This window comes from Achromobacter sp. NFACC18-2, from assembly GCF_900108985.1.
Classification (GTDB): Bacteria; Pseudomonadota; Gammaproteobacteria; order Burkholderiales; family Burkholderiaceae_B; genus Achromobacter.
Window position 1 is genome coordinate 54,822 of sequence record NZ_FNYM01000020.1, and the last position, 56,063, is coordinate 110,884.

Here is a 56,063-nt window from a genome sequence, read left to right on the forward strand (position 1 = left end):
GCGATTTCCTGAAGGCCTCGGGCCTGGACAAGCGGATCGCTGAACGCCTCACCACGCTGAACCCCGAAGACGTGCGCGAACTGGCTGCCGCCGGCTCGCAGATCCGCCAATGGATCGTCGAAGCGCCGTTCTCGCCGGAATTCGAAAAGCAGATCCGCGACGCCTTCGCCAAGCTCGATGCCGACGGCAAGGGCTCGTTCGCCGTGCGCTCGTCCGCCACCGCCGAAGACCTGCCCGACGCCTCGTTTGCCGGCCAGCAGGAAACCTTCCTGAACGTCGTGGGCATCGACGACGTGCTGGACAAGATCCGCCACGTGTTCGCGTCGCTGTACAACGACCGCGCCATCTCCTATCGCGTGCACAAGGGCTACGCCCACGCCGACGTCGCCTTGTCGGCCGGCATCCAGCGCATGGTGCGTTCCGACAAGGGCAGCGCCGGCGTCATGTTCACCATCGACACCGAATCGGGCTTCCAGGACGTGGTCTTCATCACCTCGTCCTACGGCCTGGGCGAAACCGTCGTGCAGGGCGCCGTCAACCCCGACGAGTTCTACGTCTTCAAGCCCACGCTGGCCCAAGGCCACTATCCCATCGTCGGCCGCCGCATCGGCTCCAAGCTGATCAAGATGGAATTTGATCCCGAGCGTCCCGAAGGCCGTGCCGTGCGCACGGTGGACGTGCCGGTGTCCGAGCGCAACCGCTACTCGCTGACCGACGACGAAGTCAACGAACTGGCCCGCTACGCCGTCATCATCGAAAAGCACTACGGCCGCCCGATGGACATCGAGTGGGGCCGCGACGGCGTCGACGGCAAGATCTACATCCTGCAGGCGCGTCCCGAGACGGTGAAGTCGCAGCAGGGCGCCAACGACGTGCAGCAGCGCTATCGCCTGAAGGCCACCGGCCAGGTCCTGATCACCGGCCGCGCGATCGGCCAGAAGATCGGTTCGGGTCCCGTGCGCGTGGTGGGCGACATCTCCGACATGGACAAGGTCCAGCCGGGCGACGTGCTGGTCACCGACATGACGGACCCCAACTGGGAGCCCGTGATGAAGCGCGCGTCGGCCATCGTGACGAACCGCGGCGGCCGCACCTGCCACGCCGCGATCATCGCGCGCGAACTGGGCATTCCGGCTGTCGTGGGTTGCGGCAACGCGACCGACCTGCTGAAGGAAGGCCAGGCTGTCACCGTGTCGTGCGCCGAGGGCGACGAAGGCCGCATCTATGACGGCCTGATCGAAACCGAAGTCGAGGAAGTGCGCCGCGGCGAAATGCCCGCCATCGATCTGAAGATCATGATGAACGTGGGCAACCCGCAACTGGCGTTCGACTTTGCCCAGATCCCCAACGGCGGCGTCGGCCTGGCGCGCCTGGAATTCATCATCAACAACAACATCGGCATCCACCCGAAGGCGGTCCTGGACTACCCGAACGTGGACGGCGAGCTGAAGAAGGCCGTGGAATCGGCCGCCCGCGGCCACGCCAGCCCGCGCGCCTTCTTCGTCGAGAAGATGGCCGAAGGCGTCGCCACCATCGCGGCCGCGTTCTATCCGAAGCCGGTCATCGTGCGCATGTCGGACTTCAAGTCCAACGAATACCGCAAGCTGGTCGGCGGTTCGCGCTACGAGCCCGAGGAAGAGAACCCCATGCTGGGCTTCCGCGGCGCGTCGCGCTACATCGCCGAGGACTTCGCCGAGTGCTTCCGCATGGAATGCGAAGCCCTCAAGAAGGTGCGCGATGAAATGGGCCTGACCAACGTCGAGATCATGGTGCCGTTCGTGCGCACCCTGGGCCAGGCCGAAAAGGTCGTGAACCTGCTCGCCAAGCACGGCCTGGCGCGCGGCGAAAACGGCCTGAAGCTGATCATGATGTGCGAAGTCCCGTCCAACGCCATCCTGGCCGACGAGTTCCTGCAGTACTTCGACGGCTTCTCGATCGGTTCCAACGACATGACCCAGCTCACCCTGGGCCTGGACCGCGATTCGGGCATGGAGCTGCTGGCCGCCGACTTCGACGAGCGCGACGAGGCCGTCAAGTTCATGCTGCGCCGTGCCATCAAGGCCTGCCTGGCCGCCAAGAAGTACGTGGGGATCTGCGGCCAGGGCCCCAGCGACCACCCGGACTTTGCGCAATGGCTGAAGGATGAAGGCATCCTGTCGATGTCGCTGAATCCGGATACCGTTGTCGACACCTGGCAGCGCCTGGCCAAGAACTGATCGGCCGCCTGAAATAGAAAGCCCCGCATCCTACTGGGATGCGGGGCTTTTTTTCGGCTGTGCGGGGCGGCGGGATGCCGCGGCGGCCCGGCCTGATCCGCACGCGTGTCAGGCGGCGAGCGCCTCGCGGGCGATGAGTTCGCGCTTGCGGTCGATGCCCCATCGATACCCGGCCAGCCCGCCATCGGTGCGGACCACCCGGTGGCAGGGGATCGCCAGGGCGATGTGGTTGGTCGCGCAGGCGCGGGCCACGGCGCGCACGGCGCCGGGCGCGCCGATCCGTTCGGCCACCTGCGCGTAGGTCGCCGTGGCGCCCAGCGGGATCTCGCGCAGCGCCTCCCAGACCTTGCGCTGGAACGCCGTGCCGCGCACGTCAAGCGGCAGGTCCAGTCCGCGCGAGGGGTCTTCGACGAAGCCCACCACGTCGGCGACCCAGCACTCGAAACGGGGATCGGCGCCGATGAGGCGGGCGGCCTTGAAGCGGTCCTGCAGGTTTCTCACCAGCCGGTCCGGGTCCTCGTCCAGCGCGATCTCGCAGATGCCGGTGGTGCTGGCCGCGACCAGCAGGGCGCCGAGCGAACACTGCGCAACCGCGAACCGAATGTCCACGCCTTCGCCATTTTTGCGAAAGGCGGTGGGCGTCATGCCCAGGATGGCGGGGGCGGCCTCATAGAAGCGCCCGCTGGAATTGAAGCCGGCGTCATACATGGCGTCGGTGACGCTGGCGCTGTCTTCCAGGCGCTGGCGCGCGCGGCTGGCGCGCAGGGCGTTCGCGTAGGCCTTGGGCGTGATGCCGGTGGCGGCCTTGAAGACACGGTGGAAATGAAAGCGGCTCATGCCGGCCTGTTCGGCCAGCGTCGACAGATCGGGCGGCTGCTCGGCTTCCAGGGCGCGGCAGGCGCGTTCCACGGCGGCAGCGTGCTGTTTGTTCAAGGGGGCGGCGGCGGGGCTCATCGGGGACTCCTGGCATTGCGCGTGATTGGGTACGCTTGGCGCTATCGTCTCAAGGGTGGCCGGCCGCCGCACTCCGCTTGTTGCGACCGTCCCGGCGGCGCTGCCCGCGATGTTCCCCGGGGGCGTCCTGTGCGGGAGGTCGGGGCGTCAGGCGCCGGGCGCGTAGGTCTCCAGGAAGCGGCGCAGCAGGTCGCCGGCCACGGGCGTGGCGCGCACGTTGGCGGTCAGCCCGGGCACGTCGAGGTTCTCGGCGGCGTAGCGGCGGCCATAGCGTTCGAGGTGCGCCCGGATGAAATCCGGTCCGAACTCGGGATGGAACTGGGTCGAGAAGACGTTGCGGCCGATGCGGATCATCTGGTGCTCGTCCAGGTCGGACCGCGCCAGCACGGCCGCGCCTTGCGGCGGCTGCAGCACGGTCTGGGCATGCAGCATCTGGGCGGGGAAGGTGGAAGGGACGCCGGCCATGAGCGGATCGCCCGCCGCGGTGGGCATCAGTTCGACCGTCTGGGTGCCGACTTCGCGCCCGGCCGGGTTGTAGCCGACCTTGCCGCCCAGCGCGTGCGCCAGCAACTGGTGGCCGTAGCAGACCCCGAACATGGGCAGGTCCGCGGCCACCGCCTCGCGCAGCCACGCGGCCGTGTCTTCGCTCCAGGGCTCCTTGTCGGAAACCATGGCCGGCGATCCGGTGATCAGTGCGGCGCGGTAGCAGGCGGGCGCCTGCGGGCGCTGGCCCGCGTAGACGGCGACGATATCGACGGCGCTGGCCTCCAGGCCGGCGGCCCGCATGATTTGTTCGGCATAGCCGCCGAACTGGCTTTTTAGCGTGTCGTCCGGATCGCCGGTGTGCAGGATCAGGACGGGAAGAGCAGAAGGCGTTGCGGCGGTCATAAAAGCTTGTTCGTGGATGAGGGCGGCGCGCCGGGTCCCGGGACCTGGCGCGCCAGCGCACATCATAATCCAGCGCAATTGTTTCCGAGGGCGCGCGGCTTCCTCCCGCTCCGTCCCGGAAATACGTACAATCCGCTCAGATAATCATCCTTACAGGCGATCTTGAGACTATGTGGATCTGGCTGGGATTGGCCGCGCTCGCCCTCATCGGGGAACTGGCGACGGGAACCTTCTACTTGCTGCTGGTCGCGCTGGGGTTGGCGGCCGGCGGCATTGCCGCCTGGCTGAACGCGGGCCTGCAATGGGAGCTGGTGGCCTGCGGCGTGGTGCTGCTGCTGGGGCTGCTGGTGTTGCGCAAAACCCGCGTGCTGAAAAAGCGCGAGGTCGATTCCGCCCGCAATGCCGACGTCAACCTGGATATCGGCCAAACCGTCATGGTCGAGGCCTGGTCCGACAACCGCACCACGCGCATCTGGTACCGGGGCGCGCACTGGCAGGCCGAGCTGGCCGAGGGGCACGCGCCCCAAGGCGGCGAACACATCATCACAGAATTGCGCGGTTCGACCCTGGTGCTCACCCCCAAGAGCGCCGGGTCGGCGTAGCAGACCGGCCCGCGCGCGCCGCGGGCCACCGCTGAACCCTGGCCCGCGCGGCAGGACAGGCCAGCGCATTTACCCGAAAAGAGGCTTTCCATCATGATCGATACTTCCACTATCGTGCTGCTCGTCATCGTCGCGCTGGCGATCCTGATCGTCATCAAGGCGATCGCCATCGTGCCGCAGCAGCATGCCTGGGTGGTCGAGCGCCTGGGCAAGTTCGACCGTGTCCTGTCGCCGGGCGCCGGCTTCGTGATTCCGTTCATCGAGCGCGTGGCCTACAAGCATTCGCTCAAGGAAATCCCGCTGGACGTGCCCAGCCAGGTCTGCATCACGCGCGACAACACGCAACTCCAGGTCGACGGCGTGCTGTACTTCCAGGTCACCGATCCGATGCGCGCGTCGTACGGGTCGTCCAATTACATCTCGGCCATCACCCAGCTTGCCCAGACCACCCTGCGCTCGGTCATCGGCAAGATGGAACTGGACCGCACGTTCGAAGAGCGCGATTCCATCAACAGCAACATCGTTTCGTCGCTGGACGAGGCGGCGCTGAACTGGGGCGTGAAGGTGCTGCGCTATGAAATCAAGGACCTGACGCCGCCCAACGAGATCCTGCGGTCGATGCAGGCGCAGATCACCGCCGAACGCGAGAAGCGCGCGCTGATCGCCGCGTCCGAAGGGCGCCGCCAGGAACAGATCAATATCGCCACCGGCGAGCGCGAGGCCGCCATCGCGCGTTCCGAGGGCGAGAAGCAGGCGCAGATCAACCAGGCGCAGGGCGAGGCCGCGGCGGTGCTGGCGATTGCCGAAGCCACCGCCAAGGCCATCACGCAGGTGGCCGACGCGGTCCGCCAGCCGGGCGGCATGGAGGCCGTCAACCTGAAGGTCGCCGAGCGTTACGTCGAGGCCTTCGGCAACGTGGCCAAGGAAGGCAATACGCTGATCCTGCCCGCCAATCTGTCCGACGTGGGCGGCATGATCGCCTCCGCCATGACCATCGTGAAGTCCACGCGCAACAGCTGATACTGCGCCCCGCGGCGCCCGCCCCATGATCGCTCCCGTTAATTTGCTTCTGATAGCAGCGCTGGCGGGGGTACTTTCCCTTTGCGTCCTGGGGTCCTTGGCGCGCAGCGGCATGGCGGGCATCCGCGAGACCATACGCGCCAACCTGCTGACGCTGGTGGCGTTTTCCGGCTTTGCGCTGCAGAACACCCAGGCCCCGCTGTGGGCGTCGATCCTGGTGCCCAACGCGGCCATCGCGCTGGCGCTGTGTGCGTACTACGCGGGCGTGCGCCGGCTGCTGGGGCTGGCCGTGCCGCGGCACCTCATGACGTTGGGCTGCCTTGCGGCGCTGTCGGTGGTGGCGGTCTACACCTATGTGGATTGGCAGGTCGGTCCGCGCATCGTGGCCATGTCGCTGCTGCAGATGGGGTTCATGCTGGCCGTCGCCGTCGTCATCCAGCGCAACATGCCCACGCACCGGTCGCGCTACAGCTACCGGTTCGTGTGGGTGGTGACGCTGATCTCCGCCGTGGTCTGCGCGTTGCGCGCGCTGGTGTACCTGAGCGGGCTCGACTCGGTTTCAGCGTTCCTGGAGCCCACCGTGTGGGGCGTGGCCTTCCTGACGCTGGGTGTGCTCATCATGCCTTGCCTGACGCTGGGCACCATCATGATCATCCATGACCGCATGCTGGCGGACCGGGAACAGGAGGCCAACACCGATTTCCTGACCGGCCTGATGTCGCGCAAGGCATGGTGGCTGCAGGCCGAGCGCTATTGCGCGCAGGCGCTGCGCATGCGCCGTCCGCTGACCCTGCTGCTGCTGGACATCGACCATTTCAAGCGCATCAACGATACGCATGGCCATGCGGCTGGCGACGCGGTGCTGCGCCATTTCGGGCTGCTGGCGACCGCCACGCTGCGCACGGGCGATCATGTGGGCAGGGTGGGCGGCGAGGAGTTCGCCGTGCTGTTTGCCGACATGCGCAGCGATGCGGTGCTGGAAGTGGCGGAGCGCCTGCTGGATTCGGTGCGGCGCACACCCTGCGCCCATGGTGGCAGCACGATTTCGTACACCTTCAGCGCCGGGGTCGAGGACTGGATACCCGGCGAGAATCTGCAGGTGCTTTTCGAGCGCGCCGACCGCAAGCTCTACGCCGCCAAGTCGGCGGGGCGCAACCGCGTCGTTGGGGCCGGGCAGGAGGCCGAGCGGCCGCTGCTGCCGGCGGCGGCCTGAATCAGTCGTCCTTGCTCCGGCGCGGCGCGCGGGTGTCGTGCTTCATGATGCGTTCCTTTTCGCGCGCCCAGTCCTTCTCGCGCGCCGTGTCGCGCTTGTCGAACAGCTTCTTGCCGCGGCCCAGTGCGAAGTCGAGCTTGATGCGCCCGTTCTTGTAATGCAGGTTCAGCGGCACCAGCGTGTAGCCGCGCTGCTCGACCTTGCCGATGAGCTTGCTGATTTCCTCGGCCTTGAGCAGCAGCTTGCGGGTGCGCATGGCATCGGGATGGATGTGCGTGGACGCCGTGGGAAGCGGGCTGACGTGCATGCCAAGCAGGTACAGCTCGCCATCGCGCACGATGACGTAGCTTTCCTTGAGCTGCACGCGGCCGTCGCGGATCGCCTTCACTTCCCAGCCTTGCAGGACGAGGCCGGCCTCGTAGCGGTCTTCGATGAAATAGTCGTGCGTGGCCTTGCGATTGTCGATAATGCTCATAAAGCCTTCTTGCAGGGGTCGTTCTGGGGCGGCGTTAGGCCCACAACGCACTGTGCCGGTAAAATCTTGCCATTCTAGCCATTTGCGATAGTCGATGCACAAAGTACAACGATCCGTCCTGGTGCCTTACAGCGCCGCCCAGATGTTCGACCTGGTTGCCGACGTGGAGAAGTACCCCGAGTTCATGCCGTGGTGTGGCGGCGCCGAGGTGCAGACCCGCGACGAACACGGCATGCAGGCCTCCATCCTGATTTCCTTCGCAGGGATGAAGCAGCGCTTCACCACCCGCAATACCCACGTCTATCCCGAGCGGATCGACCTGGAGCTGGTGGATGGTCCCTTCTCCAGCCTGGTCGGCCATTGGGTGTTCCAGCCGCTGGCCGAAGACGCCTGCAAGGTCCTCTTCACCATGGAGTACGCGTTCTCGAACCGTCCGCTCGAGATGGTGGTGGGCCCGGTCTTCAACCGCATCGCCACCAGCTTCATCGATTCGTTCACCAAGCGCGCGCAGGCCAAGTATGGGGAATGAGCCGTCCGCGGCGGGGCAGATCGGCGTCATCGTCTGCTACGCCTTGCCCGGCCACGCGTGGCAGCGCGACGTGCGCCTGCCCGAGGGCGCGACCGTCCAGGACGCGCTGGCGGCCAGCGGGTTTGCGCAGGCGTTTCCGGTCGTCAAGCCGTGGGAACGGGGCGTGGGCATCTTCGGCCGCGCCACCGAACCGGCGGCGCGTCTGGCCGATGGCGATCGCGTGGAAATCTACCGCGGGCTGACCTTCGACCCCAAGGAGTCCCGCCGCCGCCGCGCCGAGCACCGCCGGGCCAAGACGGCCAAGAACGGGCGGGTCCGGCCGGCCGGGCTGTTGTAGGCGTCGCATCCTGATCGCCCATCGCCCCGGCCCCTCAGATAGCCCCTTCACATTGTCATAAATACGACAAAGCGCCCAAGCGCTTCGGGCGTAACATAAAGCCAGTTTCCCGCTTACGTTTACGTCAACGTCATGTCAAAATCGACCGGCTGGCGTTCACGAGACGGCAGCAACGCCACCCGACAATACTGACTACAACAGGAGACAGGCCGTGGACTTGGAACTGACCGACGAGCAGCGCGCGTTCGCGCAGGCCGCGCGTGATTACGCCGAGGGCGAACTGGCCCCCCACGCCGCGCGCTGGGACGCCGAGGGCATTTTTCCGCGCGAGGCCTTCGCCCGGGCGGGCGAGATGGGCTTTTGCGCCATCTACGCCAGCGAGGACATCGGCGGCCTGGGCCTGCCGCGTCTGGACGCCACGCTGGTGTTCGAGGAAATGGCAGCGGTGGATCCGTCCACCACGGCGTTCCTGACCATCCACAACATGGCGACGTGGATGGTCGGCAAGTGGGGCCAGCCGGCGCTGCGCGAAGCCTGGGGACCCTTGCTGGCCAGCGGCGAAAAGCTGGCTTCCTACTGCCTGACCGAACCCGGCGCGGGCTCCGACGCGGCATCGTTGTCCACGCGCGCGCAACGCGACGGCGACGATTACGTCATCAATGGCGCGAAGGCCTTCATTTCTGGCGGCGGCGACACCGACCTGCTGGTCGTGATGGCGCGCACCGGGGGCGAAGGCGCCGGCGGCATCAGCGCGTTCGCCATTCCGGCGGACAGCGAGGGCATCGGCTACGGCCGCAAGGAAGAGAAGATGGGCTGGAACAGCCAGTCCACCCGTCCCATCACCTTCGAGAACGTGCGCGTGCCGGCCGCCAACATGCTGGGGCAGGAGGGCGAGGGGTTCAAGATCGCCATGAAGGGCCTGGACGGCGGCCGCATCAACATCGGCACCTGCTCGGTCGGCGCCGCGCAAGGCGCGCTGGACGCCGCCCGCCGCTACATGGACGAGCGCCGCCAGTTCAATCGCCGGTTGGCGGAGTTCCAGGCCCTGCAATTCAAGCTGGCGGACATGGCCACGCATCTCGTGGCCTCGCGCCAGATGGTGCGGCTGGCCGCCTGCAAGCTGGACGCCGGCGCGCCCGACGCGTCCACGTATTGCGCGATGGCCAAGCGGTTCGCCACCGACATGGGCTTTCAGATCTGCCTGGACGCGCAACAGATCCATGGCGGCTATGGTTACCTTAAAGACTATCCCTTGGAGCGTCTGGTGCGCGATACTCGCGTTCATCAGATTCTGGAGGGCACCAACGAGATCATGCGCGTGATCATTGCCCGCCAATTGTTGGAAAAAGGAGCCGACATAAGATGAATGCACCGGTGTTGTTCGAAGAAAGATCCGCCGCCAATGGAATGCGTTTCGGCATTGCGACGCTGAACGCGCCGCAGACGCTCAACGGTCTGTCGCTGGAGATGGTCGATCTCCTGGCGGACCGTCTGGACGCATGGGCTCGCGATCCCGGTGTTGCGCTCGTCGTGCTGCAAGGGGCGGGCGACAAGGCGTTCTGCGCGGGCGGCGATCTGCACGGCCTGTACCGCAGCATGACCGAGAACGCGGGCAAGCCGAGCTGGAGCAACACCTACGCGCGCCGCTTCTTCGAGCACGAATACCGGCTGGATTACCGCATCCATACCTATCCCAAGCCCGTGCTGTGCTGGGGCCACGGCATCGTCATGGGCGGCGGCATCGGGCTGATGATGGGCGCCAGCCATCGCGTCGTCAGCGAGACCTCGCGCCTGGCCATGCCCGAGGTGTCGATCGGGCTCTTCCCGGACGTGGGCGGAAGCTGGCTGCTCAATCGCATGCCGGGCCGCAGCGGCGTGTTCCTGGCGCTCACCGGCGCGCAATTGAACACGTCCGATGCGTTCTTCGCCGGCCTGGCTGATTTCCGCCTGAACAGCGCCGACTGGCCGGCGTTGCTGTCCTCGCTGCAAGAGCAGCCGTGGGCCGGACAGGCCAGCGGCGCGGCCGAAGACGCCATCCCGCCGCGGTCCATCAACGACGGGTTGCTGCGCCGCGCGCTGGCTGCGCTGGAGCCGCCCACGCCGCTCGAAGCCGGGCCGCTGCGCCAGCACTCGTTCGTGATCAACAATCTGTGCAACGGCAACCGCCTGGACGACATCTACGAGGAGCTGTCGTACCTGAAAGACCACGAAGACCCGTGGCTGTCGCGCGCGGCCAATACCATGCTCGCGGGCTCGCCGGGATCGGTGCGGCTGGCCTTTGCGCTGCAGCAGCGCACGCGGCTGCGTTCGCTGGACGATGTGTTCCGCGTCGAGTACATCGCCGCGCTGGCCTGCACCGCGCATGGCGATTTTGCCGAGGGCATCCGCGCGCTGCTGGTCGACAAGGACAAGAACCCGCGTTGGAATCCGGCCGTGATCGACATGGCTACCGACGCCTGGGTGCAGAAATTCTTTGAGGAACCCTGGCCCCAGGGCGAGCCGCATCCGCTTGCCGACCTGGGACAGGAAGGGCGCTGATCCCTCGGCCGGTCCCTCGGCCGGCCCCGGCGCCACGCAGATCACGATGAATCCATACCTACAGCAATAGCAACAGGAGACAAGACATCATGAGCAGCATCGCGTTTATCGGTTTGGGCAACATGGGCGCGCCCATGGCATTGAATCTGGTCAAGGCCGGCCACAGCCTGAAGGTCTTCGACCTGATGCCGGCGGCCATCAAGCTGCTGACCGACGCCGGCGCCACCGCGGCGGCCTCGGCGTCCGAGGCGGTCGAGGGGGCCGAGGTCGTGATCTCGATGCTGCCGGCCAGCAAGCACGTCGAGGGCCTGTACCTGGACCAGGATCTGCTGGGCAAGATCGCGTCCAGCGCGCTGGTGATCGAATGCAGCACCATCGCGCCGGATTCGGCGCGCAAGGTGGCCCAGGCCGCAGAGGTGCGCGGCATCGCCATGATCGACGCCCCGGTCTCGGGCGGCACGGGCGGCGCGGCCGCGGGTACGCTGACCTTCATCGTGGGGGGCGCCGCCGCGTCGTTGGAGCGCGCCCGTCCGGTGCTGGAGAAGATGGGCAAGAACATTTTCCATGCAGGTCCTGCGGGCGCCGGGCAGGTGGCCAAGATCTGCAACAACATGCTGCTCGGCATCCTGATGGCCGGCACGTCCGAGGCGCTGGCGCTGGGCGTGGCCAACGGACTGGATCCCAAGGTGCTGTCGGACATCATCGCCAAGAGCTCCGGCCGCAACTGGGCGACCGAGCTCTACAACCCCTGGCCGGGTGTCATGGAACACGCGCCGGCCTCCAAGGGCTACGCGGGCGGTTTCGGCGTGGACCTGATGCTCAAGGACCTGGGCCTGGCCGCCGAGGCCGCGCTGTCGGCGCGCGCGTCGATTCCGCTGGGTGAACTGGCGCGCAACCTGTATTCGCTGCACAGCGCGGGCGGTTCGGGCAAGCTGGATTTCTCCAGCATCGTCAACCTGGTCAAGCGCGAGCAGGACTGACGTGGCCGACCTGCAGACATCCGTGGATCCGGCCGCGCGGGTCCAGGCCAGTTTCGACCAGCAAAGCATCATGGCGCTGCTGGGCGCCCGGCTGGGCGCGGTGGAGCCGGGCAGGGTGGACATCGTCCTGCCTTACCGGGCCGACCTCTGCCAGCAGAACGGCTTTTTGCACGCGGGCATTTCCACCACCATTGCCGACAGCGCCGGCGGCTATGCCGCGTTCACGCTGTTCGGGCCGGGCGAGGACGTGCTGACCTCGGAGTTCAAGATGAACTTCCTGGCCCCCGCCAAGGGCGACCGGTTCCTTGCCACGGGGCGCGTGGTCAAGCCCGGCAAGCGTCTTTCGGTCTGCCAGGTGGAGATGCATGCCTACGACGGTGAACAAGCCACGCTGTGCGTGATAGGCTTGCTCACCGCGGTGCGCGTGACGCCGCGATGAACTTCGCGCGCGGCGCGTCCGGGTCCTGTGCCCGGCGCGCCGTGCGCCTGTCGCGCGTCGCATGGGTTTTCCGGCAATGCCAGCAAAAGAACATCATCGGATTTTTCGCAGCAACTGGCTGCGCGCCGCGGTCCTGGGCGCGAACGACGGCATCGTCTCGACGGCCAGCCTCATCACCGGCGTCGCGGCGGCCCAGGCTACGCACGGGGCCATTCTCACCTCGGGACTGGCCGGCCTGGTGGCCGGCGCGCTGTCGATGGCGGCAGGCGAATATGTCTCGGTGCGCAGCCAGGCCGATACCGAAGCCGCCGACCTGCGGCTTGAGCAGCGCTCGCTGCGCCGCAATTCCGGCGAAGAACTGGCCGAACTGGTCGATATCTATGTGGCGCGGGGACTGACGCGCGAACTGGCCGAGCAGGTGGCGCGCCAGCTCACCAGCCATGACGCGCTGGACGCGCACGCCCGCGACGAGCTGGGCATTTCCCTGCACAACCGCGCGCGGCCGGTTCAAGCGGCACTGGCCTCCGCGGCGTCGTTCGCGGCGGGCGCCGCCGTGCCGCTGGCCGTGGCGGTTGTCTCGCCTGGACCGCATCTCATCGGCTGGGTCATCGGCGCGTCCGTCTGTTGCCTGGCTTCGCTGGGCGCCATGGCCGCGAAGGCCGGGGGCGCGCCCATCGCGCCGGCCGCGCTGCGCGTCACTGTGCTGGGCGCCGCGGCGATGGCCGTGACGGCGGGCGTGGGGGCGCTGTTCGGGGTGGCGGTCTGAAACATCACGGCCTGCGCGCGCGGGGATTTTCCGGCGTGCAGGCCTGGCCGGCTCACGGGTTGATCGAGTACGGCAGCGGCGCCGTGGCGATGCGCGGGCCGTCCACGCTGGCCAGGCGCAGGTCGCCGTCGGGCAGCGCGGCCAGGGTGGTTTCGAACAGCACCGACACCACGCCCTGGTTGCTCGCGGCCTGGACGACGCGGCCGATGGCCTCGCCGGGCTGCGCCGCGTCGAACACATCCACGCCCGTCAGCGCCGGTCCCTGCAGGGTGGTGTCGGCGACGGTGCCGAAGGCCATGCGCCGCTTGACCGTGCCGCGGTAGTGGCTGCGCGCGACGACTTCCTGCCCCGGATAACAGCCCTTGGTGAAGCTGACGCCCTGGATCAGGTCCAGGTTGACCGTTTGCGGGATGAAGACATCCTGCGTCGCGGCCGCGATCCAGGGTATGCCGGCCGCCAGTTCGGCCGCCTGCCAGGACGCGGCCGACGCCAGCCCCAGCGCCGGGACCAGCGCGGCGGACTGTTCCAGTTGCGCGTCGGAGGCGATCCACCACCAGCGCAGGCGGTCGTCGGCCGACGGCGCGACGATCCAGGTGCCGGACGGCAGATCCGCGCGCTGCCAGGTGGCGCGGGGCAGGGCGCCCGCGACGGCTTCCAGCGCGGCAGCCTGTTCCGGCGTGGCCTGCACGCCAGCCACCTGCAGCGGCGCGGGCGCCAGCTTGACCTTGGCGCGCAGCACGAACATGGACAGGCGCTTAAGCAGGGCCTGGGACAGGTCCTGGCGGACCATGCCGTAGAACTGCGGGGCGTCGTCCGCGGCGTCCGTGCCGCGCCACATCACCATCGTGGCAAGCAGGCGGCCCTTGGCGGTGCAGTAGCCGGCCAGGCGGGCGGCGTCGGAAGGCAGTCCCGTGACGTCCTGCGTGAATTGGCCATGCAGGAAGGAAAGGGCATCGGCGCCAGCGGCGCTGAAGACCGTCAGGTCCGGCAGCGGCGCGCATTGCGCGCAACCTTCGGCGCGGACAGGAATCGAAGAATAAAAGGCGTGCATGTCGGCGGGGGTTATCGCGTCATCAAAGTGCTGATGATAGCCGCGTTCTCCGGCTGACCCGGCCATGCCCCCGACGCGTAAAGGGGCGGGTCGCGCGATCCGGCCCCCGTTGTGGCCCGGCTTGGCCCCGCGATCCATTAAACTTCCGACACTTATGAAGATGCGACTCCGAAATTTCGTCCTGTGGTTCCTGCTTCTCGTCGTCCTGGCCGTGGGCGGCGCGGTGGGCGCCGCCTATACCTGGATGCACCGTCCGCTCACGCTGGCGTCCGACAAGATCGACTTCGTGGTGGACCCGGGCAGCAGTCCGCGCACCGTCGCGCGCGCGCTCAATGCGGCCGGCGTGCCGGTGTGGGAGCCCGGCTTCGTGTGGATGGCCCGGCTGTCCGAACGCGACAAGCTGATCAAGGCGGGCGGCTACCAGGCCATCAATGGCGACACGCCCTGGCTGCTGCTCGAGCGCCTGGCGCGCGGCGACATGACCCAGCGTCAGATCACGTTCCTGGAAGGCTGGACCTACCGCCAGATCCGCCAGGCGCTGCGCGAGAATCCCGACGTCAAGCAGACGCTGGACGGGGTCAGCGATGAAGAACTGCTGGCGCGCCTGGGGTCGGACATCAAGCATCCGGAAGGCCTGTTCTTCCCGGATACCTACGTGTTCACGCCCGGCAGCACCGATTTCGACCTGCTGCGCCGCGCCTACCAGGAAGGCCAGCGCATCCTGAACGACACCTGGGACAAGCGCCAGGACGGCGTGGCCGTGTCCACGCCCTACGAGGCGCTGGTGCTGGCGTCCATCATCGAAAAGGAAACCGGCCACGGTCCGGAGCGCCGCCGCGTGTCGGGCGTGTTCACCAACCGGCTCAAGATCGGCATGCTGCTGCAAACCGATCCCACCGTGATCTACGGCATGGGCGAGGCCTACCAGGGCCGCATCCGCAAACGCGACCTGCAGACCGACACGCCCTGGAACACGTACACGCGTCCCGGTCTGCCGCCCACGCCCATCGCGGCCCCGGGCAGGGCGGCCTTGCTGGCGGCCGTGCAGCCCGAACAGCACAAATTCCTGTATTTCGTCTCCCGGGGCAACGGCACCAGCGAATTCTCGGCCAACCTGTCCGAGCACAACCGCAACGTCGCCCGCTACATCCTCGGCCAGCGCTCGACGCCCACGCCGGCGTCGACCCCCGCTCCGGCCCCCGCGCCCGCCGGCGCACCGGCCGAGGCGGCAGATCCCGCCCCCGAATCAGCACAAGGACAAGATCAATGACCTCACGCGGACGCTTCATCACGCTGGAGGGCGTGGACGGCGCGGGCAAGAGCACGCACACGGCCTGGATCGCCGATTTCCTGCGCGGACAGGGACTGGAGGTGGTGTCCACCCGCGAGCCCGGCGGCACGCCGCTGGGCGAAAAGCTGCGCACCCTGGTCCTGAACGATCCGATGGGGTTGGACACCGAGACCTTGCTGATGTTTGCCGCCCGTTGCGAGCACGCCCGCCAGGTGATCGAGCCGGCGCTGGCGCGTGGCGCCTGGGTCGTCTGCGACCGTTACACCGATGCCAGCTACGCCTACCAGGGCGGCGGCCGCGGCCTCGGGGCCGAGCGCGTGGCGGTCCTGGAAAACTGGATGCAGGCGGGCCGCCCGGACCGCACCTGGCTCTTTGACGTGCCCCTCGAAGTCGCCCGGGCGCGGCTGGCCGATGCCCGCGAGCCCGACCGCTTCGAGCGCGAGGGCGCGGCGTTCTTCGAGCGCACCCGCGAGGCCTATCATGCCCGCGCAAAGGCCGACCCCGACCGCATTCGCGTGGTGGACTCCACCCGCTCCATCGCCCAGATCCGCACCGACCTCGAAGCCGGCCTGCGCGAGCTGCTGGCCGTCGCGGCATGAGCGCGCCCCAGTTCCTGCCCTGGCAACTGGACACGGCACGCGCGTGGCTGGGCAACCGCGACCGCTTCGCCCATGCATGGCTGGTGCATGGGCTGGCCGGCATCGGCAAGCTGGATTTCGCCGTCGCCGCGGCGGCGAGCCTGCTGTGCGAGGCGCCTGAAAACGGGCTCGCCTGCGGCCACTGCGCGGCATGCGCCTGGTTCGCCAGCGGCAACCATCCCGATCTGCGGCGCATCCGCCCCGAGGCGGTGGCCGTGGAAGAGGGTGCGGACGCGGCTGAACAGCAGGAAGACGCCGAGCCGGCGACGGGCGCCGCCAAGCGCGCGCCCTCCAAGGAAATCCGCATCGACCAGATCCGCTCGCTGGAGTCCTGGTTCAATACCGCGACGCACCGGGGCGGCTGGCGCGTGGCGCTGCTGTATCCGGCCCATGCCTTGAACGTCGTGTCGTCCAACGCCTTGCTCAAGGTGCTGGAGGAGCCGCCGCCCCATACCGTGTTCCTGCTGGTGGCCGATGCGCCGGACCGGCTGCTGCCCACGCTGGTGTCGCGGTGCCGCCGCCTGCCGCTGCCCGCCCCGGACGCCGACACGGCGCTGCAGTGGCTGCGGGACCAGAACGTGGAGCCGGCGCGCGAATGGCTGGCAGCCGCGGGCGGCGCGCCGCTGGCGGCGCTGCGCCTGGCGCAGTCCGGGGAATCCCCCTGTCCGGCCTGGCTGGTCCAACTGGTCAACCCGCTGGCCAAGGGGCAGGCCCCCGATGTGGGCACGCTGGCCGAAGCCCTGGAAAAAGTGGCCGCGCCCGAATGGATCGATGCCCTGCAACGGCTGTACACCGACCTGATGCTGGCCAGCGCCGGCGCCCCGGTGCGCTACTTTCCGTCGCTGGCGGCGGGCGTGGCGCAGGTGGCGTCCCGCATGCATCCCGCGCGCGTGGCGGAGGCGGCGCGCTGGCTGACCCGCCAGCGCGCGCTGGCCACCCACCCCTTGAACGCCAAGCTCTTCGCCCACGCCACCCTGCAGCGCGTGGTGCTATCCTGCCAGGCGTAAGCCCTTGATCCGGCGGCGCTTTGCCCGGCATCGGGGCGGAGCGCCACGGCTCCCCACACCAGACTCACCATGTACGTCGATTCACACTGTCACCTGAACTTTCCCGAGCTGGCGAACGATCTGCCAGCCATTCTCGACCGCATGACCGCCAACCAGGTCACCCACGCGCTGGTCGTCAGCGTCAACATGCCGGAATGGCCCGGCCTGATGGCGCTGGTGGAACCGCAGCCGCGGCTCTGGGCCTCGGTCGGTGTGCATCCCGACTACGAAGACACGCCGGATCCGACGCCCGAAGAACTGGTGCGCCTGGCCGAACACCCCAAGGTCGTGGCCATCGGCGAGACGGGGCTCGACTACTACCGGCTGTCCGAGCCGCTGGACTGGCAGCGCGAGCGTTTCCGCCGCCACATCCGCGCCGCGCGCGATGCCGGCCTGCCGCTGATCGTGCACACGCGGTCGTCCGCCGAGGACACCGTGCGCATGTTGCGCGAAGAGAAAGCGGCCGAGGTGGGCGGCGTGATGCACTGTTTCACCGAAACCTGGGAAATCGCCCAGGCCGCGCTGGAGCAGAACTTCTACATCTCGCTGTCCGGCATCGTGACCTTCAAGAACGCGCAGATCGTGCACGAAGTGGCGGCCAAGGTGCCGCTGGACCGGCTGCTGATCGAAACCGATTCGCCCTACCTCGCGCCCGTGCCGTACCGGGGCAAGCTGAACGATCCGTCCAAGGTGATCCACGTGGCCGAGAAGATCGCGGACCTGCGCGGCATCACGGCGGCCGAGGTGGCGCAGGCGTCCACCGACAATTTCTTCCGGCTGTTCAGCAAGATCCAGAAATAGCCCCACCCGATTCATTGAACCCGCATCCCTAGGACTGCCATGGCCATCCGCTTCGCCTCTGCCCAGAAAGCCCTTTTGTCATGCGGCCGCGCCGGCCTGCTTGCCCTGGCCTTGGGCCTGGCCGCGCCGGCCGCCCAGGCCGCCAATGCCGGCGACTGGTGGGTCTACGTCGCCAACGATTACCCAGACGACATCCGGGCGCTGCTTGCGCAGGGCTCGGACCCCAACGTGCGCTACAAGAATGGCCAACCGGCCATCATGCGGGCCGTCGTGGACAACGCCTGGAAAGTCTTCGACGTGCTCGCCGCCGACAAGCGCACGGACGTCAACGCCGAAAACCCGGCGGGCGAGACGCCGCTGATGTACCTGGCCATCGCCGGTCAGACCGAACGCGCCAAAAAGCTGATCGCGCGCGGCGCCCAGGTCAACCGGCTGGGGTGGACCCCGCTGCATTACGCCGCGTCCAAGGGGCAGATGGAGATGGCCCGCCTGCTGCTGGCGAACAAGGCCATGGTCAACGCGCCCGCGCCCAACGGCGAGACGCCACTGATGATGGCTGCGCTGTCCGGCCGCAAGCCCATGGTGGAATTGCTGATCCGGGCCGGGGCCGACGTCACCACGCAGGACACCAAAGGCCAGGACGCCGCCGCATGGGCGGCGACGGGCAAGTCGGAGGCGCTTGCGGCCGAGCTGACGGCCATGATCCAGCAGCAGGAAGACGCCAAGCGCAAGCGCCGCGCCGCGGCGCAGGGCGCTCCGCAGGAGGCGGGCGCCGCGCAATCGGCCGGTGTGCCGGCCCCGGACCAGGCGCCGCCGCCCGCATCCGCAACGGCGGCCGAGACGGCGCCGGGCAAGGACGGCGTGAAGGGCGTTTCCGGGGTGGGGCTGTCGGACTACGACAAGCCGGCCGCGCCCTGAACCCCGCCCGCCGCCGCGAAAGCCCGCCTTGCCGCGGGCTTTTTTGCGTCCGGATTTCGGGGTTTTCCCTTGCGATTCTCAGCGGATGGGAAAAAATCAAAGCTCGTCAACCACAAATTGATAATCTCGCCGCCATATTGCTGGGAGTCGAGTTGTCATGTCGGAAACGTCCGTAGGGGCGGGCGCGGATCGCGTCCTGTATGTGCTGGCCACGTTGGCGCGTCACGACGGCCCGCTCAGCATTGCCGCGCTGGCCGAAAAGACCGGCCTTGCCCAAAGCACGCTGTACCGGCAGATCGCGCTGCTCAAGCGCTGGGGATTCGTCGCCGAACACGAGGGCGAGTACGGCCCCGGCCCGCTCTGTGTGCAGTTGGCCTGGGGCTTTGATCAGTCGTCGTACCTGATCCACGAAGCGCAGCCCGACATGGCGGCGCTGGCCGCGTCGTCCGGCGAAACCATCGGCCTGCTGGTCGCGGTCAAGGATCAGGCGGTCTGCCTGGACATGGTGGAAAGCCAACATCCGCTGCGCTGCTCGTTCACCAAAGGCCGCGGGCTGCCGCTGGCGCGCGGCGCCTCGGCCAAGTCGCTGCTGGCGTTCATGCCCCAAGCCCGGCTGCAGGGGGCGCTGGCCTACCTGGCCAACGAGGCCGGCGTGGATGTCGCGCGCCTGGCAAGCGAACTGGAGGCCATCCGCGACCAGGGCTATGCCGTGACCGACAGCGAGGTCGACGCCGGCGTCTGGGGCGTGAGCGTGCCGATCTTCCAGCGGGCCAACCAGGCCGTGGCGTCGATCACGCTCATGGCGCCATCCACCCGCGCCGCGCAACGCCCGAACGCCCTGATCGACATGACCGTCGCGGCCGCCCGCCGCATTTCGGCCCGACTGAAGGCGACCTGATGAAGGCCCGCATGGCCGCAAGCTTTGCCTAACCGAATTACATGCTGCACCCCTTAGTCCGTTCCTGGTTTCAACGATCGCCGTACCCACCGCCGTATCCACACGCATAGGACCCACCATGACCACTCGCCGCACCCTGCTTTCCGCCGCCCTGACCCTGAGCCTCGCCTGGGCCGCTGGTTCCGCGCACGCCCAGGAAACGATCCGCGCCGTCACCGACGCCACCTTCCCCCCGATGGAGTTCGTCAAGGACGGCAAGCGCACCGGTTTTGACATCGAGCTGGTCGAAGCGCTGGCCGGCGCGATGGGCAAGAAGATCGAATGGATCGACATCGACTTCAAGGGCCTGATTCCGGCCCTGCAGGCCGGCCGCGCCGATATCGCCGTGTCCGCCATCTACATCACGCCCGAGCGCAGCAAGGTCGTCGACTTCACCGACCCGTACTACGCGGGCGGTCTGGTGGTGCTGACCAAGGCCGACGGCCCCATCAAGAGCATCAAGGACCTGGACGGCCGCAAGGTGTCGGTGCAGGTCGGCACGAAGTCCGTCAACTACCTGAAGGAGCACTTCCCCAAGGTGCAGCGCGTGGAAGTCGAAAAGAACCAGGAAATGTTCAACCTGGTGCAGATCGGCCGCGCCGACGCCGCGGTGACGGGCAAGCCCGCCGCCAAGCTGTTCGCGCAGAGCACCAACGGCCTGACCGTGCTGGGCGAGCAGGTGACCACCGAGGACTACGGCATCGCCGTGCCCAAGAACAAGCCTGAACTCACGCGCGAGCTGAACGCCGCGCTGCAGAAGCTGAAGGCCGATGGCACCTATCAAACCATCGTGAACAAGTGGTTCGAGGCGCCCGCGAAATGAACCTGGATTTTTCTCCCGTCTTCGCCGACTTCGACGCGCTGCTGCGGGGCGCGGCGGTCACCATCGAGGTGACTGCCGGCGCCTTGCTGCTGGGCTGCGTGATGGGGCTGCTGGTGGGCGTGGGGCGGCTCAACCCGCAACGCCGCGTCATCTATCACCTGTGCAGCACCTACCTGCTGTTCTTCCGAGGCACGCCGCTGCTGGTGCAGCTTTTCATCTGGTTCTTCGGGCTGCCCCAGTTCGGCGTGACGCTGCCGGCCTTCGCCTGCGGCGTGCTGGGCCTGGGCATGTATTCCGGCGCCTACGTGTCGGAAATCGTGCGGGGCGCGATCCAGTCGGTGGATCGCGGCCAGACGGAAGCGGCGCGCTCGCTCGGCATGTCGTCGGGCCAGGCCATGCGCATCATCATCCTGCCGCAGGCCGTGGTGCGCATGATCCCGCCGCTGGGCAACGAGTTCATCGCGCTGATCAAGAATTCCGCGCTGGTGTCGCTGTTGACCATTCACGATCTGATGCACGAAGGGCAGAAGATCATCAGCGTGTCATATCGCTCGCTGGAAACCTACCTGGTGGTGGCTTTGATCTATCTGGTTCTGACCACGGTGGCCATGGTGATTTTGCGCAAGGTCGAGCATCGTCTGCGCGCCGGAGGGATGGTGCAATGAGCCTCGTCATCGAAGGGCAGGAAATGATCCGCATCCGCGGCCTGCACAAGTCCTACGGCGACCACGCCGTCCTGCGCGGCATCGACTTTGACGTGCTGCAGTCGCAGGTGGTGGTGGTGATCGGCCCCAGCGGGTCGGGCAAGAGCACGCTGCTGCGATGCTGCAACGGCCTGGAAGTGGCGCAGCGCGGCACCGTGGAAATCTGCGGGCAGACGCTGCAGGACAACGGCGCGATGCTGCCGGAGGCCGAGCTGAACCAGTTGCGCACGCAGGTGGGCATGGTGTTCCAGGGCTTTAACCTGTTCCCGCACCTGTCGGTGTTGGACAACGTGACCGTCGGGCCGCGCAAGCTGCTCGGTCTGGGGCGCGAGCAAGCCAACGCCCTGGCGGCCGACCTGCTGAACAAGGTTGGCCTGTCGCAGAAGGTCTCGGCCATGCCGGCCAGCCTGTCGGGCGGGCAGAAGCAGCGCGTGGCCATCGCGCGCGCGCTGGCCATGCAGCCGCAGGTCATGCTGTTTGACGAGCCGACCTCGGCGCTGGACCCGGAGCTGGTGGGCGAAGTGCTGCAGGTCATGAAGCTGCTCGCCCGCGAAGGCATGACCATGATGGTCGTCACCCACGAAATGGGCTTTGCCCGCGACGTGGCCGACGTCGTGGCCGTGATGGACGGCGGCGTCATCCTGGAATCGGGTTCGCCGGACGTGATCTTCAGCGCGCCGCGCGAAGCGCGCACCCGCGAGTTCCTGCAGGCGGTCCTGAGCGCGGGTCCGGGGGCGGCGGCATGAGCGCGTCGACACTCGATATGAGCCTGTGGAAGGCGCGCGACGACAGCGCCGAGCAGGGCGACACCCGCCGGCTGGCGCACATCGTCGAAGCCGAAGCAGGGCAGGCCGACATGGGCGAGGCCGTGTTGCTGGGCTTTGCGTGCGACGCCGGCGTGGCCCGCAACCAGGGCCGGGTCGGCGCGGCCGCAGGTCCGGCGGGCATCCGCAAGTACCTGGCGGGGCTGCCCGCGCACGGCCTGACGCGCCTGCTGGATGCGGGCGACATCGACTGCCACGGCGACAAGCTGGAAGCGGCCCAGGAGCGCCTGGGCCTGCGAATTGCCGAACTGATGGGGCAAGGCGCGCGACCGGTCGTGCTGGGCGGCGGCCATGAGATCGCGTGGGGCAGTTTCCAGGGCCTGGCCCGTTGGCTGGATGCGCGCGGCGATGCCGGCGCCGTGCTGGTCCTGAACCTGGACGCGCACTTCGATCTGCGCACGGGACGTCCGGGCAGCTCCGGCACGCCGTTCGACCAGATCGCGCGGGACAGCGAGGCGCGCGGGCGCGACGTGCAGTACGCCTGCCTGGGCGTCTCGCGGCTGGCCAATACGCCGGCGCTTTACGCCCGCGCGGCCGAGATCGGGGCCGTATGGATCGAAGACCGGGAGATGCAGGAGCGCCAACTGGCCTCGCGGCTCGCCGATGTGGACGCGCTGCTGGCCAAGGCGCAACACGTGTATCTGACGATCGACCTGGACGTGTTGCCCGCCGGCGTGATGCCGGGCGTTTCCGCGCCCGCGCCGTATGGCGTGCCGATGTCCGTGATCGAGGAGATCGTGTTGCGGGTCAAGGCCAGCGGCAAGCTCCGCCTGGCCGACATGGCGGAGTTCAATCCCAAGTTCGACATCGACGGCCACGGCGCGCGCGCGGCTGCGCGTCTGGCATGGCAGCTGATGGCGGCGTGATTCCATTCGGTGTCTGACACCCTGGCTGCAGTGGGGCAGGGGGTGTCAGATACCGGTGCGCCGCTTGGGCTCGGGGCCTGATGTTGCGCGCACCCGCAAGGGCAAGGGATTCTGGGGCGGTTCTCTTCACGGGGCCGCCCCTTTTGCCGTCTGGCGCCGGCGCGCGCAGGCTGGACGGGGGCGCCATCGCGGCTTAGGATAGGTGCAGCTTCCGGGCCCCTCTGCGACCCGTTCGGTATCCGCAACAGCTATACGACCCTATTAAAAATATTTAAACTTTAAATGGGGACGCTATAAGTTTCGTGGATAAAATGGCGCAACTTTGTCAGGAGAGCATGCTCATGTCTCACACTCCCACCCATGCCTTGCCGTCTTATCTGAATGCCGATGACCTCGGCCCCTGGGGTAATTACCTGCAACAAGTCGACCGGGTCACGCCGTACCTCGGTTCCCTGAGCCGGTGGGTCGAGACGCTGAAGCGTCCGAAGCGCTCGCTGATCGTCGACGTGCCGATCGAACTGGACAACGGCACCATCGCCCACTTCGAGGGCTATCGCGTGCAGCACAACGTGTCGCGCGGCCCGGGCAAGGGCGGCGTGCGCTTCCACCAGGACGTCACGCTCTCCGAAGTGATGGCGCTGGCTGCCTGGATGTCGGTCAAGAACGCCGCGGTCAACCTGCCGTACGGCGGCGCCAAGGGCGGCATCCGCGTCGATCCGCGCAAGCTCTCCCAGTCGGAACTCGAACGCATGACGCGCCGCTACACCAGCGAGATCGGCGTCATCATCGGACCCTCCAAGGACATCCCCGCGCCTGACGTGAACACCAACGCCCAGACCATGGCCTGGATGATGGACACGTACTCCATGAACGAAGGCGCCACCGCCACCGGCGTTGTCACCGGCAAGCCGATCGCGCTGGGCGGCAGCCTGGGCCGCGTCGAAGCCACCGGCCGCGGCGTGTTCGTCGTGGCGTGCGAAGCCGCCCGCGACCAGAACATCGACGTCGCCGGCGCGCGCGTCGTCGTGCAAGGCTTCGGCAACGTGGGCGGCACCGCCGCCCGCCTGTTCCATGAAGCCGGCGCCAAGGTCATCGCCGCGCAGGATCACACCGGCACCGTGCACAACCCGGCCGGCCTGGACGTGCACAAGCTGCTGTCGCACGTGTCGCAGACCGGCGGCGTGGGCGGCTTCTCGGGCGGCCAGGCGCTGGACAAGAACGAGTTCTGGACGCTGGAAACCGAATTCCTGATCCCGGCAGCCCTGGAAAGCCAGATCACGGTCGACAACGCCGCCAAGGTGCGCGCCAAGATCGTGGTCGAAGGCGCCAACGGCCCGACCACCCCCGAAGCCGACGACATCCTGGCCGAGAACGGCGTCTATGTCGTGCCGGACGTGCTGGCCAACGCCGGCGGCGTGACGGTCAGCTACTTCGAATGGGTGCAGGATTTCTCCAGCTTCTTCTGGAGCGAAGAGGAAATCAACCAGCGCCTCGAACGCCTCATGCGCGAAGCCTACGCGTCGGTGGCGCAGGTGTCGCGCGAGCACAAGGTGACGCTGCGTACTGCCGCGTTCATCGTGGCTTGCACGCGCATCCTGCAGGCCCGCCAGGTGCGCGGCCTGTATCCGTAAAGACTGAATCGGCATTGCGCCCACGGGGGGCAATGCCGAGGAGGCGGAGAGAGACAAATCGGGAAACTGCCTTGCGTCGAACGGCATCCCTCGCGGGATGGGTTTCGACCCTCTGGTATCAATCACCAAGCTCGACCGATCCCTACCAGGCGCAATGCGCTTCGTAGGGATTTTTTCTGGCAAGACGATACGTTGCCGACCGGGCTGGCGTGAAGGGCTGTCAGGTGAGGCAGTGTGTTGCGCTGCGCCCCGACTGCCGCATCGCTGGCTCGTCATGAAAAAATGCGCCGGGCCAGATTTGACCCGCCCGGGCCAAAAATGGCCCACTCAGAGTGCTTAGTTATCAAGGGCTTATGACGCAGCGAGTCAAATTTGGCCCGATTTCTCGGTCAAAACCCGGTCTTGCGTGGCGCCGCGCCTGCGGCAGTCCTTATGGCATCCCGCCAACTTCCTCGTAGCCCTTTGATTCTTCGCAGGTTTCTCCCGCGCTGACCCACCTGGCACGGATTTCGCATATGTCGCCGCATCCCACCTTCGGGATGCTTCGGCCCCACCGGGCCTCACGACGACAAGGAATCCGTCAATGCCTACTCCCGCCTATATCAGCATCACCGGCAAGACCCAGGGCAACATCACCCAGGGCGCCTTCACCGCCGACTCGGTCGGCAACGTCTACGTGGAAGGCCACGAAGACCAGATCCTGGTCCAAGAGATCGAGCACCGCGTCAACACCCCGACCGATCCGCAAAGCGGCCAGCCTTCCGGCCAGCGCGTGCACAAACCGTTCATCTTCACCAGCGCGCTGAACAAGGCCACGCCGCTCATGTACCAGGCCCTGGCCGCCGGTGAAATGCTGCCCAAGGTCGAAGTGAAGTGGTACCGCACGTCCATCGACGGCAAGCAGGAACACTTCTTCACGACTGAACTGGAAGACGCCACGATCGTGGACATCACCAGCGTCCTGCCGCACGCGCAGGACCCGGGCAACGCCGACTACACGCAGCTCATCAAGGTGGCCATGGCGTATCGCAAGATCACCTGGACCCACGCGATCGCGGGCACGGAAGCCTCGGACGACTGGCGCAAGCCGCTGGAGAGCTGAGCGGGATGAGCCAGATGAGCCGGCCCGATTCGTCGCGCGCCGGCTCCTCCTGCCTCATTGCTCAATCCAGCCCCCGGAGTCGCCGCCAGCGGTGATTCCGTCTTCTTCTTGACCATCGGCAGCCGCAACGATTGCTCGCAACGTTGCGGCTGCGCAGGATACCGAGATGACCCGTTTATCCGATCTGCGATTCACGTTCTCGCCAGCCGCCACCGGCGTGGACTTCGACGTCATCGAGTTCACGCTGGATGAAGCCTTGTCCGAGACCTTTGTGCTGCGCGTGGCGTTGTCCAGCTTCGATGCGGCCGTAGACTTTGGCGTGCTGCTGGACCAGCCTGCGTTATTCACGATCTGGCGCGGGGATGCGCCGGTGCGCCATGTGCACGGCATCGTCACGGGGTTTGAACAAGGCGACACCGGTTTCCGGCGCACCCGCTACCGCGCCGTGGTGGAGCCGGCACTGGCACGCGCGTCGCTGTGCTCCGACTGGCGCATCTTCCAGCAGCAATCGGTGCCGGAGATCCTGGATCAGGTCATCAAATCCCACGGCATCACGAACTACGAACAGGTCACGACCCACGAACACCTGCCGCGCGAGTATTGCGTGCAGGCGGGCGACACGGACCTGCAGTTCCTCGACCGGCTCGCGGCCGAGGAAGGATTCTTCTACCGCTTCGAACACACCGACAAGGGCCACCGCCTGATCCACGGTGATCGCATCTACGTCCACGGCGCGATCGATGGCGGCCCGGTCATCTACAACCCCACGCCCGGCGGCGATCAACCCGAACCGGCCCTGCGCCGCTTCACCTATGCCGAACACGTGCGCACCGCGCGCCAGACGCAGCGCGACTACACCTACACCCACCCGCAATACGACCAAGAGCATTCAGCGTTAGCGCGCGAACTGGACCACCAGGACGCCCGCTACGAACGCTACGACTACCCCGGCCGCTACAAGCGCGACGAAGCCGGCAAACCCTTCACCCTCAGCCGCCTCCTCGGCCTGCGCCGAGACGCCCGCATGGCCCGCGTCGAAGGCGACGACGCGCGCCTCGTGCCCGGCGTGGCGTTCGACCTGACCGGCCATCCGCGCGAAGACTGGAACCACGGCTGGCGCCCGGTGCGCATGCAGCACCACGGGATCCAGCACACCAGCCAGCAGGAAGAAGGCGCCGACGCCGCGCAAGGCACCCAATACCGCTACACCGCCGACATCGTGCCGGACAAGGTCGACTGGAAACCGGAGCCTGCCCCCAAGCCCCGCATCGACGGCCCGCAGATCGCCTCGGTCGTGGGACCTGCCAACGAAGAAATCTACTGCGACGCATACGGCCGCGTGAAGGTCCAGTTTCCCTGGGACCGCCTGGGCAGGAACGACGAGCACAGCTCCTGCTGGATCCGCGTCTCGCAGAACTGGGCGGGCGCCGCGTGGGGCCACATGGCCATCCCGCGCATCGGCCAGGAAGTGATCGTCGACTTCCTGGATGGCGACTGCGACCAGCCCATCATCACGGGCAGGACGTATCGGGCGACCAACCTGCCGCCGTACGCGCTACCCCGCCACAACATCCTGAACACCGTCAAGACCAAGGAGCACAAGGGCAGCCGGGCCAACGAACTGCGCCTGGACGACACCTCGGGCCAGATCAGCGCCGCGCTGATGAGCGACCATGCGGCCACGGCGCTCAACCTTGGCTACCTGACCCATCCCAGACCATCGGGCGGCGTGCCGCGCGGCCAAGGCTTCGAATTGCGCACGGATGCGCATGGCGTGTTGCGCGCAGGCGGCGGCCTGCTGCTCACCACCGAGATGCGCGCCAATGCCGGCGAACATCACAAGGACCTGCCCGAGACCGCCGAGCGCCTGTCCGTCGCGCGAGAGCAGCAGGACACCTTCGCCACGCTGGCGCGCGATGTGATGGCGCAGGAGCCCGGCGACCAGGACGGCGTGGCCGGCGCCTTGCAGGCGCAGCACGCGCAGATCGAGGGACAAGGTCCCGCCAATCCGCAGGCCAACCACTACCCCGAACTCAGCGCGCCGCACCTGGTGCTGGCCAGTCCGGCCGGCATCGCCACCAGCACGCCGGGCTGCACGCACATCGCCAGCGGCGAACACATCGCGCTCTCCAGCACCGGCCACACCAGCGTCTCGGCGGGCAAGCGGCTGCTGGCCAGCGCCAGCCGCGGCATGCGCTTCTTCGTGCAGAGCCTGGGATACCGCCTGATCGCCGCGGCCGGCGACATCGACATCAAGGCGCTCAAGGACAGCATCAACGTGCTGGCCAAGCTGAACGTCACCGTCAGCGCCACCCGCATCACGATCAGCGCCAAGGAAGAAATCGTGATCAATGCCGGCGGCAGCGGCACGACCTACAACGCGGGCGGCATCACGCATGCGACCGGTGGCGCGTACAAGGTGCATTCGGCGGGAGCACGGTTCACCGGGCCCAAGAACCAGGCGGGGACGTTTCCGGATGAGCCCAAGCCAGCCAAGGGAAACCTGGAATTGTTCAACAGGTATCTCAATGGCACAGGGATTCCGAACGCTGCGTTCGAAGTCGAGGATGCCTTGGGGCGTGTCTTCAAGGGCACGCTCGATGCCCAAGGGTTTGCGGCCGTGCCAGGCGCGGCCCCAGGTCCGGCAAGCGTCAGCTTTGGCAAGGATCCGAACAACCCTTGGGAGCAAAGCAGCTTTATGGGTTCGAAGCCCTGGCCCGCCCAAATGGCGACGGCCGTTCCAGCGCAGGTTCGAGCATTGGCCGATGAACTGCAAGCCAAAGCCGCAGGGATTCAGGACGCCCTGCGGGCGGCACAGGTTGCCGGCCAATCGGGGCGTGCGGTGGCAGCGGCGGTCCAGGCCAGCCCCGCCGGCCTGCTGCGCACGGCAGGTGTCGGTCAGGCGCACAGGGGGCTGCTTGGCGCGAACGCCATGCCCCGAGATCAGGCTACTCCGGCCCTCGCCAAGTCGCTGACGGGATAGCGGCACGCGCCTCTTGCCCAGTCCTGTCATCGGTCATTGACCGCGCCGCTGCGTCCCCCGCTTACTTGCACAAGTGAAACATCAGTCATGTCTCAGCCCTCCCGCACGCCAGCCACGTTGAATTACCCGACGCGCTACACCGATAAAGAATGGGAAGCCGTCGTTGCGACCTCTTGGAAGACCATTTCGGACGGGTGGGACAGTATTCCCGCCGAATGGCAGAGATTCAGGAGTTCCGAGGTTGGCAGGACCAGTATTCAGGTAGCCCGATATGCGCTGATCGGGGGAATCGTCGCGCGCGCAGTCGTCGCTCCTCGCAACACGATTGTGCGAGAAGACGTTCGAGAAGGCGCCGCCGCATTCGATAGATGGCTTCGCAGCATCAGCAACGATCTCATCACGCTTGAACGGATTAAGAGCTTCGCCTCTGCGATTCCCATCGTCACCAACGTCATCGCTTTGGTGGACGTGATCAATGACATCACCGAGATGATGTCCAAGAAAGAGGTGATGGCCCTGGATTGGGTCGGGCTGGGGGTCGATCTGATCGGTGTGGTGCCCGCAGCCGTGGGCTACGGTGCGATACGTGGCAATTTGCGCGTTGCCTTGCACGCTGCCCGCGCCGAATTCATGTCACGCGGCCTGGCGGGCGTGAGCGAGGTGCTGATCAGCACGCTCGCCAACAACCTGAGCGCCAGCTTCAAGGGCGATCTGGAGACTTTCCTCAAGGATGCCATTGCCAAGCTTGAAGAAATCCTGATCGTGGCCGCGGACATGGGGGAACAAGTTGTCAATAGCCTGGCCAATGGCCTGATCAGCTTGGCCAATGCGGACCTGGGATCGACGGAAAACTACCAGGCTGCCGACCAGAAGCTGCAGGCGGTGCTACAAGAAAACAACGGGTCGGTCAGCACGCTGGAATTGGTCACGCATCCGAATTTTTGGAGCGCATTGGGCAGCATCATGGTTGGGCAGGCCAAGGACGCGGCCAGTTGGGGCGCACGACAGGTCTTGCCCGAGCCCATCAAGAAGCATGTCCTTGACGTCGCGGCGCAGTTAAAGATACTTGCCCCGCAAGTCAAGGCGCAAATCCTTACGCTGAAGGACCCGAAGGTCCAGCAGAGCATAGGCTGGATGCTGGAGCAACTGATGCTGGCGGTCGTCGCAAAGCGCAAGCTTGCGCATTCCCAGCCCAGCAACGTTCATCCGTCGCAGACCAGTCAGGCCAAGCATCAGGCGTCCGGGGCGGAAAGCGACGCCATCAAAAGACAGCACCCGGCCAAAGCGGATCCCAAGCCCGGCAGCGGTTGCAGCTCATGCAACAGCATCACGTTCGCGCGCGGCGCAGAAACCCTGACTCATACGGACGCGGTGTTGCCCGGCCCGTTTCCGCTGCGCTGGGTACGCACATATCGTTCGGATCTGGACGCCTATGATGCAGGGCCGGGCGGGGCGCGCTGGATCAATGAATTCACCACCCGCCTGGATGTGCTGTCCGAACCGCCCGAAGGCGGGAAACTGCGCTATCACGCTGCTGATGGCCGCAGTCACGACTATCCGCTGCCGCCACTCGGAAAGTTCCACTACGATCCGATCGAAAACCTCACGCTGGTGCGCATCTCGCGTGACGAACTGACGCTGGCCCAAGGCCACCGCCGCCAGGAGACATATCGGCGCGATGGCGCGATATTCCGGCTCAGGGAGATCGCGCTGCAGGGCGGCGCTCGCGTCGTATTGCACTACGAACACCGGGTGGGTGGTCGCCAGGTCCTGTCGGACCTGCTGACCTACCAGGATGATGACTTCCACTCCCACCTGGGCACCCAGCTGGATGAAGCCGGCCGCATCATGGCCCTCTGGCAGATTGCCGACGGAAAGCCGGGGCGCCAACTGGCGGTCTATCAGTACGATGGGGCAGGCGACTTGGTGCGCGCCCAGGACGAACGCGGCGGGCAGTGGGTCTACCAATACCAGCATCACCTGCTGACGCGCTATACGGACCGCACCGACCGCGGCATGAACCTGGAGTGGGATGGCAATACCCCCACCGCGCGTGCAATACGCGAATGGGCGGATGACGGGACCTATGAACTGAACCTGGAGTGGTCGGAGAACATCCGCCTGACCACGGTGACCGACGCCCATGGCCACCGGACCGCGTACTACTACGACATCCTGGGTTATCCCTACCGTATCGTGCATCCCGACGGCCTGTCCGAATGGCTCTATCGGGACGAGGCCAAGAACGTCATCCAGCATGTGCACACCGATGCCAGCATCGATCGCTATGCCTACGATGATCGTGGCAACTTGTTGGAACACACTCGTCCGGATGGCAGCGTTGAACATTATGCCTACGACGACCGGGACCAGCTTTTCAAGATCCGTGACGCCGAAGGCGGCTTGTGGCAGCGCGACTACAGCCCACGGGGTTACCTGATCGAGAGCATCGATCCGCTCGGCAACAAGACCGAGTATGCCTATGACACCGCGGGAAATCCGGTCGCGATCCAGAATGCCCGGGGCGGTCAGAAGCGATTGGCCTACAACGCGGCGGGCCAGATTACGCAGTACACGGATTGTTCCGGCAAGACGAGCGTCTGGCGGTATGACGATCAGGGCCAATTAGGCGAGTTCACCGACGCGGTCGGCAACACCACGCGCTACGCCTACGCAGCAGGGCAACTGATCCGCATCACGCGCCCCGATCAGACGGAGGAACATTTCGAGCGCGACGCCGAAGGCCGGCTGCTTGCGCACACCGATGCGCTGGGGCGCCGCACGCAGTGGACCTATACCGCAGCGGGGCTGATCGCGCAACGCAGGGATGCCGCCGGCCGTACGTTGCACTATCAATGGGACAAGCTGGGTCAACTGACGGCGCTGGCCAACGAGAACGACCGGCAGGCCCGCTTTGTATACGACCCGGTCGGGCGGTTGCTGGAGCAGCGAGGCTTTGACGGTCAGGCCACGCACTACCGCTATGACCAGGCCAGCGGCACGCTGCTGTCCACGCAAGACGGTGATCGCGTCATCGAGCTCAAGTTTGATGCGATGGGTCGCGTGGCGCAGCGTCATGCGCGCCTCCATGCCGCCAACGCGGGTGCGCCGACGCAAGCGGGTGCGCAAACCAGCGCGGCTGGATCGCAGACTGAACGCTACGCCTATGACGGTAACGGCCGCCTGATCCTGGCGGAAAACCCCGCCAGCCGTCTGCAATGGTTCTACGATGCGGCCGGCAACCTGACGCGTGAACATCAGCACTACCAAAGCCTGTCGACACCGGTCACGGCGGTATGGAAGCACGACTACGACGAACTGAACCAGCGTATCGCCACGCTGCGCCCGGACGGCCATCGCGTCAGTTGGTTGACGTATGGCTCGGGCCATGTGCACGGCATGATGTTCGACGAGCACGAACTCGCGAACTTCGAGCGCGATGACCTGCACCGGGAGGTGGAGCGCCATCAGGGTAACCGCCTGGTCCAGACCCAATCGTGGGACGCGATGGGGCGGTTGAGTCAACAGAGCGTGGCGCGAATGCCTGGAATGCCAGGAGCCTCAGGCACGATCGCGGGTGTTGGCGTAGGCGCCGACCTGGGTGGACGTCCTCAACGCCTGCTGCAACGGAGCTATCGTTACGACGCGGCGGGGCAGTTGGAGGCGATTCAGGACAGCCGGCGCGGCCCCCTGGCCTATCGCTATGACCCGGTAGGACGGTTGCTTGAAGCGACCAGCAGCTTGGGCAAGGAGACGTTTGCCTTTGATCCGGCCAGCAACCTGCTGGATCCAACGAGCGCCGAGGGGAACGAGAGCACGTTGGGCATGGGAGGCCCGGTCTATACCTATCGTCACCGCTCGGCGCGACTGGACAATCTGTTGCGCGAGTACGCGGGCACGCATTACCACTATGACGCTCGCGGCAACCTGATCGAGAAACTGCACAACGGCAAGCGTTCGCACTTCGAGTGGGACCTGTTCAATCGCCTGACGGGCTATCGCAACGATGCGCTGCGTGTGGATTATCAATACGACGCGTTGGGGCGTCGCCTGATCAAGCAGTCCGAAGCCCAATGGCGCGAACGCCCAGGCATGACACCTGTGCAGATCCGGGAAGAGAAAACGCGCTTGAACCGCGCGCTAGGGTGTGGCGCGACGCTGTACGGCTGGGACGGCGACAACCTGGCCTGGGAGGGCCGAGACGATCAAACCACCCATTACCTGTATGAACCGGGGAGCTTTGTGCCACTGGCCCAGGCGGTCAGCAGGAAGCCCGTGCTGCTGCACCAGCAGCCCGTCTACGTGGGCGGATATGACATTGACCAGGACCCGCTGTGGACGACCTCGCCCGAGCCGGACTCCGTGGATGCGCTGGCGTGGTACCAGTGCGATCACCTGGGCACGCCGCAGGAATTGACGGATACGCAAGGCGAGATCGTCTGGAGCGCGCAGTACAGGGCTTGGGGGTTGGCCAAGGAGGTGATCTCAACCGCGGCGCAGGCGGCGGGAATACGTAATCCGATCCGATTTCAGGGGCAGTATTGGGATCGTGAGACGGGGCTGCATTACAACCGGCACCGGTACTATGATCCGGAGATCGGACGGTTTATTGCGAAGGATCCGATTGGGTTTGCGGGTGGGTTGAATGTTTATCAGTATGCGGATAATCCGGTTGAGTGGATCGATCCACTCGGGTTGGCGGGATACGAAATATCGGCTCAAACTGCGGCCACAGATACGCTAGCTCGAGGCGTGCACATTAATGTTCATGGGCCTGGATTGCCGCCGAAGGGAGGGCACATAGAGCTGAAACCTAACGCGACTGGCACGCATGCAGAGTTCGCGCCCGCAGATAAGGCTGCTCGTAGTATGACGGCGCCCCAATGGAGTAAAGCGTGTGCATGCGCTACGAGGTATCTTGACAACGCCAACAATGTTGATCGCTTGGCGAAAGCAGCTCGGGCTGGAGCAGATGCTTTTCCGGGTACGACGCGGGCGATCGAGTTGCAAAAGGTCGGCGATATCCTGACCGCGCATGGCACGGCTCGAACTAATCCCATTTCCAAATAACGAACGACAAATACCGATGCCCATAATTAATTTCGGCGATATATTTAATTCTTATGTCGATCATGGGGTGATCGATAAGGCATCAATATTCGCATTGAACGGTTTTTCCAAAAATGACCTGCAGGGCGATGGCTATGATATGGTCGGGAATCCCTCGGAATTTCACTTGTATGAAAAAGAGTATATTTCGAATTACTGCGGGAATGCTGTATATCTAAATTTCAAGCACTATTTTTTTGCCGAACAGAGCGTGGGGAACGGGTTCGATGTTGGGGGCGTCCGTTCGGGTGTGCGGCTAGTTACCCTGCTAAGGCGCTATCTGAGGTATAAAAATCTGGACCGCATTTCTGATGCGCCGATAGAGCTTTACTTCTCTGAGGATAAAAGGAATGGGGCTGCCATTATTAATGACGCCGTTGTCATTCAATTCAAGCAGAAGGGCGCAAGAGGTGGCTATATAGTGCTAACTCTTGAAAGTGATATTGATCGATCGGGAAAGTTCTCGCTACTTTCCACACGATCCATTAGAAGCATGATGACTCGATTGGAATTGAATGCAGGGGGCATGAAATATCGACGAAAGTGCAAGGCCCGAGCCTTTGAACGTCTGATGAACTTTTGTTCATCTTGAGTGCGTCTGCGCTGCGGAGCATCTGGCGCGACTCGGTTCCCTTGCGTTTCGCCACGAAAAACTCTCCCGCCTACGAAGCCGGCACCAGCTCCGGCTTCAAAATCCCCCGCAGGTCCTGATACGAAATCGCCAGTTCAGGCTCGCCGTGCGAATACGGCGCAATGGAATACGCGTCGTACTTGACCACGATGCCGTCGCGCGTGAGCGCGAAGTTGTCGCTTTCCTGGAAGGGCCACATCTTGTTGTAGGCCGCCGGATCGCGCTTGGCATCGGGATTGCCCGCCAGCCATTTCGCGTGGGCGCGCTGCAGGGCGGCTACATATTCGGCGCGGCGGCCCGGGATCAGGGCTTCGTCCAGGCTCATCACGCGGCCGCGGCTGCGTTCCCAGTTCAGGTATTGCGTGGCCGGTATGCCATGGGCGGCGCCGGTCAGGAACTGTTCGGTGTGCAGTTCGATGGAGACGATGTCGCCTACCGTGTCTTTCACGCTGGCCTTGAAGTAGGTCGCGTCGCGGGGGCGCGCGGTGGACCAGAAGTACTGTGTGTATTCCGACAACGTGTCGTAGGGGCCGCGGCGGTTCGCGTCGGTGCCGGTCATGTAGGCCAGCACGTGGTCCACCAGGGCGGTCAGCTTCGGGATGCCGGGAAACGCCACGCTGTCGATCTCGATGCGCGGGCAGTCGCCTTCGCAGCCGGGCTTGCTGGCGGCCCACTTGATGCGCTCGATGGACAGGTCGCCCAGTTTTTCCTGGGTGGCCTGGGAATGGGCGCCGGGCGACGCCAGGGTGATGTCCGCGGGCGGCGTGCTGCCGCAGCCGGCCAGGGCCAGCAGGGCCGCGCCCAATATCAGACCGCTTATCGCGCCTTGCGGCGTGAATGTGCGACGCATTCGAATACCTCCAAAAACCGGGGCGCCGTCAGGGCACCACACCCGTCCAATCCGCGGTGGAGAACTTTTCGTCCGCCTGCGCCTGCGCGCGCGCCAGCGTGTCGCTGCCCACCTGTCCCGGAGTCAGACGATGCAGGCCCGCGAAAGTTTCCACCATGCGGTCGATGATGACCTCGCGCGCCAGTCCGGTCTGGGTGCGCAGGGGATCGACGCGCTTTTTGGCGCTGGTCGTGCCCTTGTCGGATAGCTTCTCGCGTCCGATGCGCAGGACCTCGACCATCTTGTCGGCGTCGATGTCGTAGGACATGGTGACATGGTGGAGCACGGCGCCCGCGCGGCGGGCCTGGGCGGCGCCGCCGATCTTGCCGATGTCCGAGGCGATGTCGTTGAGCGGCTGGTACCAGGCCTTGATGCCCAGTCCCTGCAACGCGGTCAGCACCCACGCGTCCAGGAAGGCATACGACTCCTGGAAGCTCATGCCGTGGACCAGCGCCTGGGGCGCGCTGAGCGAATAGGTGATGGAGTTGCCGGGCTCGATGAACATCGCGCCGCCGCCGCTCACGCGGCGCACGACCTCGATGCCGTGGCGCGCCGCGCCATCGGGGTCGACTTCGTTTTTCAGGGATTGGAACCGGCCGATCACGACGGCGGGCGCGGACCACTCCCAGATGCGCAGCGTGGGCGGCCGCTGGCCGGCGCCGACTTCGTCGGTGATGACCGCGTCCAGCGCCATGTGCAGCGCGGGCGGCTGCGGGCCTTCATGGATCAGTTGCCAGTCGTAGTCGTTCCAGTCGGTGCGGCTCATGCAAGCGCCCTCCGCAGCACCACGGCGATGGCCTCGGCCGAGAAGCCGAACATTTCTGCGTTGGACGGCAGGGCCGATTGCACGGCCACCGCCAGTTCGAGTTCGCCGGCGTCGGCGGGCATGCCGTTCAGGCCGCGGTTGATCGCTTCCAGGGCTTCGGGCGGTTCAAGGAAGAAGTCGCCGCTGATACGCACGTCGGCCAGACGGCCGTCGCGCACTTCCAGGTCGGCGACGACCAGTTTGCCGCCGGGGACTTTGTATTCGCCATGCAAAGGCATAGGGCGCTCCATTCAAATCAAAATCAGACGTTACAGGCTGAGCTTCATGCCGTCGTGGCTGGCGGTGAAGCCCAGGCTTTCATAGAACCGGCGCGCATCGGGACGCGCGCGGTCGGTGGTGAGCTGGACCAGGCCGCAGCCCTGGCGGCGGCATTGGTCGATGGCCCACTCGAACATGGCGCGGCCCAGGCCCGCGCCGCGGTATGACGACGCGATGCGCACGCTTTCGATCTGGCCGCGCCACAGGCCCAGCCGCGACAGGCCGGGTATGAACGATAACTGCAAACAGCCCACCAGTTCAGCATCCTGCTCCACGACCGCCAGGAACTGGTTGGGATCCTGCTGGATCGCCTCGAACGCGGCACTGTAGCGCGGATTCAGCGGAACGGACGTGTCCTCGCGGGCGGCGCCCAGCGCGTCGTCGGCCAGCATCGCCACGATGGCCGGGAGATCCGCCGCGCGCGCGCGGCGAAAGGTCCGGTGCGGTTCGGTCATGGCGGCTTCCTTTCAGCGGGCCACGTGCTGGGCGGTCTGGCCGAACAGGATGCGGCGCGATTCCTCGTCGCTGACGGAGGGGGTGGTGTTGATCGTCTCGGCCAGCGCGTAGGCGCGCTGCGTGGCCGGACGCGCGCGGATGGCGTCGAACCAGCGTTTCAGGTGCGGAAAGTCGTTCAGGTCCTGGCCCTGCCTGGCGTGCGGCACGATCCACGGATAAGCCGCCATGTCCGCGATGGAATAGTCGCCCGCGACGAATTCACGGTCGGCCAGACGCTTGTTCAGCACGCCGTAGAGCCGGTTGGTTTCCTTGACGTAGCGGTCGATGGCGTAGGGGATGCGCTCTTGCGCGTAGGCCGAAAAGTGATGGTTCTGGCCGGCCATGGGGCCCAGACCGCCCATCTGCCAGAACAGCCATTGCGAGACCTCGGCGCGGCCGCGCACGTCGGCGGGCAGGAACTTGCCGGTTTTCTCGGCCAGATACAGCAGGATCGCGCCCGATTCGAACAGCGAAATCGGCTCGCCGCCGTCGGCGGGCGTCTGGTCCACGATGGCGGGAATGCGGTTGTTGGGGGCGATGGCCAGGAACTCGGGCTTGAACTGCTCGCCGCGGCCGATGTTCACCGGGTGGATCTGGTAGGGCAGGCCGGCTTCTTCGAGGAACAGCGTGATCTTGTGTCCGTTGGGGGTCGTCCAGTAGTAGAGATCGATCATGAGGGGTCCTGTTCGTCATGGCGCCACGGACCGGAGCCCGTGGACGGAAGGGCCATGATAGCGGCGCGGACCGGACGCGCGCCTGAATAACCGGAAATCGGGTGCGGGTTTGCCCGCGGGCGCCAGCGCCGCTGCGCCCATCGCGCCCGTCCGGGTCCTTACACCGCACCCGGACGCGGGCTGCGCGGCAGGCGCCAGTTCCAGTTCAGGCTGACGGCCGCGGCGGCCAGGAAGATCAGCGCCACGCCCGCCACCTGCAACGCGTCCATCCGGTGGCCGTAGACCACGAAGTCCAGCAGGATGGCGACCGCGGGATAGATGAAGCTGAGCGCGGCGGTGGACGTGGTGGGCAGCTTCTGGATGGCCGAGTACATCAGGATGTACATGAGGCAGGTGTGGATCAGCCCCAGCGCCACCAGGCAGCCCCATTGCGCGGGCTGGGCAGGCAGGGCGTTGAAGTCGGCCATGGGCAGCAGCATCACGGCGCCCAGCGTGACCTGCACCAGCGCCAGCACCTGGGGCGCAATGCCCTTCAGGCGCTTTACGATGATGGCGGTCACGGCGTAGAGCGCGGCCGCGCCCAGGCCCAGCATCAGCCCGGACAGATAGGCGCCGCCGCCCGCCGCGCCGGGACTGCCCAGGCGCAGCACCAGCAGCAATCCGGCGAACGCCACGAGGGACCACGCGACCTTGCCGCGCGAAGGACGTTCGCCCAGGAACAGCACGCCCAAGCCGATCAGGAAGAACGGCTGCACGTTGTAGACCGCGGTGGCCAGCGAGATGGAGGCCAGGCGATAGGCCGAAAACAGCAGCACCCAGTTCAGGACCAGGGCCGCGCCCGCGACCAGCGCCAGGGCCAGGGTTTTCGGGGTGAACAGGCCGGGCTTGAGCAGGCCGCGCGCCCAGCAGTACAGCAGCAGCGACAGTGCGCCGAACACACAGCGGAAGAAGACGACGTTCCAGGCGCTTTGCCCGGACTCCAGGACGAAAACGCCCAGGGTGCCCGACAGGGTCATGGCTGCCGCCATCTGCGCCAGGCCGGCGCGTTCGGTCGAGGGGATCATGATGGTTCTCCGAAGGCCGTGAGGCCGTCAATGCGATGGAGAAATTATCCCAGGCGATTCTTTCTGCTTATATGATGTTGTCGTGGCACTTTCGTTATTCAGCCTTCTTTTGGGTGGAATTTATGAACAACGACCTAAAGAATGAAAGTCCGGTATTGGACGGCATCGACCGCCGCCTGGTGGAGATGCTGTCGGCCAACGCCCGCACCACCACGGCCGACCTGGCGCGGCAGGTCGGCATGTCCGCGCCGAGTGTCTCGGATCGCATGCGGCGGCTGGAAGAGTCGGGGGTAATCCGCGCCTACACGCTGGACGTGGATCCGGTCGCGCTGGGGTATGCGCTGGAGGCCATCGTGCGCATCCGGCCCTTGCCCGGGCAGTTGCGCCACGTGGAGGGCCTGATCCAGGAGATCCCGGAATTCGTGGAATGCGACAAGGTGACGGGCGACGATTGCTTCATCGCCCGCATGGTGCTCAGGTCGATTTCGCATCTGGACGGCATTCTGGAACGCGTCACCGAATACGCCGAGACCAATACCGCCATCGTCAAGGCGCACACCGTGCGCCGGCGCCTGCCGCCGCTGCGTTAGACAGGCGCGGACAGGGCCTTGGCAATGTCGTCGCGCAGGCTGGCGGGCGTATCGGTGGGCGCATAGCGCTTGATGACGCGCCCGTCGCGGCCCACCAGGAACTTGGTGAAGTTCCATTTGATGCCTTCGGTGCCGAAGACGCCGGGCTTTTCGCCCTTGAGCCATTGGTAGAGCGGGTGGGCATCGGGGCCGTTGACGTTGATCTTGGCGAACATCGGGAATGTGACGTCGTACTGGGTGCTGCAGAAGTTGCGGATCTCGGTCTCGTCGCCAGGTTCCTGGTGGCCGAACTGATCGCACGGAAAGCCCAGCACGGTCAGCCCGTCGTCGTGGAATTCGCGGTACAGCTCCTCCAGGCCCGCGTACTGCGGCGTGAATCCGCATTTGGACGCGACGTTCACCACCAGCAGCACGCGGCCGCGGTAAGTGCCGAGGGACTGTTCCGTGCCATCGATGGCGCGGGGCGAGAAATCATGGATCGTGCTCATGCGGGCTCCTGGAGTCGGGCGCGCGGGCGCGGGGCGCGCCGGCGTGGGGCAGACTTGCGAGTGTAGCGCCGGGGGAGGGCGTGGGGGCTTTCGCGCGGATCCGCCACGCCGGTCCTATGATGCGTTATCGCCGATCCCGCCCGAATTGAAAGGAGCCAACGATGGAAGGAATGACCGAGCGCCTGGAAGCGATGCTGGGCAAGGGCACGGACAACATGCTATTGCGCTTTTCGCTGGGCAAGGCCTACGCGGAGCAGGGCGCGTTTGGAAAGGCCGAGGTCCATCTGCGCGCGGCGTTGGCGTTCGACCCCACGTACTCCGTGGCCTGGAAGTGGCTGGGCAAGGCGTGTTTGGGGCTGGGCGACAAGCCCGGCGCGCGCGCCGCCTGGGAATCCGGGCTGCGGGCGGCCCAGGCCCGGGGCGACCAGCAGGTGGTCAAGGAGTTGCAGGTGTTCATCAAGCGGCTGGACAAAGAGGCGGCCGCCGGCGCGTGATCGGCCGCGCGCCGGGCGCGTCCCGCGGTGTCGCGGGGGCGCGGCATGCTAGGGCTTTTCCGGGCCGCGGCGCGGTGGGGCCGGCAGGTTGCGCGGCGGCCGGGCCGCGATGCGGAACACGTCGATGGCTTGCCTCAAGTGCGCGCCTTGCGCGCGCTGGGCTTGCCCGGCCGGGCCGGAACTGCGGCCCGATGGGCTGGCATCGCCGTCCGCGGCGTCGCGGGCGCCGTTAAAGGTGTGGTCGATGCCGGCATGCACGTCCAGGGCCATGCTGACGAGGCTTTTGCGCATGATTTCCAGCGAGAACGCCAATTCGCCGATGTCGTCCTGGGCCGCGCCGCCCGGCAATGCCGTGCTGAGATTGCCAGCCGCGATCTGGCGCGTGAAGTCGGCGGCGTGGGCCAGCTGATGGGTGATGGATCGCGCCAGATGCCAGCCCGATGCAAGGATCACGGCGACGCCCGCCGCGATCAGCGCCGTGGCGATGGCCAGCGATTGCGCGGTCAGGGTGTCGCGCATGCCGTACACCGCCGCGCCGGCGGTGCCAAGGAACAGCGACGCGGCCAACGCCGCCCAGGCCAGCAGGCGGGCCCGCACGCCCTCCGGCCGCCAGCGAGCCAGCGCGGCGCGCACGCCCGTGGGCTGGACCTGTCCGCCTCGCAGCCGGACGCCGCGGGCCGCGCCCTGGCGCAACCGCGCATAGGCCTGTTCGGCGGCCTGCACCTGCGCCCGCGACGGCTTGACGCGCACCGCCGCATAGCAGACCGTCACGCCTCGTTCCGTGATGGGCGTGACGTTGGCCAGCACCCAATAGAATCCCCCGTCCTTGCGCCGGTTCTTGACCATGCCCGTCCACGGCTCGCCGCGCCCGAGCGTGCGCCACAGGTCCTCGAAGGCCGCCTGCGGCATGTCGGGATGGCGCACGATGTTGTGCGCCGCGCCGACCAGCTCCTCGCGCGAGAACCCGCTGACCTCGATGAACGCCGGGTTTGCGTAGATGATCCGGCCTTGGGAATCGGTGCGGGAGATCAGGAAGTGATCGTCGCGCAGGAGATATTCCGTGTCGTGTACCGGCTGGTTGTTGCGCATGCGTCGTTCGTCCTGTGATGGCCGTGGGCATCATCAGGGACCGGCGCGGGGGCGGCGTTGACATAGGTCAAGCCGCCCGGACGTTGCGCGCCTTACGCGGCAGGCAGGTTGCCGAAGGCTTCCAGCGCGCGCAGGCGGCTCTGCGCCAGGTCGACGATCGGTTCCGGATAGCCGGCGGCCGCGCGTTCCATCGGATTGGGATCGTGGATCGACTTGTCGTCCAGGTGGGCCAGCTCCGGCAGCCACTCGCGCAGGAAGACGCCGCGCGGATCGAACCTGCGCGATTGCGTCAGGGGATTGAAGACGCGGAAGTAGGGCACGGCGTCGGCGCCCGTGGAGGCGCTCCATTGCCAGCCACCATTGTTGGCCGCCAGGTCGCCGTCCACCAGATGCGCCATGAACCAGGCCTCGCCGAGGCGCCAGTCGATGAGCAGGTTCTTGGACAGGAACATGGCCGTCACCATGCGCAGCCGGTTGTGCATCCAGCCCAGCGCCAGCAACTGGCGCATGGCCGCGTCCACGATCGGGATGCCGGTCTTGCCCTGCTGCCAGGCGGCCAGGTCATCGGGCGCGTCGCGCCAGGGCACGGCGGCCGTTTCCGGCTTCATGGGCTGGTGCATGGACAAGGACGGATAGGCGGCCAGCAGGTGCTGGTAGAACTCGCGCCACAGCAGCTCGTTGATCCAGGTGGCGGCGCCCGCCTTGCCGCTGTCGACTTCGCCCTGGTTGGCGGCCAGCGCAGCGCGCAGCGCCTGGCCGGGCGACAGTACGCCGGCGGCCAGGTAGGGCGACAGGCAGCTCGTCGCGGGCAGCGACGGAAAATCCCGTTCGTCCTTGTAGGCGTAGATTGCATCGTCGGTGAACGCGGCAAGGCGGTCGCCGGCGGCGGATTCGCCGGCGGGCCAGAGCGCGCGCACGGCATCGCCGGGGGGCTCGAAACCGTCAAACGCGTCCGGCAGCGGATCGGCCTTCCAGCGGGGCGGCGTCTGGGCGTGCGGGGCCGGAATGGGGCGTATCGGCGCGCTGCGCAGGCGTTCGCGGCAGGCGCGCGCATACGGCGTGTAGACCCGATAGCAGTCGCCCTTGCCGGTCAGGATGGTGCCGGGGCGCAGCAGCGTTGCGCCGTGGTGCAAGGTCCATTCGACGCCGATCTCTTCCAGCGCGGCGCCGACCGCCTCGTCGCGGCGGCGTTCGTTGATCGCCCATTCGGCGTTGGCGTGGACCTGCTCGATGGCGTGTTCCTGGCAGAACCGGGCAATGGCCCGCGGCGCGGCGCGCCAATCGTCCACGGTCAGCAGTCGCAGGGGGATGCCGGCCTGCGCTAGATCCTTGGAGAGCTCGCGCAGGTTGCGCAGCCAGAAGTCCACCTTCGCCGGCGCGTCGCCATGCTGGCGCCATTGGCCCGGCGCGGCCAGGAAAAGCGCGGTGACCGTGCCGGCCTCGGCGGCCGCGGCCAGCGCGGCGTTGTCGTGCATGCGCAGGTCGGTGCGCAGCCATAGCAGCGTATTCATGGGGTTTCCAGGGGCAGGGGGCTCGCCAGGCGGGCCGCAGAGGCTGCGATTCTATCCGAGCCGCGGGGCGGGCCGGCTGGCCGGCGTCTGGAAGACGATGTAAAAACTACGAGGAGATGTGACGGGTGCTGCAGTGCACCGCGCGGGGCCGCGTCATGGACGGGGGGAGAGGCGAGCGGGCGCTCGGGCGCCGGCGGGCCGGGACGCTGCCGTCAAACCATGAAACACGCTGGCGCGCGGCGCGTATTGACGCGGGGGGGACCCCGCCATGTAATGGCAGAAAACGACTAAAGCAGACAAACGCTATGGGAAATCTGATGGACCTCCGCCCGTCCTTTCTGAAGGGACGCACCCCCGCCGGCACGACGTCCCGGGATGTCTTGCAGAAACTCTGGCGTTCGGTCGACTTGCCGGACGAATCGCTGGAGCACGTGGTTCTGACGGGCGCCGACCCCGTCCTTCCTTCCTCTTTTGCCGTGGGCACGGCGGCGCAGGCCAGCATGGCGGCCGCCGCGCTGGCCGCCGCAGAGGTCCGCCACCTGCGTGGCGGGGCCCGGCAGCAGGTCAGCGTGGACATGCTGCACGCCGCGCAGGAATGCCGCAGCCACTTCACGATCAACGGCGTCACCCCCAACATCTGGGATCCCATCACCGGCGTCTATCGTTGCGGCGATGGGGGCTGGGTGCGGATCCATGCCAATTTCGCGCATCACCGCGACGGGGCGCTGGCGCTGCTGGGCTGCCCGACCGGCGACGGGGCCACGCGCGAGGCCGTGGAGCGCGCGCTGAGCCGCTGGAAGGCGCTGGACTTCGAACAGGTGGCCGCCGATGCCGGCATGGTGGTGTCGGCGATGCGCTCTTTCGAGGAATGGGACCGCCATCCCCAAGGCCAGGCCGTGGCCGCGCAGCCGCTGCTGACCATCGAACGCATCGGCGAGGCCGATCCTCGCCCCTTGCCCAAATATGCGCACGACGCCCGTCCGCTCACGGACATCCGCGTGCTGGACCTGACGCGCATCATCGCCGGGCCGGTCTGCGGCCGCGCGCTGGCGGCCTACGGCGCCGACGTCATGCTGGTCAACAGCCCGCAGCTTCCCAATATCGACAACATCATCGACACCAGCCGCGGCAAATTGTCGGTGCTGGCCGACCTGGACACGGCCGACGGCCGCATCGCGCTTGGCAACCTGCTGCGCAGCGCGCACGTTTTCGTGCAAGGCTACCGCCCCGGCGGCATGTCCGCGCTGGGCTTCGGACCGCAGGATGCGGCGCGCATCCGCCCCGGCATCGTGTATGTGTCGCTGACCGCCTACGGCACGGCCGGTCCCTGGGCCAACCGCCGGGGCTTCGACTCGCTGGTGCAGACGGCCACGGGGTTTAACCACGCGGAAGCGCAGGCGGCGGGCCAGGAAGCCCCCAAGCCAATGCCGATGCAGATCCTGGACCACGCCTCGGGCTATCTCATGGCGTTCGGGGCGCAGGTGGCGCTGGCGCGGCAGGCGACCGAGGGCGGGAGCTGGCACGTGCGTGTGTCGCTCGCCCAGACGGCGCACTGGCTGCGGGGAATGGGGCGCGTGGAGGGCGGGCTGGGCTGTGCGATGCCCGGCTTTGACGGCTTGATGGAAATCGTGCCGTCGGGATTTGGCGAACTGGTCGCCATGCGGCATGCCGCGCGCTTTTCGGAAACGCCGGCGCAATGGACGCGCCCGTCCAGTCCTCCGGGCACGCATCCGACGGTCTGGCCGTTCAATTGACGGCCGGGCGGGGCGGCCCGCGATGGGCCGCCTGGTGCTTCACTTTCCAGCCTTCCAGTCGCGCAATGCCCGCATGGTGTTGGCGACGTGCTGCTCGGGGCTCATGTCCGTGTATTCATACAGGATCTTGCCCTCGGGCGAGATCACATACGACACGCGCTGCGCATATTCAGGACGCCTGTCGTGCACGGCGTCGTACGCCTTCATGATCTTGCCGTCGCTGTCCGCGGCGACGGCAAATTTGTTGCGGCACTCGCTGACTGAAAACTTCTTGAGCGTGGCGATATCGTCGGTCGAGACGCCGAGGACGGTGGCGCCCAGCGTCTTGTATTCGTCCGTGGCCTCGGCGAAGTTGTGCGCTTCGATGGTGCAGCCTTGCGTGAAGGCCGCCGGAAAGAAATACAGCACCACCGGTCCCTGCTTGAGGGCCTCTTTCAGCTTGAACGTGAATTCGTTGCCGCCCAGCGAGGCGGGCGCGCTGAAGTCCGGCGCGGGGGCGCCCACGGTCAGCGCGGCTTGTGCCGACGTGCCGGCCAACAGGCCGCATACCAGGAACCAGGGGGCAAGGCGCTTCATCAGAGTCTCCTAAATTCGGGTGCCGCGCACGGGGCGCGGCAAGTTGCCTACTGTAGCGGTGGGGCGGTCGATGGTCCAGTTCAGTCGCGGTCGGGCCCGCCGCGGCCGTTGCCCTTGGGTTGGTCGCGCTGCTGCTGCTGCTGCTGCTGCTGCTGCTGCTGCTGCCGCTGGCGGGCCTGCTGCTCATGCGCCTGGCGATCGCGGTCCATCTGTTGCCGCCGGTCGTCACGGTCCCGCTGCTGGCGCGCCTGTTGTTCCTGCTGGCGCCGGTCGCGAAGCGCTTGCTGGGTTTGCTGGTCGCGTTGCAGTTGCTGCCGCGCCTGCTGGTCGCGCACCTGTTGCTGGCGCATCTGCTGCTGGGCCTGGGCGTCGTTCTGCTGGCGCTCTCGCGCCTGCTGGCCGCGCGCCTGTTGCTCCCGGGCCTGCTGCTGGCGCCGCTGGTCGGCTTTCAACTGGTCGCGCGCTTGCTGGTCGCGCACTTGCTGCTGGCGGTCGTGCTGCTGGCGGTCCTGCTGCGGCCGGTCCTGGCGCGCCGAGGGATCGCGGGGGCGCGGGTCTGGCTGCGAGCCGGGGCCCGCCTGCGCGGACATGTTGCCGCCAGGCCGGTTGTCCCGTCCGTTGCCTGGCCCGTTATCCCGCCCGTTGTCCCGCCCGTTATCCCGCCCATCGCGGCCGCCGTCCGGCCGGCCTCGCTTGCCGTCGTCGGCATGATCCAGATACGCCTGTGGCGGGCGGCCCTTGTTGTGCTCGTAGAACTGTCCGCGGTCGCGCCCCGCGTCGCGCACATACCGGCGCTGCACGTCGGTCGGCGGAGAATGGCGGTCGTGGCGCGCGGCCAGCTCGCGCGGGTCAGCCTGGCGGCGGATGCCGTGAGGCCCGCCGTGGTAGCTGACTCGGCGGTTGTCCACGTCGTTGATGACGATGTTCCGGTTGTAGACGTTGGTCACGCGGGTGACGTTCACATTGGTGATGGAGCGGTTGTAGTAGAAGCGGTCGCGCTTCCAGTAGCCACCGACATAGCCCAGTCCCGTGTAGCCGAAGCCGTAGTTGATGCCGCCGTAGAAACCGACGTGCGGGCCCCAGTAGCCCGGGTTCCAGAGATAGAGGCCGTTGGAAAATGCCCAGTATCCGGGCGTCCAGAGCGCGCCGGGATACGGCGCCGGGACCCAGGCGCCGGGTACCCAGAAATAGCCGACGCGGTTGCGGCTCCAGTAGCCCGGCACCCACAGGTAGCCATTGGCCGGGGCCGGCGGCTGCACGTAGACCGGCAGGGGCGGCGGCGGTTCCGGACTGCGATCGACCAGCGCCAGATTCGCATTGGCCGGGTCGGCGTCGTCGTAGACAGGCTCATAGGCGGAAGGGGCCGCCACCTGCTGCGTGGAGTAGACGGTTTGCGCACTAGCCACCGCGCCGGTCGCCGCGCTGGCCGCCAGGAGGGCTGCGGTGGCCAGCGGCCGCCATCGGGCAATCTGGAGGGAAGGGCTCATGGGGATGTCCTTGACGCAGCAGGTCCGCGGATCAATAGCCGCGGTAGTAATAGTGGGGGGCCGGGTAGTAGTAATAGTGCGGCGTGTAATAAACCGGGGCAGGCCGATAGTAGGCCGGCCGCGCCGGCACGACCACGCAACCGCTCAGGGCACTTGCCATCGCCATCAACAACAACACAGTCTTCTTCATTTTGCGGCTCCCGCCAGGCGCCAGGCGCGAGGCACGCCTACATAGCGCTCATGGGGATTAGGCCACAGCCGCGACCGCGAGTTCGGGACTGTAATCGTTCCGAAACAGCTTTCGCGTGACCGATGTTTGCGTCGGCGTGACGGTCGATGTCGTTCGTATCAATGGTGTAAAAAAAGGGACCGCTGTATGCGGTCCCTGCGGGGAGGCGACTTTGCGCCCGCGGCGTTGCGCCGCAGGCGGGATGGCGCCAGGCCTCAGTTCCAGCGGCCGCCGTTGCCGGCCAGGCTGAAGCGGCCGGCGCCCATGAAGGCGATCGCCAGGCCGGTGAAGAGAAACATGCCTTGCAGTTCCAGTGCCCAGCCGCCGTTGTTGGTCATGCTGCCGATCTGGCCGCTGTGGGCGAGCAGGATCGCGACGAGCATGTTGATGGCGATGATCAGGCCGCCCAGGCGGGTGTAGACGCCGATGATCAGCAGGACGGGAGCGATGATCTCGCCCACGTAGACGCCGTAGGCCAGGAACCCCGGCACGCCGTGGGAGGACAGCATGCCGCTGATGCCGCCGACGCCGCCGCCGGTCAGTTTGGCCAGGCCGTGGAGCAGAATCAGGATACCGAGGGTCAGGCGCAGGATCAGCTTGCCGGTGTCGTCGGACTTGATCATGGTGAGTTTCTCTTGTGATGGTTAAGGGGGACAGCGCGCTGCTTGGAGCGCGCCGCTTGCCTTTGGTTCCGCGCCCGCCGGCAAGCTGAATGGCAGCTTACCGGCGTGCAGGCGCGCCATTATGGCAAAGCCCGAGCGAAACCATCAAGCGTTGCGCGCGGGCGCGGCCATGGCGGGCCGCGCCCGCGGCATCAGAATTCTTCCAGGAACCGCATCCGGAACCGGCGGCCCTTGATGTTGCTGTTCGAGACCCGCGCAAACGCCTGCTTGGCGATCTGGCGGTCCAGCGCAACGTAGGACGTGAATTCGGTGATGTTGATTTTCCCGACCTGTTCAAAGGTCAGGCCACCGTCGCCGGTCAGCGCGCCCAGCAGGTCGCCCGGACGCAGCTTGTCCTTCTTGCCGCCCTGGATGCTCAGCGTGATCATGGGCGCGCGCAGGGGCCGGTCGGCCTTGGGACGCAGCGATTTGAGGTCGCCCCACACCAGCGGGGACCCCTGGTATTGCTCGATCAGGTTGGCCCAGCGCATTTCTTCGGGCGAGCACAGGCTGAGCGCCAGGCCCTTCTGGTCGCCGCGGCCGCTGCGGCCGATGCGGTGGACGTGGACTTCGGTGTCCTTGGTCACGTCCACATTGATGACGGCGCCCAGGTTCTGGATGTCCAAGCCGCGGGCGGCCACGTCGGTGGCGACCAGCACGGCGCAGCTCTGATTCGCGAACTGGATCAGGATCTCGTCGCGCTCGCGCTGTTCCAGGTCGCCATTGAGCGCCTGCGCGCTGATGCCTTCGGCCTGCAGGCGTTCGACCAGGTCATGGCTGCGGATCTTGGTGTTGCAGAAGGCCAGCGTGGACGCCGGCCGGAAATGCGCCAGCAGCCGCACCACGGCGTCGAGCCGCTCGTCTTCGCGGATCTCGTAGAAGATCTGCTCGATGCGGCTGGCGTCGTGCTGCGCCTCTACCTTGACCTCGGCCGGGTTGCGCAGAAAGCGCGCGCTGAGCTTGCGGATGTTGTCGGGGTAGGTGGCCGAAAACAGCAGCGTCTGGCGCTTGGTGGGGCAGTGCGAGGCGATGGCGACGATGTCGTCGTAAAAGCCCATGTCCACCATGCGGTCGGCTTCGTCCAGCACCAGCGTGTTCAGGCCCGCCAGATCCAGGCTGCCGCGTGCCAGGTGGTCCTGGATGCGGCCGGGCGTGCCCACCACCAGGTGCGCGCCGCGCGCCAGCGATTCGGCCTGCGGCCGCGCCGCGGCGCCGCCGCACAGCGTCAGGATCTTCACGTTGGGAATCAGGCGCGCCAGCCGACGCAGCTCTTGCGCCACCTGGTCGGCCAGTTCGCGCGTGGGGCAGACGACCAGCCCTTGCGGCGCCAGGCGGTTCACGTCCAGGTTCTGGAGCACGCCCAGCCCGAACGCCGCGGTCTTGCCGCTGCCGGTCTTGGCCTGGGCGATCAGGTCGCGGCGCTCCAGGATCAGGGGCAGGGCTTGCGCCTGGATGGGCGTCATCTGCTCGAAACCCAGGCTTTGCAGATTGTCGAGCAGGGCGGGCAGGAGGGGGAGGGTGGAGAAGGCGGTGTCGGTCACGGGGGGCGGATCCCGGGGGGGATCGGGGGAAGGCTGAATAGGGAGATAGTTTAAGCCCTGCGGGGTGCCAGGACCTGATTCGGCGGCGAGGGGGCTTACACCGGCTGATTAAGGGCGGCTGATTAAAGTTCTGCTCCCGCCAGTCGTTAATGCCGATGCAGCTTTCATAAGCCACCCAATAGGCATCGCCATGTTCAATATCATCTCCATCATCCTGACGATCGTCGCCTTGATCGCCTGGGCCATTCACCGGCAGCAAAAGCGGCACAAAGCCCTGCTTGCGAAGTTCCGCGAACACAACCAACGGCTGGGCACCTCTTTTCCCGAAACCAGCGTCGATAGCGAACTGATCCTGAGCGACAAGAACAAGAAGTTTGTCATCGCGTTCGATCCGCAAACTCAGAAGATCTGCATGGTTTCGGGGGCGAAAGATCCAGGCGAAGTGTTCGAGTTTTCGTATATCCGGCGTTGGCAACTGAAGTGGACGGAGAAGTCCGGCAACAACTCGCTGTCGTTCGAGAATGTCCACTTCGATTTTTCCACCAACGATCTCAAGAGACCCTTGATCCGTATTCCCGTGGTGGGCAAGGGTTATGGCGACACGTGGAACAGCCGGCTTGGAATTTTGCTCGGCGCGTGAATCCCGGCCGTTGATCGCTGCCTCCTGGCCAACGGGCGGCGTATCGGGGACGGCCGCCTAGTCCGTGGCCTGATACGTCCCCGCCAAGGCCCGCGCCGCCTCCTGCATCCGCGGCAGCCATGCCCGAGCGCCGTCGATGGTCAGCCTGGCGACCGGCGCATGCAGCGCCACCGCCGCGATGGCCCGCGTCCCGTGCAGGATGGGCACCGCCATGCAGACGATCCCCAATAAAAATTCTTCCCGGTCGAAGCTGGCGCCTTCTTTCCTGATGACGCGCAGTTCCTCTTCCAGCGCCGCCACGTCGCACAGCGTATTGGGCGTGTAGCGCGGCAGCGCGGCCGCCGCGAGCAGGCGCTGGCGCGTTTCGCGGCGCATGTAGGCCAGGAACAGCTTGCCGCTGGCCGAACAGTGCAGGGGCACGCGCGAACCCGATTGCAGGTTGACGCGCAGGGGCCAGGCGGTTTCCACGCGGTCCAGGTAGATGACCTCGTCGCCGTCGAGCATGGTGCAGTTGCAGGTTTCGCCGATTTCGTCGACCAGGCTGTCCAGGATGCGGTGGCGCTCGCCGCGCAGCGGCGAGTTCAGCAGCGTGTCGCGGGCCAGGGCGCCCAGGCGCGGGCCGCTGACATAACTTTTGCCCACGGGTTCGCGCAGCAGCATGCCGGCGTCGACCAGGCGCGACAGGATGCGCAGCACCGAGGGCTTAGGCAGGCCGGTGGCGTCGGTCAGCTCGGCCAGCGAGACGGGCTGGGCGGAGCGGGCCACCTGTTCCAGCAAGGCCAGCGCGCGCAGCGCGGCGGAGGATTCGTCTTTCATCTTTCAATATTTGAAGATTCGGCGAATGGCTGCCCATCCTCGCACAGAAAATGCAGAAAATGAAACGGCAAGGGGTGGGAACCCGCGGATTTCTGGCGCAGTATCGGATCACACCGGCCAATGAGCAATCGGACGAGCGCCGGCCCGCCAGGAGAGAGACCATGAGCAGCAAGCAACACATGACCCCCAGCGAAGCGTTTGTCGAGACGCTGGTCGCGCAGGGCGTCAAGGATGTTTTCGGCATCGTCGGTTCGGCCTTCATGGACGCGCTGGACCTGTTTCCCGCGGCCGGCATCCGCTTCGTGCCAACGGTGCACGAGCAGGGCGCGGCGCACATGGCCGACGGCTATTCGCGCGTGACCGGCCGGCACGGCGTGTGCATCGCGCAAAACGGCCCCGGCATCACCAATTTCGTGACCGGCGTGGCCGCCGCTTACTGGGCGCACAGCCCGGTCGTGGCGATCACGCCCGAGACGGGCACTTCGGGCATGGGCCTGGGCGGCTTCCAGGAGACCGAGCAACTGCCGATCTTTTCCCGCATCACCAAGTACCAGGCGCACGTGAACCGTCCGGACCGCATCGCGGAATTCACGGCCAAGGCGTTCGACAACGCGATGGCCGAACGCGGCCCCGCGCAGCTCAATATCCCGCGCGATTATTTCTACGGCGAGATCGACGTGGCCATCCCCGAACCGCGCCGCGTGCGCCGCGGCCCGGGGGCGGAAGAGGACCTGGAAGCGGCGGCGCGCATGCTGGCCGAGGCGAAATTCCCGGTCATCGTGGCGGGGGGCGGCGTGCTGTTTTCGGACGGACAGGCCGAATGCGTGGCGCTGGCCGAGCTGCTGGGCGCGCCCGTGGTGACCAGCTACCTGCACAACGACGCTTTCCCGGCCAGCCATCCGCTGTGGTGCGGCCCGTTGGGATACCAGGGCGCCAAAGCTGGCATGAAGCTGCTGTCGCAGGCGGACGTGGTGCTGGCGTTGGGCACGCGGCTGGGGCCTTTTGGCACCTTGCCGCAGCATGGCCTGGAATATTGGCCGCAGAATGCCCGCATCATCCAGGTCGACGCCGACCACCGGATGCTGGGCCTGGTGCGCCCGGTGTCGGTGGGGATCTGCGGCGACGCCAAGCCGGCGGCCGCGGCGTTGACGGCCCGGTTGCAGCAGCGGGACGTGGCCTGCATCCGCACCAAGGACCAGCGCGCGAGCGAGATTTCCGCGCAGAAGTCCGAGTGGGAACAGGAGCTGGACGGCTGGTCGCACGAGCGCGACGACTGGAGCCTGGACATCATCGAGCAGGGCGGCGGCCGCATGCATCCGCGCCGCATGCTGCGCGAGCTGGAACGCGCAATGCCCAAGCACGTGATGGTGTCCACCGACATCGGCAACATCTGCTCGGTGTCCAATAGCTATCTGCGCTTTGATGAGCCCAATTCCATGCTGGCCGCCATGAGCTTCGGCAACTGCGGCTATGCGCTGCCCGCGCTGATCGGCGCCAAGCTGGGCAGGCCCGACCGGCCGGCGGTGGCCTATGTGGGCGATGGCGCATGGTGCATGAGCTTCCAGGAGCTGCTGACCTGCGTGCGCGAACAGATTCCGGTGACCGCGGTGGTGTTCCACAACGGCCAGTGGGGCGCCGAGAAAAAGAACCAGGTCGACTTCTACGGCCGGCGTTTCGTGGGCAGCAATCTGCGCAATCCGAACTTCTCGGAGCTGGCGCGCGCCATGGGCGCCGAGGGCATCCGCGTGGAACACGCCGATCAGGTCGGCGCCGCGCTGCAGGCCGCCTGCCAGGCGCAGCTGGAAGGCAAGACCACCGTGCTGGAAATGATGGTCAGCCAGGAGCTGGGCGACCCGTTCCGCCGCGACGCCCTGAAGCAGCCGGTGCGGTTCCTGGACAAGTACCGCAAGTACGTGAACCAGCCGTTCCAGGCCGGCGAGGTGCCGCTCTCAATCGAGCCGGCCGGACGCTGACCGGCGCGCGCGGCGCGGCCCGGGGCGTGGCATCGGGCGCCGGGTCGCGCCGGTCATCCACCGGGCGCGCGCGCCCGCGGCAGGAGCAAAGACATGGCATTCGACCGTTTGTTCGAGCCGCTGCGCGTCGCCGCGCTGGCGGCGGGGCGCTTGCGCACCGCGGTGGCGTACCCGCTGTGCCCCGTGAGCCTGCGCGCCGCCGCGCAGGCCGGCGAGGCAGGCTATATCGAGCCCGTGCTGGTCGGGCCGGCGGACCGCGTGGCGGCGTTGATGGCGCAGGAAGGCATGCGCCCCGGATCGATGGAGATCGTCGACGCCCCGGACGATGAGCTGCAGACCGCCCGCGCCGCCGCCGCGCTGGCGCGCGACGGCGCCGTCAGCATGCTGATGAAGGGCAGCCTGCACACCGACCATTTCATGGCGGCGGTCGTGACGCGCGAATCGGGCCTGCGCACGGGCCGGCGCATCAGCCATGCCTTCGTGATGGCCGTGGCCGCCTATCCCAAGCTGCTGATCCTGACCGACGCCGCCGTCAACATCGCGCCCTCGCTGCAGGAAAAGGCGGACATCGCGCAGAACGCCATCGACCTGGCCCGCGCGCTGGGCGTGGAGCGGCCCAAAGTGGCCGTGCTGTGCGCCACCGAATCCGTGAACCCCGCCATGCCGGCCACGCTGGATGCGGCGGCCTTGTCCAAGATGGCGGACCGGTTGCAGATCCGCGGCGGCGACATCGACGGGCCGCTGGCCTTCGACAACGCCATCTCGCGCGAGGCGGCGGCCCAGAAGGGCATCGTGTCGCGCGTGGCGGGCGACGCCGACATCCTGCTGGCGCCCGACATCGAGGCCGGCAACATGCTCTACAAGGAACTCACCTGGCTGGCGGGCGCGGGCGCGGCGGGCCTGGTGCTGGGCACGCGTGTGCCGGTGCTGCTGACCAGCCGCTCCGATTCCATGGAGGCGCGCGTCAACAGCTGCGCCGTCGCCGCGCTGTACGCCCGCGCGCTTGCCAGTTGACCGCGAACGGTCCTGGCACCACCAAGTCCGGCGGTTTGGTACTAAGCGCGCATCCAGGGGATGACTACGCTAGTCCGCAAGCCATCCATGAATGGTCCACGCCTATACATCAAAGGGGTAGCACATGCGCAGCGCAAGACTCGGCCTGGCCACGATTCTGTCGGTGTTCGCGATGGCGGGAGGCGCCGCCGCGGCGGATGCGCCCAAGCCGGGCGGCACGCTGGTCATCGGTTCCACCCAGGTGCCGCGGCACCTGAACGGTGCGGTGCAGTCGGGCACCGCCACGGCGCTGCCCAGTTCGCAGCTCTTTGCCAGCCCGCTGCGCTACGACGCGGACTGGAAGCCGCAGCCCTATCTGGCCGAGTCCTGGGAGCTGGCGCCGGACGGCAAGTCGCTGACGCTGCACCTGCGCGGCGACGCGGTGTTCCACGACGGCAAGCCCGTGACGTCCGAGGACGTCGCGTTCTCCATCATGGCGGTCAAGCAGAACCATCCCTTCCAGACGATGTTCGCGCCCGTCGAGCGCGTGGACACGCCGGATGCGCGCACCGCCGTGCTGCGCATGAGCAAGCCCCATCCGGCGATCCTGCTGGCGCTGTCGCCCGCGCTGATGCCGGTGCTGCCCAAGCACATCTACGGCGACGGCCAGGACCTGAAGACGCACCCGAGGAACTCCGCGGACGTGGTGGGCTCGGGGCCGTTCATCTTCAAGGAATTCAAGCCGGGCCAGGAGATCGTGCTGGAACGCTTCGACAAGTTCTTCCTGAAGGGCAAGCCGCTGCTGGACCGCGTGGTGGTCAAGATCAATCCCGATGCGACCAATCTGCTGATCGGCCTGGAGCGGGGCGACATCGGCGCGCTGCCCTTCATGACCGAGCCGACCATCCTGCGGCGCGCCAAGGACAACCCGTCCATCGTCATGACCAGCAAGGGCTATGAAGGCATCGGCGCGCTGAGCTGGCTGGCGTTCAACACGGCGCGCAAGCCGCTGGACGACGTGCGGGTTCGGCAGGCCATTGCCTATGCCACCGACAAGGGCTTCATCACCAAGGCGTTGAACGCGGGGTTTGCCGCGCCGGCCCATGGCCCCATCGTGGGCACCAGCCCGTTCGCCAGCGACGACGTCAAGAAGTATCCGCTGGACCTGAAACGCGCCGGCCAATTGCTGGACGAGGCCGGCTTCAAGAAGGACGACAAGGGCGAGCGCATGACGCTGACGGTGGACTACATGCCGGGCAGCGACGTGCAGGGCAAGAACGTCGCGGAGTACCTGCGCAGCCAGTTGAAGAAGGTGGGCATCAACGTGCAGGTGCGCGCGTCGCCGGACTTCCCGACCTGGGCCAAGCGCATCGCCGGCAAGGATTTCGACATGACCACCGACATCGTCTTCAACTGGGGCGATCCGGTCATCGGCGTGCACCGCACCTACATGTCGTCCAACATCCGCGACATCATCTGGACCAACACGCAGTCGTACAAGAACCCGAAGGTCGACGCCCTGCTGGAACAGGCGGGCACCGAAACCGACCTGGAAAAGCGCCGCGCGCTGTACGCCGAGTTCCAGCGCCTGGTCACCGAGGACGTGCCCATCGACTTCCTGACCGTCATCCCGTACCACACGCTGTCGTCCAAGAAGGTGCACGGCCTGCCCACCGGCATATGGGGCATGCTGTCGCCGCTGGATGAGACCACCGTGCAGTAGCGGGAGCCGTCATGCTGCGATATCTCGCGCGCCGCCTGGCCTACGCCGCGATCCTGCTGCTGGCCGTGGTGACGCTGAATTTCCTGCTCATCCACATTTCGCCGGGCGACCCCGTGGAGACCATCGCGGGGTCCATGGGCGGCATCAGCGAAGACCTGCGCGCCCAGTTGCGCGTGCAGTACGGGTTGGACAAGCCTTTCCTCACGCAGCTCGGCATCTACCTGTCGCAGGTGCTGCGGGGCGACCTGGGCTATTCCTACTTCTTCAATGTGTCCGTCGCCCAACTGATCTGGGACCGCGTGCCCGCCACGCTGCTGCTGGTGGTGACGTCGGTGAGCGCCGCCTTCCTGGTCGGCACGCTGCTGGGCACACTGGCCGCCCGCAAGCCCAACGGCGCGCTGTCGCAGGGCATCACGCTGCTGTCGGTGGTGGGCTATTCCGCGCCGGTGTTCTGGACGGGCATCATCCTCATCATCCTGTTTGCCTCGATGCTGCCGATCTTTCCGGTGTCCGACATGCGATCGGCGGGCGGTCCGCAGGACGGGTGGGCGGGCGTCCTGGACGTGCTGCACCACCTGGTGCTGCCGGCCTTCACCCTGGCGTTCGTCTACCTGGCGCAGTACAGCCGGCTGGCGCGCGCCAGCGTCATGGAGGCGCTGTCGGCCGACTACATCCGCACCGCGCGCGCCAAGGGCCTGCCCGAAAGCACCGTCCTCTACAAGCACGCGCTGCGCAACGGCGTGCTGCCGGTGGTGACCATGCTGGGCCTGCAATTCGGCAACGTGCTGGCCGGGGCGATCCTGGTGGAGACGGTCTTCAACTGGCCGGGGCTGGGACGCCTGGCGTTCGACTCGGTGCTGCGCCGCGACTATCCGACCCTGCTCGGCATCCTGCTCTTTGCCTCGTTGCTGGTCGTGGTGATGAACCAGCTTACCGATCTGGCCTACCGCCTGATCGATCCCCGGATCAAGACATCATG

At 66.7% G+C, this 56,063-nt stretch carries 54 protein-coding genes (3 of these 54 running past the window's edge); 35 read left to right on the forward strand and 19 right to left on the reverse strand.

Annotation, left to right across the window (positions count from 1 at the left end; genetic code table 11):
- Positions 1-2,216, forward strand: the 3' portion of a protein-coding gene (gene ppsA / locus BMW75_RS25075; protein WP_092582311.1) for a phosphoenolpyruvate synthase. Its footprint begins 151 nt before the window's first position; the window shows 2,216 of its 2,367 coding nt (coding positions 152-2,367); its start codon lies beyond the left edge, outside the window; the stop codon is at positions 2,214-2,216.
- 108 nt (positions 2,217-2,324) lie between these two features.
- On the opposite strand, the gene BMW75_RS25080 is transcribed toward ppsA, so the two are convergent.
- Complete coding sequence (locus BMW75_RS25080) at positions 2,325-3,170, reverse strand: bifunctional transcriptional activator/DNA repair enzyme AdaA (protein ID WP_092582312.1); 846 nt, start codon at positions 3,168-3,170, stop codon at positions 2,325-2,327.
- Between the two features lie 147 nt (positions 3,171-3,317).
- Positions 3,318-4,058: a glutamine amidotransferase gene (locus BMW75_RS25085; protein ID WP_092582313.1), complete on the reverse strand. Its 741-nt coding sequence runs from the start codon at positions 4,056-4,058 to the stop codon at positions 3,318-3,320.
- 170 nt (positions 4,059-4,228) lie between these two features.
- Between BMW75_RS25085 and BMW75_RS25090 the strand changes: the two genes are divergently transcribed.
- From BMW75_RS25090 to BMW75_RS25100, 3 genes are all read left to right on the forward strand, one after another.
- A complete protein-coding gene (locus BMW75_RS25090) occupies positions 4,229-4,660 on the forward strand; it encodes an NfeD family protein (RefSeq protein WP_076521281.1) in 432 nt (143 codons plus the stop codon).
- 93 nt (positions 4,661-4,753) lie between these two features.
- Positions 4,754-5,680, forward strand: a complete 927-nt coding sequence (locus tag BMW75_RS25095; RefSeq protein WP_076521280.1) for an SPFH domain-containing protein — start codon at positions 4,754-4,756, stop codon at positions 5,678-5,680.
- 25 nt (positions 5,681-5,705) lie between these two features.
- Positions 5,706-6,893, forward strand: a complete 1,188-nt coding sequence (locus BMW75_RS25100; protein ID WP_092582314.1) for a GGDEF domain-containing protein — start codon at positions 5,706-5,708, stop codon at positions 6,891-6,893.
- A 1-nt stretch (position 6,894) separates the two neighbouring features.
- Here the strand turns inward: BMW75_RS25100 and smpB are convergent, their stop codons facing one another.
- Entirely contained in the window at positions 6,895-7,368 is a 474-nt protein-coding gene (gene smpB / locus BMW75_RS25105) for an SsrA-binding protein SmpB (protein WP_008167747.1), read from the reverse strand.
- Positions 7,369-7,462: 94 nt separating this feature from the next.
- On the opposite strand from smpB, the gene BMW75_RS25110 reads away from it, so the two are divergent.
- The 7 genes from BMW75_RS25110 (at position 7,463) to BMW75_RS25140 (ending at position 12,957) form a co-directional block, all read left to right on the forward strand.
- Entirely contained in the window at positions 7,463-7,897 is a 435-nt protein-coding gene (locus BMW75_RS25110) for a type II toxin-antitoxin system RatA family toxin (RefSeq protein WP_056316825.1), read from the forward strand.
- Positions 7,887-8,234 carry an RnfH family protein gene (locus tag BMW75_RS25115; RefSeq protein WP_092582315.1) on the forward strand — a complete coding sequence of 116 codons (348 nt, stop codon included), beginning with the start codon at positions 7,887-7,889 and terminating at the stop codon, positions 8,232-8,234. The genes BMW75_RS25110 and BMW75_RS25115 overlap by 11 nt, the downstream gene beginning before the upstream one ends.
- A 211-nt stretch (positions 8,235-8,445) precedes the next feature.
- On the forward strand, positions 8,446-9,600 hold the full coding sequence (locus BMW75_RS25120) for an acyl-CoA dehydrogenase family protein (protein ID WP_076521275.1): 1,155 nt from the start codon (positions 8,446-8,448) through the stop codon (positions 9,598-9,600).
- A complete protein-coding gene (locus BMW75_RS25125; RefSeq protein ID WP_092582316.1) occupies positions 9,597-10,772 on the forward strand; it encodes an enoyl-CoA hydratase/isomerase family protein in 1,176 nt (391 codons plus the stop codon). The genes BMW75_RS25120 and BMW75_RS25125 overlap by 4 nt, the downstream gene beginning before the upstream one ends.
- Before the next feature lie 89 nt (positions 10,773-10,861).
- Complete coding sequence (gene mmsB / locus BMW75_RS25130) at positions 10,862-11,752, forward strand: 3-hydroxyisobutyrate dehydrogenase (RefSeq protein ID WP_092582317.1); 891 nt, start codon at positions 10,862-10,864, stop codon at positions 11,750-11,752.
- Between the two features lies 1 nt (position 11,753).
- Positions 11,754-12,191, forward strand: coding sequence for a PaaI family thioesterase (locus BMW75_RS25135; protein WP_092582318.1), 438 nt, complete (start codon positions 11,754-11,756; stop codon positions 12,189-12,191).
- Between the two features lie 76 nt (positions 12,192-12,267).
- On the forward strand, positions 12,268-12,957 hold the full coding sequence (locus BMW75_RS25140) for a VIT1/CCC1 transporter family protein (RefSeq protein WP_092582319.1): 690 nt from the start codon (positions 12,268-12,270) through the stop codon (positions 12,955-12,957).
- A gap of 52 nt (positions 12,958-13,009) precedes the next feature.
- Here the strand turns inward: BMW75_RS25140 and BMW75_RS25145 are convergent, their stop codons facing one another.
- The gene (locus BMW75_RS25145; RefSeq protein WP_092582320.1) at positions 13,010-14,008 is read right to left on the reverse strand and encodes a CAF17-like 4Fe-4S cluster assembly/insertion protein YgfZ; all 999 of its coding nucleotides are present in this window, start codon (positions 14,006-14,008) and stop codon (positions 13,010-13,012) included.
- Between the two features lie 160 nt (positions 14,009-14,168).
- Between BMW75_RS25145 and mltG the strand changes: the two genes are divergently transcribed.
- From mltG to BMW75_RS29300, 15 genes are all read left to right on the forward strand, one after another.
- Entirely contained in the window at positions 14,169-15,278 is a 1,110-nt protein-coding gene (mltG, locus tag BMW75_RS25150) for an endolytic transglycosylase MltG (RefSeq protein ID WP_369825585.1), read from the forward strand.
- Positions 15,275-15,898, forward strand: a complete 624-nt coding sequence (gene tmk / locus BMW75_RS25155; RefSeq protein ID WP_076521269.1) for a dTMP kinase — start codon at positions 15,275-15,277, stop codon at positions 15,896-15,898. Before mltG ends, tmk begins: the two co-directional genes overlap by 4 nt.
- On the forward strand, positions 15,895-16,944 hold the full coding sequence (gene holB / locus BMW75_RS25160) for a DNA polymerase III subunit delta' (protein ID WP_092582321.1): 1,050 nt from the start codon (positions 15,895-15,897) through the stop codon (positions 16,942-16,944). Before tmk ends, holB begins: the two co-directional genes overlap by 4 nt.
- A 69-nt stretch (positions 16,945-17,013) precedes the next feature.
- Positions 17,014-17,784 carry a TatD family hydrolase gene (locus BMW75_RS25165; RefSeq protein WP_092582322.1) on the forward strand — a complete coding sequence of 257 codons (771 nt, stop codon included), beginning with the start codon at positions 17,014-17,016 and terminating at the stop codon, positions 17,782-17,784.
- A gap of 39 nt (positions 17,785-17,823) precedes the next feature.
- Positions 17,824-18,702 (forward strand): ankyrin repeat domain-containing protein, encoded by an 879-nt coding sequence (locus tag BMW75_RS25170; protein ID WP_092582323.1) that lies wholly within the window; start codon positions 17,824-17,826, stop codon positions 18,700-18,702.
- Positions 18,703-18,859: 157 nt separating this feature from the next.
- Positions 18,860-19,600, forward strand: coding sequence for an IclR family transcriptional regulator (locus tag BMW75_RS25175; protein ID WP_092582324.1), 741 nt, complete (start codon positions 18,860-18,862; stop codon positions 19,598-19,600).
- A 118-nt stretch (positions 19,601-19,718) separates the two neighbouring features.
- Positions 19,719-20,462, forward strand: coding sequence for a glutamine ABC transporter substrate-binding protein (locus tag BMW75_RS25180; protein WP_092582325.1), 744 nt, complete (start codon positions 19,719-19,721; stop codon positions 20,460-20,462).
- The gene (locus BMW75_RS25185; protein WP_092582326.1) at positions 20,459-21,127 is read left to right on the forward strand and encodes an amino acid ABC transporter permease; all 669 of its coding nucleotides are present in this window, start codon (positions 20,459-20,461) and stop codon (positions 21,125-21,127) included. The genes BMW75_RS25180 and BMW75_RS25185 overlap by 4 nt, the downstream gene beginning before the upstream one ends.
- Positions 21,124-21,912, forward strand: coding sequence for an amino acid ABC transporter ATP-binding protein (locus BMW75_RS25190; protein ID WP_305781745.1), 789 nt, complete (start codon positions 21,124-21,126; stop codon positions 21,910-21,912). Before BMW75_RS25185 ends, BMW75_RS25190 begins: the two co-directional genes overlap by 4 nt.
- Entirely contained in the window at positions 21,909-22,856 is a 948-nt protein-coding gene (hutG, locus tag BMW75_RS25195) for a formimidoylglutamase (protein ID WP_092582327.1), read from the forward strand. The genes BMW75_RS25190 and hutG overlap by 4 nt, the downstream gene beginning before the upstream one ends.
- A gap of 341 nt (positions 22,857-23,197) precedes the next feature.
- On the forward strand, positions 23,198-24,487 hold the full coding sequence (locus BMW75_RS25200) for a Glu/Leu/Phe/Val family dehydrogenase (RefSeq protein ID WP_076522131.1): 1,290 nt from the start codon (positions 23,198-23,200) through the stop codon (positions 24,485-24,487).
- A 583-nt stretch (positions 24,488-25,070) separates the two neighbouring features.
- A complete protein-coding gene (locus tag BMW75_RS25205; protein ID WP_076515977.1) occupies positions 25,071-25,589 on the forward strand; it encodes an Hcp family type VI secretion system effector in 519 nt (172 codons plus the stop codon).
- A 166-nt stretch (positions 25,590-25,755) separates the two neighbouring features.
- Positions 25,756-28,572 carry a type VI secretion system Vgr family protein gene (locus BMW75_RS25210; RefSeq protein ID WP_092582328.1) on the forward strand — a complete coding sequence of 939 codons (2,817 nt, stop codon included), beginning with the start codon at positions 25,756-25,758 and terminating at the stop codon, positions 28,570-28,572.
- 87 nt (positions 28,573-28,659) lie between these two features.
- The gene (locus BMW75_RS25215; RefSeq protein ID WP_092582329.1) at positions 28,660-33,642 is read left to right on the forward strand and encodes an RHS repeat-associated core domain-containing protein; all 4,983 of its coding nucleotides are present in this window, start codon (positions 28,660-28,662) and stop codon (positions 33,640-33,642) included.
- Positions 33,608-34,273 (forward strand): hypothetical protein, encoded by a 666-nt coding sequence (locus BMW75_RS29300; protein ID WP_139208597.1) that lies wholly within the window; start codon positions 33,608-33,610, stop codon positions 34,271-34,273. The genes BMW75_RS25215 and BMW75_RS29300 overlap by 35 nt, the downstream gene beginning before the upstream one ends.
- A 70-nt stretch (positions 34,274-34,343) precedes the next feature.
- Here the strand turns inward: BMW75_RS29300 and BMW75_RS25220 are convergent, their stop codons facing one another.
- The 6 genes from BMW75_RS25220 to BMW75_RS25245 form a co-directional block, all read right to left on the reverse strand.
- Complete coding sequence (locus tag BMW75_RS25220) at positions 34,344-35,162, reverse strand: RsiV family protein (RefSeq protein ID WP_092582330.1); 819 nt, start codon at positions 35,160-35,162, stop codon at positions 34,344-34,346.
- 28 nt (positions 35,163-35,190) lie between these two features.
- The gene (locus BMW75_RS25225; protein ID WP_076521259.1) at positions 35,191-35,967 is read right to left on the reverse strand and encodes a lipoate--protein ligase family protein; all 777 of its coding nucleotides are present in this window, start codon (positions 35,965-35,967) and stop codon (positions 35,191-35,193) included.
- Positions 35,964-36,239 carry a lipoate protein ligase C-terminal domain-containing protein gene (locus tag BMW75_RS25230; protein WP_076522130.1) on the reverse strand — a complete coding sequence of 92 codons (276 nt, stop codon included), beginning with the start codon at positions 36,237-36,239 and terminating at the stop codon, positions 35,964-35,966. Before BMW75_RS25230 ends, BMW75_RS25225 begins: the two co-directional genes overlap by 4 nt.
- 36 nt (positions 36,240-36,275) lie before the next feature.
- The gene (locus BMW75_RS25235) at positions 36,276-36,740 is read right to left on the reverse strand and encodes a GNAT family N-acetyltransferase (RefSeq protein ID WP_092582331.1); all 465 of its coding nucleotides are present in this window, start codon (positions 36,738-36,740) and stop codon (positions 36,276-36,278) included.
- 12 nt (positions 36,741-36,752) lie between these two features.
- On the reverse strand, positions 36,753-37,454 hold the full coding sequence (locus tag BMW75_RS25240) for a glutathione binding-like protein (RefSeq protein ID WP_092582332.1): 702 nt from the start codon (positions 37,452-37,454) through the stop codon (positions 36,753-36,755).
- Positions 37,455-37,612: 158 nt separating this feature from the next.
- Positions 37,613-38,518, reverse strand: a complete 906-nt coding sequence (locus tag BMW75_RS25245; RefSeq protein ID WP_092582333.1) for a DMT family transporter — start codon at positions 38,516-38,518, stop codon at positions 37,613-37,615.
- Between the two features lie 122 nt (positions 38,519-38,640).
- Here BMW75_RS25245 and BMW75_RS25250 point away from each other — a divergent pair, with 122 nt between their 5' ends.
- Positions 38,641-39,108 (forward strand): Lrp/AsnC family transcriptional regulator, encoded by a 468-nt coding sequence (locus BMW75_RS25250; protein WP_076522129.1) that lies wholly within the window; start codon positions 38,641-38,643, stop codon positions 39,106-39,108.
- Here BMW75_RS25250 and BMW75_RS25255 read toward each other — a convergent pair.
- Positions 39,105-39,596 (reverse strand): glutathione peroxidase, encoded by a 492-nt coding sequence (locus BMW75_RS25255; protein WP_092582334.1) that lies wholly within the window; start codon positions 39,594-39,596, stop codon positions 39,105-39,107. The genes BMW75_RS25250 and BMW75_RS25255 overlap by 4 nt on opposite strands.
- Before the next feature lie 161 nt (positions 39,597-39,757).
- Between BMW75_RS25255 and BMW75_RS25260 the strand changes: the two genes are divergently transcribed.
- On the forward strand, positions 39,758-40,090 hold the full coding sequence (locus BMW75_RS25260) for a tetratricopeptide repeat protein (RefSeq protein WP_092582335.1): 333 nt from the start codon (positions 39,758-39,760) through the stop codon (positions 40,088-40,090).
- Between the two features lie 48 nt (positions 40,091-40,138).
- Here the strand turns inward: BMW75_RS25260 and BMW75_RS25265 are convergent, their stop codons facing one another.
- Complete coding sequence (locus tag BMW75_RS25265) at positions 40,139-41,179, reverse strand: methyl-accepting chemotaxis protein (RefSeq protein ID WP_092582336.1); 1,041 nt, start codon at positions 41,177-41,179, stop codon at positions 40,139-40,141.
- Positions 41,180-41,271: 92 nt separating this feature from the next.
- On the reverse strand, positions 41,272-42,690 hold the full coding sequence (gene phrB, locus BMW75_RS25270) for a deoxyribodipyrimidine photo-lyase (RefSeq protein WP_092582337.1): 1,419 nt from the start codon (positions 42,688-42,690) through the stop codon (positions 41,272-41,274).
- Between the two features lie 305 nt (positions 42,691-42,995).
- Here phrB and BMW75_RS25275 point away from each other — a divergent pair, with 305 nt between their 5' ends.
- Positions 42,996-44,444 (forward strand): CoA transferase, encoded by a 1,449-nt coding sequence (locus tag BMW75_RS25275; protein ID WP_092582338.1) that lies wholly within the window; start codon positions 42,996-42,998, stop codon positions 44,442-44,444.
- A 39-nt stretch (positions 44,445-44,483) separates the two neighbouring features.
- Here BMW75_RS25275 and BMW75_RS25280 read toward each other — a convergent pair whose 3' ends face one another.
- The 5 genes from BMW75_RS25280 to dbpA all read right to left on the reverse strand — a co-directional run bounded on the left by BMW75_RS25280 (position 44,484) and on the right by dbpA (position 48,939).
- Positions 44,484-45,020 carry a peroxiredoxin gene (locus tag BMW75_RS25280; protein WP_092582339.1) on the reverse strand — a complete coding sequence of 179 codons (537 nt, stop codon included), beginning with the start codon at positions 45,018-45,020 and terminating at the stop codon, positions 44,484-44,486.
- Between the two features lie 80 nt (positions 45,021-45,100).
- Entirely contained in the window at positions 45,101-46,507 is a 1,407-nt protein-coding gene (locus tag BMW75_RS25285; RefSeq protein WP_092582340.1) for a YXWGXW repeat-containing protein, read from the reverse strand.
- Positions 46,508-46,538: 31 nt separating this feature from the next.
- Complete coding sequence (locus BMW75_RS29565) at positions 46,539-46,697, reverse strand: hypothetical protein (RefSeq protein ID WP_175493263.1); 159 nt, start codon at positions 46,695-46,697, stop codon at positions 46,539-46,541.
- A gap of 254 nt (positions 46,698-46,951) precedes the next feature.
- Complete coding sequence (locus BMW75_RS25290; protein WP_076521249.1) at positions 46,952-47,359, reverse strand: DoxX family protein; 408 nt, start codon at positions 47,357-47,359, stop codon at positions 46,952-46,954.
- A gap of 191 nt (positions 47,360-47,550) precedes the next feature.
- Complete coding sequence (gene dbpA, locus BMW75_RS25295) at positions 47,551-48,939, reverse strand: ATP-dependent RNA helicase DbpA (RefSeq protein WP_076521248.1); 1,389 nt, start codon at positions 48,937-48,939, stop codon at positions 47,551-47,553.
- A 190-nt stretch (positions 48,940-49,129) separates the two neighbouring features.
- On the opposite strand from dbpA, the gene BMW75_RS25300 reads away from it, so the two are divergent.
- Positions 49,130-49,579 carry a hypothetical protein gene (locus BMW75_RS25300; protein ID WP_092582341.1) on the forward strand — a complete coding sequence of 150 codons (450 nt, stop codon included), beginning with the start codon at positions 49,130-49,132 and terminating at the stop codon, positions 49,577-49,579.
- Between the two features lie 57 nt (positions 49,580-49,636).
- Here the strand turns inward: BMW75_RS25300 and BMW75_RS25305 are convergent, their stop codons facing one another.
- Positions 49,637-50,395 (reverse strand): IclR family transcriptional regulator, encoded by a 759-nt coding sequence (locus BMW75_RS25305; protein WP_092582342.1) that lies wholly within the window; start codon positions 50,393-50,395, stop codon positions 49,637-49,639.
- A gap of 161 nt (positions 50,396-50,556) precedes the next feature.
- On the opposite strand from BMW75_RS25305, the gene xsc reads away from it, so the two are divergent.
- Positions 50,557-52,368, forward strand: coding sequence for a sulfoacetaldehyde acetyltransferase (gene xsc, locus BMW75_RS25310; RefSeq protein WP_092582343.1), 1,812 nt, complete (start codon positions 50,557-50,559; stop codon positions 52,366-52,368).
- A gap of 93 nt (positions 52,369-52,461) precedes the next feature.
- Positions 52,462-53,382 (forward strand): bifunctional enoyl-CoA hydratase/phosphate acetyltransferase, encoded by a 921-nt coding sequence (locus BMW75_RS25315; protein WP_092582344.1) that lies wholly within the window; start codon positions 52,462-52,464, stop codon positions 53,380-53,382.
- Between the two features lie 124 nt (positions 53,383-53,506).
- Positions 53,507-55,084, forward strand: a complete 1,578-nt coding sequence (locus tag BMW75_RS25320; RefSeq protein WP_092582345.1) for an ABC transporter substrate-binding protein — start codon at positions 53,507-53,509, stop codon at positions 55,082-55,084.
- A gap of 11 nt (positions 55,085-55,095) precedes the next feature.
- On the forward strand, positions 55,096-56,063 hold the 5' portion of the coding sequence (locus BMW75_RS25325; protein ID WP_092582346.1) for an ABC transporter permease. 1 nt of this gene lie beyond the right edge of the window; the window shows 968 of its 969 coding nt (coding positions 1-968); the start codon lies at positions 55,096-55,098; its stop codon straddles the right edge of the window (only 2 of its three bases are visible, at positions 56,062-56,063).
- Positions 56,061-56,063 carry the beginning of an ABC transporter permease gene (locus BMW75_RS25330; protein WP_371467615.1) on the forward strand. 900 nt of this gene lie beyond the right edge of the window, so 3 of the gene's 903 nt are visible here — the first part of the coding sequence; it begins with the start codon at positions 56,061-56,063; its stop codon lies beyond the right edge, outside the window. Before BMW75_RS25325 ends, BMW75_RS25330 begins: the two co-directional genes overlap by 4 nt.

Excerpts from the sequence above, each read along its gene's own strand:
- BMW75_RS25080 (WP_092582312.1), bottom strand. The coding sequence starts at position 3,170 with ATGAGCCCCGCCGCCGCCCCCTTGAACAAACAGCACGCTGCCGCCGTG.
- BMW75_RS25315 (WP_092582344.1), top strand. The coding sequence starts at position 52,462 with ATGGCATTCGACCGTTTGTTCGAGCCGCTGCGCGTCGCCGCGCTGGCG.
- BMW75_RS25165 (WP_092582322.1), top strand. The coding sequence starts at position 17,014 with ATGTACGTCGATTCACACTGTCACCTGAACTTTCCCGAGCTGGCGAAC.
- BMW75_RS25225 (WP_076521259.1), bottom strand. The coding sequence starts at position 35,967 with ATGAGCCGCACCGACTGGAACGACTACGACTGGCAACTGATCCATGAA.
- BMW75_RS25250 (WP_076522129.1), top strand. The coding sequence starts at position 38,641 with ATGAACAACGACCTAAAGAATGAAAGTCCGGTATTGGACGGCATCGAC.
- BMW75_RS25170 (WP_092582323.1), top strand. The coding sequence starts at position 17,824 with ATGGCCATCCGCTTCGCCTCTGCCCAGAAAGCCCTTTTGTCATGCGGC.
- BMW75_RS25100 (WP_092582314.1), top strand. The coding sequence starts at position 5,706 with ATGATCGCTCCCGTTAATTTGCTTCTGATAGCAGCGCTGGCGGGGGTA.
- BMW75_RS25300 (WP_092582341.1), top strand. The coding sequence starts at position 49,130 with ATGTTCAATATCATCTCCATCATCCTGACGATCGTCGCCTTGATCGCC.
- BMW75_RS25235 (WP_092582331.1), bottom strand. The coding sequence starts at position 36,740 with ATGACCGAACCGCACCGGACCTTTCGCCGCGCGCGCGCGGCGGATCTC.
- BMW75_RS25245 (WP_092582333.1), bottom strand. The coding sequence starts at position 38,518 with ATGATCCCCTCGACCGAACGCGCCGGCCTGGCGCAGATGGCGGCAGCC.
- BMW75_RS25185 (WP_092582326.1), top strand. The coding sequence starts at position 20,459 with ATGAACCTGGATTTTTCTCCCGTCTTCGCCGACTTCGACGCGCTGCTG.
- BMW75_RS25190 (WP_305781745.1), top strand. The coding sequence starts at position 21,124 with ATGAGCCTCGTCATCGAAGGGCAGGAAATGATCCGCATCCGCGGCCTG.
- BMW75_RS25260 (WP_092582335.1), top strand. The coding sequence starts at position 39,758 with ATGGAAGGAATGACCGAGCGCCTGGAAGCGATGCTGGGCAAGGGCACG.
- BMW75_RS25320 (WP_092582345.1), top strand. The coding sequence starts at position 53,507 with ATGCGCAGCGCAAGACTCGGCCTGGCCACGATTCTGTCGGTGTTCGCG.
- BMW75_RS25175 (WP_092582324.1), top strand. The coding sequence starts at position 18,860 with ATGTCGGAAACGTCCGTAGGGGCGGGCGCGGATCGCGTCCTGTATGTG.
- BMW75_RS25115 (WP_092582315.1), top strand. The coding sequence starts at position 7,887 with ATGGGGAATGAGCCGTCCGCGGCGGGGCAGATCGGCGTCATCGTCTGC.
- BMW75_RS29300 (WP_139208597.1), top strand. The coding sequence starts at position 33,608 with ATGGCACGGCTCGAACTAATCCCATTTCCAAATAACGAACGACAAATA.
- BMW75_RS25210 (WP_092582328.1), top strand. The coding sequence starts at position 25,756 with ATGACCCGTTTATCCGATCTGCGATTCACGTTCTCGCCAGCCGCCACC.
- BMW75_RS25275 (WP_092582338.1), top strand. The coding sequence starts at position 42,996 with ATGGGAAATCTGATGGACCTCCGCCCGTCCTTTCTGAAGGGACGCACC.
- BMW75_RS25180 (WP_092582325.1), top strand. The coding sequence starts at position 19,719 with ATGACCACTCGCCGCACCCTGCTTTCCGCCGCCCTGACCCTGAGCCTC.
- BMW75_RS25280 (WP_092582339.1), bottom strand. The coding sequence starts at position 45,020 with ATGAAGCGCCTTGCCCCCTGGTTCCTGGTATGCGGCCTGTTGGCCGGC.
- BMW75_RS25095 (WP_076521280.1), top strand. The coding sequence starts at position 4,754 with ATGATCGATACTTCCACTATCGTGCTGCTCGTCATCGTCGCGCTGGCG.
- phrB (WP_092582337.1), bottom strand. The coding sequence starts at position 42,690 with ATGAATACGCTGCTATGGCTGCGCACCGACCTGCGCATGCACGACAAC.
- mmsB (WP_092582317.1), top strand. The coding sequence starts at position 10,862 with ATGAGCAGCATCGCGTTTATCGGTTTGGGCAACATGGGCGCGCCCATG.
- xsc (WP_092582343.1), top strand. The coding sequence starts at position 50,557 with ATGAGCAGCAAGCAACACATGACCCCCAGCGAAGCGTTTGTCGAGACG.
- tmk (WP_076521269.1), top strand. The coding sequence starts at position 15,275 with ATGACCTCACGCGGACGCTTCATCACGCTGGAGGGCGTGGACGGCGCG.
- BMW75_RS29565 (WP_175493263.1), bottom strand. The coding sequence starts at position 46,697 with ATGAAGAAGACTGTGTTGTTGTTGATGGCGATGGCAAGTGCCCTGAGC.
- BMW75_RS25305 (WP_092582342.1), bottom strand. The coding sequence starts at position 50,395 with ATGAAAGACGAATCCTCCGCCGCGCTGCGCGCGCTGGCCTTGCTGGAA.
- BMW75_RS25140 (WP_092582319.1), top strand. The coding sequence starts at position 12,268 with ATGCCAGCAAAAGAACATCATCGGATTTTTCGCAGCAACTGGCTGCGC.
- mltG (WP_369825585.1), top strand. The coding sequence starts at position 14,169 with ATGCGACTCCGAAATTTCGTCCTGTGGTTCCTGCTTCTCGTCGTCCTG.
- BMW75_RS25200 (WP_076522131.1), top strand. The coding sequence starts at position 23,198 with ATGTCTCACACTCCCACCCATGCCTTGCCGTCTTATCTGAATGCCGAT.
- BMW75_RS25265 (WP_092582336.1), bottom strand. The coding sequence starts at position 41,179 with ATGCGCAACAACCAGCCGGTACACGACACGGAATATCTCCTGCGCGAC.
- hutG (WP_092582327.1), top strand. The coding sequence starts at position 21,909 with ATGAGCGCGTCGACACTCGATATGAGCCTGTGGAAGGCGCGCGACGAC.
- BMW75_RS25145 (WP_092582320.1), bottom strand. The coding sequence starts at position 14,008 with ATGCACGCCTTTTATTCTTCGATTCCTGTCCGCGCCGAAGGTTGCGCG.
- BMW75_RS25240 (WP_092582332.1), bottom strand. The coding sequence starts at position 37,454 with ATGATCGATCTCTACTACTGGACGACCCCCAACGGACACAAGATCACG.
- BMW75_RS25220 (WP_092582330.1), bottom strand. The coding sequence starts at position 35,162 with ATGCGTCGCACATTCACGCCGCAAGGCGCGATAAGCGGTCTGATATTG.
- BMW75_RS25090 (WP_076521281.1), top strand. The coding sequence starts at position 4,229 with ATGTGGATCTGGCTGGGATTGGCCGCGCTCGCCCTCATCGGGGAACTG.
- BMW75_RS25290 (WP_076521249.1), bottom strand. The coding sequence starts at position 47,359 with ATGATCAAGTCCGACGACACCGGCAAGCTGATCCTGCGCCTGACCCTC.
- BMW75_RS25125 (WP_092582316.1), top strand. The coding sequence starts at position 9,597 with ATGAATGCACCGGTGTTGTTCGAAGAAAGATCCGCCGCCAATGGAATG.
- BMW75_RS25255 (WP_092582334.1), bottom strand. The coding sequence starts at position 39,596 with ATGAGCACGATCCATGATTTCTCGCCCCGCGCCATCGATGGCACGGAA.
- BMW75_RS25285 (WP_092582340.1), bottom strand. The coding sequence starts at position 46,507 with ATGAGCCCTTCCCTCCAGATTGCCCGATGGCGGCCGCTGGCCACCGCA.
- BMW75_RS25205 (WP_076515977.1), top strand. The coding sequence starts at position 25,071 with ATGCCTACTCCCGCCTATATCAGCATCACCGGCAAGACCCAGGGCAAC.
- holB (WP_092582321.1), top strand. The coding sequence starts at position 15,895 with ATGAGCGCGCCCCAGTTCCTGCCCTGGCAACTGGACACGGCACGCGCG.
- smpB (WP_008167747.1), bottom strand. The coding sequence starts at position 7,368 with ATGAGCATTATCGACAATCGCAAGGCCACGCACGACTATTTCATCGAA.
- BMW75_RS25085 (WP_092582313.1), bottom strand. The coding sequence starts at position 4,058 with ATGACCGCCGCAACGCCTTCTGCTCTTCCCGTCCTGATCCTGCACACC.
- BMW75_RS25110 (WP_056316825.1), top strand. The coding sequence starts at position 7,463 with ATGCACAAAGTACAACGATCCGTCCTGGTGCCTTACAGCGCCGCCCAG.
- BMW75_RS25215 (WP_092582329.1), top strand. The coding sequence starts at position 28,660 with ATGTCTCAGCCCTCCCGCACGCCAGCCACGTTGAATTACCCGACGCGC.